58 protein-coding genes (2 of these 58 only partly in view) are annotated in these 55,746 nt (G+C 70.6%); 27 read left to right on the top strand and 31 right to left on the bottom strand.

The genetic code is table 11. The features are described from left to right. Positions 1 to 165, top strand: the final stretch of a protein-coding gene (locus tag O3X23_RS00275) for an ATP-binding protein (RefSeq protein ID WP_269268925.1). Its footprint begins 840 nt before the window's first position; 165 of the gene's 1,005 nt are visible here — the last part of the coding sequence; the start codon falls outside the window, past its left edge; its stop codon occupies positions 163 to 165. Here O3X23_RS00275 and O3X23_RS00280 read toward each other — a convergent pair. After that, entirely contained in the window at positions 158 to 1,453 is a 1,296-nt protein-coding gene (locus tag O3X23_RS00280) for a hypothetical protein (RefSeq protein WP_269269206.1), read from the bottom strand. The two genes, O3X23_RS00275 and O3X23_RS00280, sit on opposite strands and share 8 nt — an antisense overlap. Before the next feature lie 246 nt (positions 1,454 to 1,699). Here O3X23_RS00280 and O3X23_RS00285 point away from each other — a divergent pair, with 246 nt between their 5' ends. From O3X23_RS00285 to O3X23_RS00305, 5 genes are all read left to right on the top strand, one after another. After that, positions 1,700 to 3,910 carry a bifunctional SulP family inorganic anion transporter/carbonic anhydrase gene (locus O3X23_RS00285; RefSeq protein ID WP_269268926.1) on the top strand — a complete coding sequence of 737 codons (2,211 nt, stop codon included), beginning with the start codon at positions 1,700 to 1,702 and terminating at the stop codon, positions 3,908 to 3,910. A 181-nt stretch (positions 3,911 to 4,091) separates the two neighbouring features. Then, positions 4,092 to 6,050, top strand: a complete 1,959-nt coding sequence (acs, locus tag O3X23_RS00290) for an acetate--CoA ligase (RefSeq protein WP_269268927.1) — start codon at positions 4,092 to 4,094, stop codon at positions 6,048 to 6,050. A gap of 220 nt (positions 6,051 to 6,270) precedes the next feature. Continuing rightward, positions 6,271 to 7,677 (top strand): Na+/H+ antiporter NhaA, encoded by a 1,407-nt coding sequence (gene nhaA, locus O3X23_RS00295; RefSeq protein ID WP_269268928.1) that lies wholly within the window; start codon positions 6,271 to 6,273, stop codon positions 7,675 to 7,677. 69 nt (positions 7,678 to 7,746) lie between these two features. Beyond that, positions 7,747 to 8,196 carry a phage holin family protein gene (locus O3X23_RS00300; RefSeq protein ID WP_269268929.1) on the top strand — a complete coding sequence of 150 codons (450 nt, stop codon included), beginning with the start codon at positions 7,747 to 7,749 and terminating at the stop codon, positions 8,194 to 8,196. 13 nt (positions 8,197 to 8,209) lie between these two features. Next, positions 8,210 to 9,133, top strand: coding sequence for an alpha/beta fold hydrolase (locus O3X23_RS00305; protein ID WP_269268930.1), 924 nt, complete (start codon positions 8,210 to 8,212; stop codon positions 9,131 to 9,133). Positions 9,134 to 9,503: 370 nt separating this feature from the next. On the opposite strand, the gene O3X23_RS00315 is transcribed toward O3X23_RS00305, so the two are convergent. From O3X23_RS00315 to nth, 3 genes are all read right to left on the bottom strand, one after another. After that, positions 9,504 to 10,703: a MarP family serine protease gene (locus tag O3X23_RS00315; RefSeq protein WP_269268932.1), complete on the bottom strand. Its 1,200-nt coding sequence runs from the start codon at positions 10,701 to 10,703 to the stop codon at positions 9,504 to 9,506. Positions 10,704 to 10,809: 106 nt separating this feature from the next. After that, entirely contained in the window at positions 10,810 to 11,487 is a 678-nt protein-coding gene (locus tag O3X23_RS00320; RefSeq protein WP_269268933.1) for an NUDIX hydrolase, read from the bottom strand. Next, complete coding sequence (nth, locus tag O3X23_RS00325) at positions 11,484 to 12,317, bottom strand: endonuclease III (protein WP_331283866.1); 834 nt, start codon at positions 12,315 to 12,317, stop codon at positions 11,484 to 11,486. Before nth ends, O3X23_RS00320 begins: the two co-directional genes overlap by 4 nt. Before the next feature lie 253 nt (positions 12,318 to 12,570). Between nth and O3X23_RS00330 the strand changes: the two genes are divergently transcribed. Then, positions 12,571 to 13,245, top strand: coding sequence for a Crp/Fnr family transcriptional regulator (locus O3X23_RS00330; protein ID WP_138357072.1), 675 nt, complete (start codon positions 12,571 to 12,573; stop codon positions 13,243 to 13,245). Positions 13,246 to 13,369: 124 nt separating this feature from the next. Here the strand turns inward: O3X23_RS00330 and O3X23_RS00335 are convergent, their stop codons facing one another. The 15 genes from O3X23_RS00335 to O3X23_RS00405 all read right to left on the bottom strand — a co-directional run bounded on the left by O3X23_RS00335 (position 13,370) and on the right by O3X23_RS00405 (position 29,247). Then, positions 13,370 to 14,029 carry a response regulator gene (locus O3X23_RS00335; RefSeq protein WP_269268935.1) on the bottom strand — a complete coding sequence of 220 codons (660 nt, stop codon included), beginning with the start codon at positions 14,027 to 14,029 and terminating at the stop codon, positions 13,370 to 13,372. Then, on the bottom strand, positions 14,026 to 15,450 hold the full coding sequence (locus tag O3X23_RS00340; protein WP_269268937.1) for a sensor histidine kinase: 1,425 nt from the start codon (positions 15,448 to 15,450) through the stop codon (positions 14,026 to 14,028). The genes O3X23_RS00335 and O3X23_RS00340 overlap by 4 nt, the downstream gene beginning before the upstream one ends. Before the next feature lie 120 nt (positions 15,451 to 15,570). Then, positions 15,571 to 16,545, bottom strand: a complete 975-nt coding sequence (locus O3X23_RS00345; protein ID WP_269268938.1) for an alpha/beta hydrolase — start codon at positions 16,543 to 16,545, stop codon at positions 15,571 to 15,573. A 3-nt stretch (positions 16,546 to 16,548) separates the two neighbouring features. Beyond that, positions 16,549 to 17,841, bottom strand: coding sequence for a kynureninase (gene kynU, locus O3X23_RS00350; protein ID WP_269268939.1), 1,293 nt, complete (start codon positions 17,839 to 17,841; stop codon positions 16,549 to 16,551). Continuing rightward, on the bottom strand, positions 17,834 to 18,691 hold the full coding sequence (locus tag O3X23_RS00355) for a tryptophan 2,3-dioxygenase family protein (protein ID WP_269268940.1): 858 nt from the start codon (positions 18,689 to 18,691) through the stop codon (positions 17,834 to 17,836). The genes kynU and O3X23_RS00355 overlap by 8 nt, the downstream gene beginning before the upstream one ends. 81 nt (positions 18,692 to 18,772) lie before the next feature. Further along, the gene (locus tag O3X23_RS00360) at positions 18,773 to 19,576 is read right to left on the bottom strand and encodes a DUF3152 domain-containing protein (RefSeq protein WP_331283867.1); all 804 of its coding nucleotides are present in this window, start codon (positions 19,574 to 19,576) and stop codon (positions 18,773 to 18,775) included. A 361-nt stretch (positions 19,577 to 19,937) separates the two neighbouring features. After that, complete coding sequence (locus tag O3X23_RS00365) at positions 19,938 to 20,351, bottom strand: DUF3151 domain-containing protein (protein WP_269268941.1); 414 nt, start codon at positions 20,349 to 20,351, stop codon at positions 19,938 to 19,940. A 99-nt stretch (positions 20,352 to 20,450) separates the two neighbouring features. Next, positions 20,451 to 21,473, bottom strand: a complete 1,023-nt coding sequence (gene fbaA / locus O3X23_RS00370) for a class II fructose-bisphosphate aldolase (protein ID WP_164294589.1) — start codon at positions 21,471 to 21,473, stop codon at positions 20,451 to 20,453. Positions 21,474 to 21,670: 197 nt separating this feature from the next. Further along, positions 21,671 to 22,210, bottom strand: coding sequence for an orotate phosphoribosyltransferase (gene pyrE, locus O3X23_RS00375; protein ID WP_138357064.1), 540 nt, complete (start codon positions 22,208 to 22,210; stop codon positions 21,671 to 21,673). Positions 22,211 to 22,285: 75 nt separating this feature from the next. Next, positions 22,286 to 23,083: an aldose epimerase family protein gene (locus tag O3X23_RS00380; protein WP_269268942.1), complete on the bottom strand. Its 798-nt coding sequence runs from the start codon at positions 23,081 to 23,083 to the stop codon at positions 22,286 to 22,288. Positions 23,084 to 23,139: 56 nt separating this feature from the next. Further along, on the bottom strand, positions 23,140 to 23,946 hold the full coding sequence (locus tag O3X23_RS00385) for an SRPBCC domain-containing protein (protein ID WP_269268943.1): 807 nt from the start codon (positions 23,944 to 23,946) through the stop codon (positions 23,140 to 23,142). Between the two features lie 168 nt (positions 23,947 to 24,114). After that, entirely contained in the window at positions 24,115 to 25,704 is a 1,590-nt protein-coding gene (locus O3X23_RS00390; protein ID WP_269268944.1) for a polyamine aminopropyltransferase, read from the bottom strand. Between the two features lie 195 nt (positions 25,705 to 25,899). Continuing rightward, positions 25,900 to 26,430, bottom strand: coding sequence for a DUF2617 family protein (locus O3X23_RS00395; RefSeq protein WP_269268946.1), 531 nt, complete (start codon positions 26,428 to 26,430; stop codon positions 25,900 to 25,902). A 701-nt stretch (positions 26,431 to 27,131) separates the two neighbouring features. Further along, positions 27,132 to 28,298: an aminotransferase class I/II-fold pyridoxal phosphate-dependent enzyme gene (locus O3X23_RS00400; protein WP_269268947.1), complete on the bottom strand. Its 1,167-nt coding sequence runs from the start codon at positions 28,296 to 28,298 to the stop codon at positions 27,132 to 27,134. 160 nt (positions 28,299 to 28,458) lie between these two features. Continuing rightward, positions 28,459 to 29,247 carry an ANTAR domain-containing protein gene (locus O3X23_RS00405; protein WP_269268948.1) on the bottom strand — a complete coding sequence of 263 codons (789 nt, stop codon included), beginning with the start codon at positions 29,245 to 29,247 and terminating at the stop codon, positions 28,459 to 28,461. A gap of 280 nt (positions 29,248 to 29,527) precedes the next feature. Between O3X23_RS00405 and O3X23_RS00410 the strand changes: the two genes are divergently transcribed. Continuing rightward, complete coding sequence (locus tag O3X23_RS00410; RefSeq protein WP_269268950.1) at positions 29,528 to 30,742, top strand: hypothetical protein; 1,215 nt, start codon at positions 29,528 to 29,530, stop codon at positions 30,740 to 30,742. A 75-nt stretch (positions 30,743 to 30,817) separates the two neighbouring features. Here O3X23_RS00410 and O3X23_RS00415 read toward each other — a convergent pair whose 3' ends face one another. Continuing rightward, positions 30,818 to 31,417 carry a YbjN domain-containing protein gene (locus O3X23_RS00415; protein ID WP_269268951.1) on the bottom strand — a complete coding sequence of 200 codons (600 nt, stop codon included), beginning with the start codon at positions 31,415 to 31,417 and terminating at the stop codon, positions 30,818 to 30,820. 51 nt (positions 31,418 to 31,468) lie between these two features. Beyond that, positions 31,469 to 34,072, bottom strand: coding sequence for an ATP-dependent chaperone ClpB (gene clpB, locus O3X23_RS00420; RefSeq protein WP_269269208.1), 2,604 nt, complete (start codon positions 34,070 to 34,072; stop codon positions 31,469 to 31,471). 80 nt (positions 34,073 to 34,152) lie between these two features. Between clpB and O3X23_RS00425 the strand changes: the two genes are divergently transcribed. Further along, positions 34,153 to 34,557 (top strand): pyridoxamine 5'-phosphate oxidase family protein, encoded by a 405-nt coding sequence (locus tag O3X23_RS00425; RefSeq protein ID WP_269268952.1) that lies wholly within the window; start codon positions 34,153 to 34,155, stop codon positions 34,555 to 34,557. Between the two features lie 99 nt (positions 34,558 to 34,656). Here O3X23_RS00425 and O3X23_RS00430 read toward each other — a convergent pair whose 3' ends face one another. Continuing rightward, positions 34,657 to 34,857 carry a DUF397 domain-containing protein gene (locus O3X23_RS00430; RefSeq protein ID WP_269268953.1) on the bottom strand — a complete coding sequence of 67 codons (201 nt, stop codon included), beginning with the start codon at positions 34,855 to 34,857 and terminating at the stop codon, positions 34,657 to 34,659. Positions 34,858 to 34,868: 11 nt separating this feature from the next. Beyond that, entirely contained in the window at positions 34,869 to 35,750 is an 882-nt protein-coding gene (locus tag O3X23_RS00435; RefSeq protein ID WP_269268954.1) for a helix-turn-helix domain-containing protein, read from the bottom strand. Between the two features lie 245 nt (positions 35,751 to 35,995). Between O3X23_RS00435 and O3X23_RS00440 the strand changes: the two genes are divergently transcribed. After that, positions 35,996 to 36,403 carry an ATP-binding protein gene (locus tag O3X23_RS00440; RefSeq protein WP_269268955.1) on the top strand — a complete coding sequence of 136 codons (408 nt, stop codon included), beginning with the start codon at positions 35,996 to 35,998 and terminating at the stop codon, positions 36,401 to 36,403. Here O3X23_RS00440 and O3X23_RS00445 read toward each other — a convergent pair. The 3 genes from O3X23_RS00445 to O3X23_RS00455 all read right to left on the bottom strand — a co-directional run bounded on the left by O3X23_RS00445 (position 36,400) and on the right by O3X23_RS00455 (position 37,861). Further along, complete coding sequence (locus O3X23_RS00445) at positions 36,400 to 36,915, bottom strand: FBP domain-containing protein (protein WP_269268956.1); 516 nt, start codon at positions 36,913 to 36,915, stop codon at positions 36,400 to 36,402. The two genes, O3X23_RS00440 and O3X23_RS00445, sit on opposite strands and share 4 nt — an antisense overlap. A 124-nt stretch (positions 36,916 to 37,039) precedes the next feature. Further along, positions 37,040 to 37,411, bottom strand: a complete 372-nt coding sequence (locus tag O3X23_RS00450; protein ID WP_269268957.1) for a hypothetical protein — start codon at positions 37,409 to 37,411, stop codon at positions 37,040 to 37,042. Between the two features lie 42 nt (positions 37,412 to 37,453). Continuing rightward, positions 37,454 to 37,861 (bottom strand): helix-turn-helix transcriptional regulator, encoded by a 408-nt coding sequence (locus tag O3X23_RS00455; RefSeq protein WP_269269209.1) that lies wholly within the window; start codon positions 37,859 to 37,861, stop codon positions 37,454 to 37,456. A 357-nt stretch (positions 37,862 to 38,218) separates the two neighbouring features. Between O3X23_RS00455 and O3X23_RS00460 the strand changes: the two genes are divergently transcribed. From O3X23_RS00460 to O3X23_RS00490, 7 genes are all read left to right on the top strand, one after another. Then, on the top strand, positions 38,219 to 38,542 hold the full coding sequence (locus O3X23_RS00460; RefSeq protein WP_269268958.1) for a WhiB family transcriptional regulator: 324 nt from the start codon (positions 38,219 to 38,221) through the stop codon (positions 38,540 to 38,542). After that, a complete protein-coding gene (locus tag O3X23_RS00465; RefSeq protein ID WP_331283868.1) occupies positions 38,539 to 39,099 on the top strand; it encodes a hypothetical protein in 561 nt (186 codons plus the stop codon). The genes O3X23_RS00460 and O3X23_RS00465 overlap by 4 nt, the downstream gene beginning before the upstream one ends. Beyond that, the gene (locus O3X23_RS00470; protein ID WP_269268959.1) at positions 39,096 to 39,317 is read left to right on the top strand and encodes a hypothetical protein; all 222 of its coding nucleotides are present in this window, start codon (positions 39,096 to 39,098) and stop codon (positions 39,315 to 39,317) included. The genes O3X23_RS00465 and O3X23_RS00470 overlap by 4 nt, the downstream gene beginning before the upstream one ends. 310 nt (positions 39,318 to 39,627) lie before the next feature. Continuing rightward, positions 39,628 to 40,029, top strand: a complete 402-nt coding sequence (locus tag O3X23_RS00475) for a hypothetical protein (protein ID WP_269268960.1) — start codon at positions 39,628 to 39,630, stop codon at positions 40,027 to 40,029. Positions 40,030 to 40,106: 77 nt separating this feature from the next. Beyond that, the gene (locus O3X23_RS00480; RefSeq protein WP_269268961.1) at positions 40,107 to 40,676 is read left to right on the top strand and encodes a phage tail tube protein; all 570 of its coding nucleotides are present in this window, start codon (positions 40,107 to 40,109) and stop codon (positions 40,674 to 40,676) included. 78 nt (positions 40,677 to 40,754) lie between these two features. Then, positions 40,755 to 41,063, top strand: a complete 309-nt coding sequence (locus O3X23_RS00485) for a hypothetical protein (protein ID WP_269268962.1) — start codon at positions 40,755 to 40,757, stop codon at positions 41,061 to 41,063. A gap of 101 nt (positions 41,064 to 41,164) precedes the next feature. Continuing rightward, entirely contained in the window at positions 41,165 to 41,461 is a 297-nt protein-coding gene (locus O3X23_RS00490) for a hypothetical protein (protein WP_269269211.1), read from the top strand. 57 nt (positions 41,462 to 41,518) lie between these two features. Here O3X23_RS00490 and O3X23_RS00495 read toward each other — a convergent pair whose 3' ends face one another. Then, positions 41,519 to 41,929 carry a DUF3592 domain-containing protein gene (locus tag O3X23_RS00495; RefSeq protein ID WP_269268963.1) on the bottom strand — a complete coding sequence of 137 codons (411 nt, stop codon included), beginning with the start codon at positions 41,927 to 41,929 and terminating at the stop codon, positions 41,519 to 41,521. Between the two features lie 75 nt (positions 41,930 to 42,004). On the opposite strand from O3X23_RS00495, the gene O3X23_RS00500 reads away from it, so the two are divergent. The 9 genes from O3X23_RS00500 to O3X23_RS00540 all read left to right on the top strand — a co-directional run bounded on the left by O3X23_RS00500 (position 42,005) and on the right by O3X23_RS00540 (position 49,323). Continuing rightward, entirely contained in the window at positions 42,005 to 42,628 is a 624-nt protein-coding gene (locus O3X23_RS00500; protein WP_269268964.1) for a hypothetical protein, read from the top strand. 239 nt (positions 42,629 to 42,867) lie between these two features. Further along, positions 42,868 to 43,812, top strand: coding sequence for a hypothetical protein (locus tag O3X23_RS00505; RefSeq protein ID WP_269268965.1), 945 nt, complete (start codon positions 42,868 to 42,870; stop codon positions 43,810 to 43,812). Positions 43,813 to 43,816: 4 nt separating this feature from the next. Continuing rightward, complete coding sequence (locus O3X23_RS00510; protein WP_269268966.1) at positions 43,817 to 44,668, top strand: hypothetical protein; 852 nt, start codon at positions 43,817 to 43,819, stop codon at positions 44,666 to 44,668. Continuing rightward, positions 44,655 to 47,051 carry a hypothetical protein gene (locus tag O3X23_RS00515; protein WP_269268967.1) on the top strand — a complete coding sequence of 799 codons (2,397 nt, stop codon included), beginning with the start codon at positions 44,655 to 44,657 and terminating at the stop codon, positions 47,049 to 47,051. The genes O3X23_RS00510 and O3X23_RS00515 overlap by 14 nt, the downstream gene beginning before the upstream one ends. Continuing rightward, positions 47,051 to 47,668, top strand: coding sequence for a hypothetical protein (locus tag O3X23_RS00520; protein ID WP_269268968.1), 618 nt, complete (start codon positions 47,051 to 47,053; stop codon positions 47,666 to 47,668). The genes O3X23_RS00515 and O3X23_RS00520 overlap by 1 nt, the downstream gene beginning before the upstream one ends. Before the next feature lie 49 nt (positions 47,669 to 47,717). Next, positions 47,718 to 47,939: a hypothetical protein gene (locus O3X23_RS00525; RefSeq protein WP_269268970.1), complete on the top strand. Its 222-nt coding sequence runs from the start codon at positions 47,718 to 47,720 to the stop codon at positions 47,937 to 47,939. A 10-nt stretch (positions 47,940 to 47,949) separates the two neighbouring features. Continuing rightward, a complete protein-coding gene (locus O3X23_RS00530) occupies positions 47,950 to 48,807 on the top strand; it encodes a peptidoglycan-binding protein (RefSeq protein WP_269268971.1) in 858 nt (285 codons plus the stop codon). A gap of 46 nt (positions 48,808 to 48,853) precedes the next feature. Then, the gene (locus O3X23_RS00535) at positions 48,854 to 49,069 is read left to right on the top strand and encodes a hypothetical protein (RefSeq protein WP_269268972.1); all 216 of its coding nucleotides are present in this window, start codon (positions 48,854 to 48,856) and stop codon (positions 49,067 to 49,069) included. Next, positions 49,066 to 49,323 carry a hypothetical protein gene (locus tag O3X23_RS00540; RefSeq protein WP_269268973.1) on the top strand — a complete coding sequence of 86 codons (258 nt, stop codon included), beginning with the start codon at positions 49,066 to 49,068 and terminating at the stop codon, positions 49,321 to 49,323. The genes O3X23_RS00535 and O3X23_RS00540 overlap by 4 nt, the downstream gene beginning before the upstream one ends. Before the next feature lie 61 nt (positions 49,324 to 49,384). On the opposite strand, the gene O3X23_RS00545 is transcribed toward O3X23_RS00540, so the two are convergent. Genes O3X23_RS00545 through dnaK form a run of 4 tightly spaced genes read right to left on the bottom strand, consistent with a single transcriptional unit; the run spans position 49,385 to position 53,587 of the window. Next, complete coding sequence (locus O3X23_RS00545) at positions 49,385 to 49,837, bottom strand: heat shock protein transcriptional repressor HspR (RefSeq protein ID WP_269268974.1); 453 nt, start codon at positions 49,835 to 49,837, stop codon at positions 49,385 to 49,387. A gap of 1 nt (position 49,838) precedes the next feature. Beyond that, on the bottom strand, positions 49,839 to 51,038 hold the full coding sequence (gene dnaJ / locus O3X23_RS00550) for a molecular chaperone DnaJ (RefSeq protein ID WP_269268975.1): 1,200 nt from the start codon (positions 51,036 to 51,038) through the stop codon (positions 49,839 to 49,841). 30 nt (positions 51,039 to 51,068) lie between these two features. Next, a complete protein-coding gene (gene grpE / locus O3X23_RS00555; protein ID WP_269268976.1) occupies positions 51,069 to 51,734 on the bottom strand; it encodes a nucleotide exchange factor GrpE in 666 nt (221 codons plus the stop codon). Next, positions 51,731 to 53,587 carry a molecular chaperone DnaK gene (dnaK, locus tag O3X23_RS00560; protein WP_269268978.1) on the bottom strand — a complete coding sequence of 619 codons (1,857 nt, stop codon included), beginning with the start codon at positions 53,585 to 53,587 and terminating at the stop codon, positions 51,731 to 51,733. Before dnaK ends, grpE begins: the two co-directional genes overlap by 4 nt. Before the next feature lie 401 nt (positions 53,588 to 53,988). Here dnaK and O3X23_RS00565 point away from each other — a divergent pair, with 401 nt between their 5' ends. Next, positions 53,989 to 55,746: the 5' portion of a (Fe-S)-binding protein gene (locus tag O3X23_RS00565; protein WP_269268979.1), read on the top strand. Its footprint extends 519 nt past the window's final position; 1,758 of the gene's 2,277 nt are visible here — the first part of the coding sequence; the start codon lies at positions 53,989 to 53,991; its stop codon lies off the right edge, out of view.

Raw genomic sequence — 55,746 nt, forward strand, 5'->3', positions numbered from 1 at the left:
GACTGGGACCGCTACACCCGCCAGATGGTGCACTTCCATCTGAAGAACGCGGAGAGCTGGGGCAACGCGAAGACGGGTGCCGACCTGGCGGCGCAGGTCGACCCCGTCTTCGTGCTCGGCGAGGCCGGGTCGATGACCGCGGCCGGCGCGCTCTCGACTACCTGACGTTCGACCCGGGCCCGGCCGCGGCAGGTGCCGACCCGCGCCCGGGCCCAGCGGCTCCGGAGGCGGGTGCCGCGAGGAAGGCCGCCCAGCCTTCCTTCGGCGCCTGCCCGACGTCCAGCTTGCGCAGCTTCGCGAGCACCGCAGGATCCTGCGCGTCCATCCAGTCCGCCATCTGCTTGAACGACACGCACCGCACGCCGTCCTTGAGGCACACCGACTTGATGGTGGACTCGACGGCCTTCATGTAGACGCCGCCGTTCCAGGACTCGAAGTGGTTGCCGACGAACATCGGCGCCCGGTTGCCCGAGTAGGCGCGGTCGAAGGCGGCGGCCAGGCCGCTCTCCATCTGGTGGCCCCAGTATTCGTGCTTCGACGGGTCGCCCTTGGTGGTGCCGGACTGGTTGGCCAGGAAGTTGTAGTCCATGGACAGCGTCTCGAAGGCGCGGCCGGGGACCGGTACTTCCTGGAGCGGGAAGTCCCAGACGCCGTCGATCTGCGACGGCCAGACCTGGCGTCCGCCCACCGAGCTGGCGTCGTAGCGGAAACCCATCTCCTTGGCGGCCGGGATCAGGTTCCGCTGACCCTCCAGACAGGGGGCACGGCCGCCGACCAGCTCCTTGCTGTAGTCGAACGGCAGCGGGGCCAGCTGGGTGAGGCCACTGTTCGTCCGCCAGTTCTTGACGAAACCCTCGGCCTGTTCGATCTCGCTCTTCCACTCCGCGGACGACCAGGTGCCGACCCCGCCGTTCGACCCGCAGAAGTGGCCGTTGAAGTGGGTGCCGATCTCGCTGCCGTCCTGCCAGGCCAGCCGGAGCTGCTCCAGCGTCGCGGTCATCTCCTGGCGGTCGGTGAAGCCGATGTCGGAGGCGCCGCGCGGGTGCCGCGGCGGGTCGTAGACCTGCTTGTGGTCACCTGGCAGGAGGTAGACGCCGCTGAGGAAGTACGTCATGGACGCCTTGTTCGCCCTGCCGACCTCGCGGAAGTGCGAGAACAGCTTCTGGCTGTCCTCCCCCGCTCCGTCCCAGGAGAAGACGACGAACTGCGGAGGCTTCTCGCCCGGCGCGAGCCGCCGGAACCTCGGCTGGTTGGGCTGTGCCCCGGTCTCGGCGGTGGAGCCGTCGCCGATCAGTTTCATCACCCGCGCCGGCGGCTTCTGTACGGCGGCGGCGGGGCCGTCATGCTGTCGGCTGCTCTGCCCCGTTCCTTCCGAACCGCCGCCGCAGCCCACCACGCCGAATGCCAACGCAGTCAGGGCAGCCAGGGCCCCGGTCTTCCGCAGGGAATGCATACGAACCTCGATCCAAAGGGCGAGCAGGGATTCGATAGCAAAATCTGACATATGACTGCGCCTTGGCGGATACGACCGGCCAATCCGCTCCGCGATTCACTCGATAGGAGCAATTCTCCGTCCGAGTGGATCTACGGACTTCATCGAACCGTATATCCGCATTACTCTCCTTTTACCGACCCTTGAGAGTAGCCATACAGTTACACAGGGCTACCACGTCCCGCCGCCCTGAAGGAGACGGGAACCATGCAGACGCCTCACAGGTCCGATCTGTCCGCCTCGATCACTGTCTTTCTGATCGCCGTGCCGCTGTCGCTCGGTATCGCCCTGGCCACCGGCGCGCCCCTCCAGTCCGGCCTGGTCGCCGCAGCCGTCGGCGGTATCGTCGCCGGGCTGCTCGGCGGGGCCCCATTGCAGGTCAGCGGGGCTGCCACCAGCCTCGTGGTCGTCATCGCCGAACTCGTACAACGCTACGGATGGCGCACCACCTGCGCCATCACCGTGCTCGCCGGCCTCGCCCAGGTCGCCCTCGGCTCCCTGCGGGTGGCACGGGCGGCGCTCGTGGTGAGCCCCGCCATCGTGCACGGCATGCTCGCCGGGATCGGCGTGTCCATCGCCGTCGGGCAACTGCACGTCATCCTCGGCGGCACCGCCCAGGGATCCGCCCTGGCCAACCTCGGTGCGCTGCCACGTCAGTTGGCGGCCACCAGCCCGGCCACGCTGGGGATCGGCGCACTCACCGCCGTCGTCCTCGTCGGCTGGCCCCGACTGCCCGGCAGGAAGACCAGGAACAGAGCCGTGCGCGCGCTGCGGGCGGTTCCGGCGGCGCTGGCGGCGGTCGCCGCCGCCACGGCCGCGGGTCTGGCGCTGACCGTGCCGCGCGTCGATCTGCCGTCCTGGACCTCACCGGGGCTGCCCCGGCTGCCGGAGGGCCCGTGGCTCGGCCTGCTCGCCGCGGTCGTCACCGTCACCCTCGTCGCGAGCATGGAATCGCTGCTGTCCGCGGTCGCCCTCGACAAGATGCAGTCCGAGTACCCGGACCGACGGGCCAGACCCGCGCGGCTCGACCGCGAACTGCTCGGCCAGGGCGCGTCGAACGTGGTCTCCGGGCTGCTCGGCGGCCTGCCGGTGGCCGGCGGTGCGATGCGCAGCTCGGCGAACGTCCGGGCCGGGGCCGTGACGCGCTGGTCCACCGTGATGCACGGCGTGTGGGTGGTGCTGTGCGCGAGCCTGCTGGCCAGTGTGCTGGACCTGATTCCGCTCGCCGCCCTCGCCGTCCTGGTGCTGCTCGTCGGCGTGAAGATGGTGAGCTTCGCGCACATCAAACACATCCGACGACACCGGGAGTTCCCGGTGTACGCGGCCACCATCGGCGGGGTCGTGCTCCTCGGCGTGCTGGAGGGCGTGGTGGCCGGGATCGCGGTCGCGGCCTTCACCTCGCTGCGGCGCCTCACTCGCACACGTATCACTGTTTCGGAGGAGGCGGGCGGCTACCGGGTACGCGCGCAAGGGCAGTTGACGTTCCTCGCGGTGCCCCGGCTCACCCGGGCCTTCGCCCAGGTGCCGGACGGGGCGAACACCGTCGTCGAACTGGACGGCTCGTTCATGGACCACGCGGCGTACGAGGCACTGCAGTCGTGGTGCGCCCGGCACCGCGCCCGCGGTGGCTGCGCCACTCTCAGCGACCGCACCGGACGGACGGTCAGCGAACCGGGGAGCGCGCACGCCTGCCGGCCCTGGACGCCGTGGCGCAACCATCACTGCACCCGGCCGAGCGCCGCCACCGTCACCACCCCGGCGGGCAACCAGCTGATCGGGGGCGTCAGCAACTTCCAGCGCCACACCGCGCCCCTGGTGCGCGACGAGCTGGCGCGGCTGGCGAGAGAGGGCCAGCGGCCCACTCAGCTCTTCCTGACCTGCGCCGATTCCCGACTGGTAACCAGCATGATCACCTCCAGTGGGCCCGGTGACCTCTTCACTGTCCGCAACATCGGGAACCTGATGCCGCCGCCCGGAACGGACGGCTCCTGCGACTCGGTGGCCGCGGCCGTCGAGTACGCGGTGGACGTGCTGAAGGTCGGCAGCATCACGGTCTGCGGGCACTCCGGCTGCGGCGCCATGCAGGCGCTGCTCGGCAGCGACCACCCGCCCGGCGCCCAGACCCCGCTGGCCCGCTGGCTGCGGCACGGGCGGCCGAGCCTGGAGCGGCTGGCGCGCGGCGGCCCCGGGCTGACGGATCGGGCGCCGGCCGACGACCTGGAGCGGCTGAGCCTGGCCAACGTGGTGCAGCAACTGGAGCACCTGCTGGACCATCCGTGTGTGGCCCGCCGCTACGCGGAGGGAAAGCTGCAGCTCCAGGGCATGTACTTCCATGTCGCCGAGGCTCAGGCGTACGTCCTGGACCACGCCACGGGGGCGTTCTCGGCGGTGCACCCGGAGGTGCTGGACGCGGTCTGACGCGGCCTGACGCGGACCGGTACCGTGCGGCGTGGCGGCGTGAGAACGCCGCGCCGCACGGCCTCCGGAACGGCCGTTCACGCTACAGGTCTAAACCAATTATCCTGCGACTCTTGTCATCGCGCCCGCGGCCTGATGAGCTATGGCCGGGACATCTGGGACAGTCTGACAAGGAGTTGGCGTGAGCAGCAACGAGAGCCTGGCCAATCTGTTGAAGGAGGAGCGGCGTTTCGCTCCGCCGGCCGAGCTGGCCGCATCCGCCAACGTCACCGCGGACGCGTACGCACAGGCCGAGTCCGACCGCCCGGCCTTCTGGGCCGAGCAGGCGCGCCGCCTGAGCTGGGATGTCGAGCCCACCCAGACGCTGGACTGGTCGAACCCGCCGTTCGCGAAGTGGTTCGCCGACGGCAAACTCAACGTGGCCTACAACTGCGTCGACCGCCACGTCGAAGCCGGCAACGGCGACCGTGTCGCGATCCACTTCGAGGGCGAGCCCGGCGACAGCCGCACCCTCACCTACGCCGAGCTCAAGGACGAGGTCAGCCGCGCCGCGAACGCCCTGACCGAACTGGGCGTAGCGGCCGGCGACCGCGTCGCGGTCTACCTGCCCATGATCCCCGAAGCCGTGGTCGCGATGCTGGCCTGCGCCCGGATCGGCGCGGCGCACTCGGTGGTCTTCGGCGGGTTCTCCGCCGACGCGGTCGCCTCGCGGATCCAGGACGCCGACGCCAAGCTCGTCATCACCTCCGACGGCGGCTACCGGCGCGGCAAGCCCTCCGCGCTCAAGCCCGCCATCGACGAGGCCGTCGCCAAGTGCCCGACCGTCGAGCACGTCCTGGTGGTGCGCCGCACCGGCCAGGAGACCGCGTTCAGCGCGGGCCGTGACGTGTGGTGGCACGACATCGTCACCCGCCAGTCCGCCGAGCACACCCCGCAGGCCTTCGACGCTGAACACCCGCTGTTCATCCTCTACACCAGCGGCACCACGGGAAAGCCCAAGGGCATCCTGCACACCTCGGGCGGCTACCTCACCCAGACCGCCTACACCCACCACGCGGTCTTCGACCTCAAGCCCGAAACCGACGTCTACTGGTGCACCGCCGACATCGGGTGGGTCACCGGACACTCCTACATCGTCTACGGGCCGCTCGCCAACGGCGCCACCCAGGTCATCTACGAAGGCACCCCCGACACCCCCCACCAGGGCCGCTTCTGGGAAATCATCCAGAAATACGGGGTGAGCATCCTCTACACCGCCCCCACCGCGATCCGCACGTTCATGAAGTGGGGCGACGACATCCCCGCGAAGTTCGACCTGTCCTCCCTGCGCGTGCTCGGCAGCGTGGGCGAGCCGATCAACCCCGAAGCGTGGATGTGGTACCGCGAACACATCGGCCACGACCGCTGCCCGATCGTGGACACCTGGTGGCAGACCGAGACCGGCGCCATGATGATCAGCCCCCTGCCCGGAGCGACCACCACCAAGCCCGGCTCCGCCCAGCGCGCCCTGCCCGGCATCGCCGCCACCGTCGTCGACGACGAAGCGAACGAAGTCCCCGACGGCTCCGGCGGCTACCTCGTCCTGACCGAGCCGTGGCCCTCGATGCTGCGCACCATCTGGGGCGACGACCAGCGCTACATCGACACCTACTGGTCCCGCTTCCCGGGCCGGTACTTCGCCGGTGACGGCGCCAAGAAGGACGACGACGGCGACATCTGGCTCCTGGGCCGGGTCGACGACGTCATGCTCGTCTCCGGCCACAACATCTCCACCACCGAAGTCGAATCCGCGCTCGTCTCGCACCCCAAGGTCGCCGAGTCCGCCGTCGTCGGTGCCGCCGACGAGACCACCGGCCAGGCCATCGTCGCGTTCGTCATCCTGCGCGGCACCGCCAGCGACTCCGACACCCTCGTCGCCGAACTACGCGACCACGTCGGCAAGACCCTCGGCCCCATCGCCAAACCCAAGCGCATCCTCATCGTCGGCGAACTCCCCAAAACCCGCTCCGGCAAAATCATGCGCCGGCTCCTCCGCGACGTCGCGGAGAACCGCGAGCTCGGTGACGTCACCACGCTCACGGACTCGTCGGTGATGGATCTGATCCAGACCAACCTGCCGGGCGCGAGCAGCGAGGACTGACGGGCGAGGGCTTCCGACGACTCGGCGAGGGGCTTCCGGCATCACGCCGGGAGCCCCTTTTGCCCGTAATGTGAGGATCGCCGGACGGCACAGCGCGTGAGCCGATAGGCTGGTCCCCGCGTCAGGAACGCGTCAGTACACAGGGTGCGCCGGGAAGTCTGGTCGGCAACGGAGTCAGCCACGTCCAGTGGACGACCAACCGACCGGAGGCCTGGAACCCGTGACCGAGCGACCCGCGACCGACCGACCCGCGAACGGCCGATCCTTCCTCGGACGGCTCTCCCTCCCCGAGCGGACCTACGTCGCCGACGCGCTGCGCGCCGAGACCGTGGGCGGCGTCCTGCTGCTCATCGCCGCCGTCGCCGCGCTGATCTGGGCCAACTCCCCGGCGCAGCAGACCTACGAGACGGTCAGGGAGTTCCACTTCGGCCCGTCCTCCCTCGGGCTGGACCTGTCGGTCCAGCACTGGGCGGCCGACGGCCTGCTCGCCGTCTTCTTCTTCGTCGCCGGTATCGAGCTCAAGCGCGAGCTGGTCGCCGGCGAGCTGCGGACGCCGTCCGCGGCGGCGCTCCCCGTCATCGCCGCCCTGTGCGGCATGGCCGTACCCGCCCTCGTCTACGTGGTGGTCAACACCGTCGGCGGCGGCGCGCTGGACGGCTGGGCGGTCCCGACCGCCACCGACATCGCGTTCGCGCTGGCCGTCCTCGCGGTCATCGGCACGTCGCTGCCGTCCGCGCTGCGCGCCTTCCTGCTGACGCTCGCCGTCGTCGACGACCTCTTCGCGATCCTGATCATCGCGGTCTTCTTCACCTCGTCGATCAACTTCGTGGCCCTCGGCTGCGCCGCGCTGGGACTGCTGCTGTTCTGGCTGCTGCTCCGCAGGGAGGTGCGCGGCTGGTACGTCTACGTACCGCTCGCGCTGGTCATCTGGGGACTGATGTACAACAGCGGCGTGCACGCCACGATCGCGGGCGTCGCCATGGGGCTGATGCTGCGGTGCTCGCGCCGGGACGGCGAGGAGCACTCCCCCGGCGAACACGTCGAGCACCTGGTCCGACCCGTCTCCGCCGGCCTGGCGGTGCCGCTGTTCGCGCTGTTCTCGGCGGGTGTCGTCGTCTCCGGCAGCGCGCTCACCGATGTCTTCTCGCAGCCCGAGACGCTCGGCGTGGTCCTCGGCCTGGTGGCCGGCAAGACCATCGGGGTGTTCGGCGGCACGTGGCTCGCGGCCCGGTTCACCCGGGCGGAGCTCAACCCGGACCTCGAATGGCCGGACGTGCTCGCCGTCGCCTCGCTGGCCGGGATCGGCTTCACCGTGTCGCTGCTGATCGGCGAACTCGCCTTCGCCGAGGAGCCCGTGCTGGCCGACGAGGTCAAGGCGGCCGTCCTGATCGGCTCCCTGATCGCGGCCGTCATCGCGGGCATCCTGCTCAAGCTCCGCAACAACAAGTACCGGGCGATGTGCGACGAGGAGGAGCGCGACGAGGACGGGGACGGCATCCCGGACATCTACGAACAGGACAACCCGGATTACCACCTGCGGATGGCCGAGATCCTGGAGCGGAAGGCCGTCGAACACCGGAGGCTCGCCGAACTGGCCCGGGTCAGAGGCGCGGGTGACGGGGACTGAGGCATGATCTGTGGGTAACGGTCCCTACCACCTGGTAGCCGGGCATGACGGATACCGACGGAGGAAGCGATGAGCGCAGTGGAGCAGGCCGAGGGCGCGAGCCGCAGTCTCGGGCAGCTGTTCGCCTCCGCCACGGCGGAGATGTCCGCCCTGGTGCACGACGAGATCGCCCTCGCCAAGGCCGAGCTGCGGGAGGACGTCAAGAAGGTCGGCCTCGGAAGCGGCGCGATCGCGGGCGCGGCGGCACTGGCCTTCTTCGCCCTGCCGATGTTCAGCATGGCGGCGGCCTACGGCATCCACGCCCTCGGGCTGGGCCTGGCGTGGTCGTTCCTGATCGTCGGCGGCGCGTACGTGGTGATCGCCCTGATCCTCGCCGTGTTCGCGCGCGCGAAGTTCAAGAAGGTGAAGAAGCCGGAGCGCAGCATCGCCTCGGCCAAGCAGACGGCAGCCGTACTCCAGAGCGTCAAGCCGCATCCGCGCCCCCTGGAGTCCGGTAGCACGGAGGACCTCAAGGTGTGACACGCTCAGCTTCATGACGGTCGCTGCTCATTCTTCGGTTGCACGGCTCGACGGGCCCTGGACGCACCGGGATGTCGCCGCGAACGGCGCGCGATTCCACATCGCCGAGGCCGGCGACGGCCCGCTGGTGCTGCTGCTGCACGGCTTCCCGCAGTTCTGGTGGAGTTGGCGGCACCAGCTCACGGCGCTCGCCGACGCGGGGTTCCGCGCGGTCGCGATGGACCTGCGCGGGGTCGGCGGCAGCGACCGCACGCCCCGCGGCTACGACCCCGCGAACCTCGCGCTGGACGTGACCGGGGTGATCCGCTCGCTCGGTGAGCCGGACGCGGCGCTGGTCGGCCATGACATCGGCGGCTATCTGGCCTGGACCGCGGCGGTGATGCGGCCGAAGCTGGTGCGCCGGCTGGCGGTCTGCTCGATGCCGCACCCCCGGCGCTGGCGCACGGCGATGCTCACCGACATGAAGCAGAGCGCGGCCGGCTCCTACATCTGGGGCATCCAGCGGCCCTGGCTGCCGGAGCGGCAGCTGGTCGCGGACGACTCCGCGATGGTCGGGCGGCTGATCCGGGACTGGTCGGGGCCGCTGCTGCCGGACGAGGAGACGGTCGACGTCTACCGGCGGGCGATGCAGATCCCCTCCACGGCACACTGCGCGGTGGAGCCGTACCGCTGGATGGTCCGCTCCATGGCCCGTCCCGACGGCATCCAGTTCAACCGGCGCATGAAGCGTCCCGTGCGGGTCCCCACGCTGCATCTGCACGGCTCGCTGGACTCCGCGATGCGCACGCACAGCGCGGCGGGCAGCGGTGAGTACGTGGAGGCGCCGTACCGCTGGCGGCTCTTCGACGGGCTGGGGCACTTCCCGCACGAGGAGGACCCCCTCGCGTTCTCGACCGAGCTGATCAACTGGCTGAAGGATCCCGAGCCGGACCGGTAGTGACGGTGGGGACGGGAGTGCCGGACGGTGTGTCGCCACAGTGGACCGTCCAGTACTACTAACTGACGATCAGCCAAATGCCGGACGCATAGGCCAATTGGCCGAGCGCCACACGATTACCGACCTTGAGGCGCGGGCACTTAGCTCCGTATGGGTTGGACGCACGACTACCGTGATGTAGAACGCAACCGCCGCACTTTCGTCGCAGCTGTCAACCGCGCGACGCCTGCGGCCGTACTCCCCGAGGGGGAGCACCAGATCGGTATCCCACGCATTCTGCAGCGGCGCGCACGATGGGTGGGCGCGCGCCTGCGGCACCCCCGCAGCGACTGACCGGGCCGGCCCCCACCAGGGCCTTCCCCCACCCTTCCTAGAGCGCGCAGCCCTGGCTGTCGACCTGGCGGTTGGCCGTCCGGCCCGCGGTGATGTCGTCGCGGATCTCGTCGGCGGTCAGTGCGTAGCCGGTGTCCGCGTCGTCGAGGGACTTGGCGAAGATGACGCCTGCCACCCTGCCGTCCGGGGTGAGCAGCGGGCCTCCGGAGTTGCCCTGGCGCACCTTCGTGAACAGCGAGTAGACGTCGCGGTGCACGGTGCCCCGGTGGTAGATGTCCGGGCCGTTCGCCTGGATGCGTCCGCGCACCCGGGCCGCGCGGACGTCGAAGCCGCCGTTCTCCGGGAAGCCCGCCACGATCGCGTCGTCGCGGCTGTGCACGTCGGCCGACGTGAAGTTCAGCACGGGCGCGTTCAGCCCGGGCACCTGCAGGACGGCGATGTCGCGCTGCCAGTCGTACAGGACGACGCGCGCGTCGTAGAGCCGGCCCTCGCCGCCGATCTGCACGGTGGGCTCGCTGACCCCGCCGACGACGTGGGCGTTGGTCATCACCCGGTCCCTGGCGAAGACGAAGCCGGTGCCCTCCAGCACCTTGCCGCAGCTGGGCGCCGTCCCGACGACCTTCACGATGCTCCGGCGGGCCTGGTTGACGACCGCGCTGCTCGCCAGCCGGGGGTCGGGCTCGGGCACCGAGGTGATCGGTTCGTTGCCGAAGGGGCTGAAGACCTGCGGGAGGCCGTTCTGCGCGAGCGTGGAGCTGAAGTCGGTGAACCAGTTGTCCGCCTGCTGGGGAATGACCCGGGAGACGCCGAGCAGCACCTTCGAGGAGCGCACCTCGCGCCCTATCGTCGGCAGCGCCGTGGTGGCGAGCGCGGAGCCGATCAGCCAGGCGACGAGCAGCATCGCGGCGACGTTGACGAGCGCGCCGCCGCCCGCGTCCAGCGCGCGGGCCGGGGACCACGTGATGCGGGTGCGCAGCTTGTTGCCCAGATGGGTGGTGCAGGCCTGGCCGACCGAGGCGCAGACGATCACCACGACGACGGCGATCACCACCGCCACGGATCCGGGCGAGGAGTCGTCGGTGACCTTGTCCCAGATCATGGGCAGCACGTAGACGGCCGCCAGACCGCCGCCCAGGAAACCGATCACCGACATGACGCCGACGACGAATCCCTGGCGGTAGCCCACCACGGCGAACCACACGGCGGCGAGCAACAGCAACAAGTCCAGCACGTTCATCTAGGTTGACCTCGCGAGGACGGTCCAGCTCGACCGGGGCAACGGCCGGGGTTCCCGGGGCTGCCCCCCAGGAAGACACAGCACGAGCACACGGTCTCATGCCGTCCTATGCGAGCGGCACCGTCCTGCCCCGGTCCCAGGGCTGCTCCCAGCCCGCGAAGTGCAGAATCCTGTCGATCAAGCCGGCTGTGAAACCCCACACCACGGCGCCCTCGACGAGGAACGCCGGGCCGCGGAAGCCGCTGGGATGCGTCATCGTCGCCCGGTTGGCGGGGTCGGCGAGGTCCGCGACGGGGACCCGGAAGACCCGGGCCGTCTCGGCCTGGTCCACGGCGCCGACCGGGGTGGGTGTGCGCCACCAGCCGAGCACCGGCGTCACGACGAATTCACTGACCGGGATGTACAGCCGCGGCAGGACACCGAAGATCTGCACCCCCGACGGGTCGAGACCGGTCTCCTCCTCGGCCTCGCGCAGCGCCGCGCGCAGCGGGCCGTCGCCCTCGGGATCGCCGTCCTCGGGGTCGAGCGCGCCGCCGGGGAACGACGGCTGGCCGGCGTGCGACCGCAGCGAGGTCGCACGCTCCATCAGCAGCAGGTCGCGGCCGTGCTCGCCCTCGCCGAAGAGGATCAGCACGGCGGACTGCCGGCCCTGGCCGGACGAGGGCGGCAGGAACCGGCTGAGCTGCTCCGGGAGCACGTCCCCCGCGGCGCGGGCCACCGGCTGCAGCCACTGGGGCAGCCCCTGGATCGATACGGCCGCCTCGCCGCCGCGTGTGGTCGTCATTCGCTCCCCTGCGTCATGGCCGTGGTGGTCGCCGGGGCGCCCAGTGGCGGCGCCGGTTCACCCGGATAGTCGGACGGAGGGCGCAGACGCTGGCCGGGGGCCCCGCCCAGCTCGTACTTCAGCAGCTTCTTCGCCTTCTCCGGGTCGGTCTCGCCCTCGCCGTACGACGGGCAGAGCGGGGCGATCGGGCAGGCGCCGCAGGCGGGCTTGCGGGAGTGGCAGGTACGGCGGCCGTGGAAGACCACCCGGTGCGACAGCATCGTCCACTCGCTCTTCGGGAAGAGCTCGCCGACCTCCTGCTCGACCTTCTCCGGGTCCTCGGAGGTGGTCCAGCCGAAGCGGCGCGACAGCCGTCCGAAGTGGGTGTCGACCGTGATGCCGGGCACTCCGAACGCGTTCCCCAGGACGACGTTGGCCGTCTTGCGGCCCACCCCGGGCAGCGTGACCAGGTCCTTCAGCCGGCCGGGCACCTCGCCGTCGTACCGGTCGCGCAGCGCCGCCGACAGGCCGAGCAGCGACTTCGCCTTGGCGCGGAAGAAGCCGGTCGGGCGGATCAGCGCCTCCAGCCGCTCCGGCTCGGCCGCCGCCATGTCCTCCGGCGTCGGATAGGCGGCGAAGAGGGCGGGGGTCGTCTGGTTCACCCGCAGGTCGGTGGTCTGGGCGGACAGGACCGTGGCGACGAGGAGCTGGAAGGGGTTCTCGAAGTCGAGTTCCGGATGGGCGTAGGGGTAGAGCTCGGCGAGCTCGCGGTTGATCCGCCGCGCCCGGCGGACCAGCGCGATCCGTGATTCCGGTTTCTTGGCGGGCTTGAGCGAAGCTTGTTCGCTCACAGCGGAATCAGGGGTTCGGGTCACTCGCTTGGCCGTCACACCCTGCCGTTTATTCTGCGAACTCGGCGTATCAGACACCCGGCCAGCCTAAGCCTCGGCACCGACATCCGGCCGTGGCCACAAGGAACCGACCCCCAATCGGACCCCCGGGGCACGTGCTCGGCGATACATAAGACAGACTTGTGATTGATCGCACTGTTTTGCCAGCGGGCATCACGGGGATCATCCGGCGATGTCGACAAGGAGAGAGCTCGTGGACGACGTTCTGCGGCGCGCGGCGCTTTTTGCGGCGCTCGACGATGAGCAGGCCGCTGAACTGCGCGCCTCGATGACCGAGGTCACGCTCGCGCGTGGCGACGCGCTGTTCCACGAAGGGGACCCCGGGGACCGGCTCTATGTCGTCACCGAGGGCAAGGTGAAGCTGCACCGCACCTCCCCCGACGGCCGCGAGAACATGCTCGCCGTCATCGGCCCCGGCGAGCTGATCGGTGAGCTGTCGCTCTTCGACCCCGGCCCCCGGACCGCGACGGCCACGGCGCTGACGGAGCTCAAGCTCCTCGCCCTGGGCCACGGCGACCTGCAGCCCTGGCTGAACGCCCGGCCCGAGGTCGCGACCGCGCTGCTGCGCGCCGTCGCGCGACGGCTGCGGCGTACCAACGACGTCATGTCGGACCTGGTCTTCTCGGACGTGCCCGGCCGTGTCGCGAAGGCACTCCTCGACCTGTCGCGCCGTTTCGGTGTGCAGTCCGAGGAGGGCATCCACGTGGTGCACGACCTCACGCAGGAGGAGCTGGCCCAGCTCGTCGGCGCTTCCCGCGAGACCGTCAACAAGGCGCTCGCCGACTTCGCCGGCCGCGGCTGGCTCCGTCTGGAGGCTCGCGCGGTGATCCTGCTCGACGTGGAGCGGCTCGCCAAGCGCAGCCGCTGACGGCCCCGCCCCACCGCTTGCTGAAGGCCCCGCCCCACATCGGGCGGGGCCTTCAGCGTGTCCGGAGGCCGCCTGGAGCGCCGCCTGCGGGCCTGCCACCCCCGGAGGCACCCGTTCCGCCCCGTCAGCCTCCCGGGGTCACCAGACGGGCCTCGTAGGCGAAGACGGCCGCCTGGGTGCGGTCCCGGAGGCCGAGCTTCACCAGGACCCGGCTGACGTGGGTCTTGACGGTGGACTCGGCGACGACGAGGTGCGAGGCGATCTCGGCGTTCGACCGGCCCTGGGCGACCAGGACGAGCACCTCCGTCTCGCGGTCGGTCAGGTCGCCGACGCGGTCCTGGGCCGGGGGGCGGGGCGTACCGAGCCGGGAGAACTCGGCGATCAGCCGCTTGGTGACCGCCGGTGCGAGCAGCGCCTCGCCGGCCGCCACGATCCGTACGGCGTCGCCCAGCTGCCGCGCCGAGGCGTCCTTGAGCAGGAAGCCGCTGGCTCCGGCGCGGAGCGCCTGGTAAACGTACTCGTCCAGATCGAAGGTGGTCAGGACCAGGACCTTGGCGTCGGCGTCGGCCGCGACGATCTCGCGGGTCGCCTCCAGGCCGTTCACCTCGGGCATCCGGATGTCCATGAGGACGACGTCGGGGCGGAGCGCGGCCACCTGGGCGATGGCCTCCCGGCCGTCCACGGCCTCCCCCACGACCTCGATGTCGGGCTGCGCGTTGAGCAGGACCGAGAAGCCCTCCCGGACCATCATCTGGTCGTCGGCGATCAGCACCCGGATCGTCATACGGGTTCCCCGGTGGACTTCACCAGAGGCCATGGTTTCCGCTGCGGATCCGGTCCCGGCCCGTGCCGCGGCTCGGGCGTCGGCCCGGCCCCGGTTTCCGGCGGTTCCGGTTTCGGTTCCGCGGCCACCGGGATGAAGGCCGTCACCTCGTACCCGCCTTCGGCGGTGGGTTCGGCCGTCATCTCGCCACCCAGCATCGACACCCGTTCCCGCATGCCCAGCACCCCGTGGCCGGCGCCGTGGGACGGCCGGACCTCCTCAGTGGCCGGGCCGTTGACCACGCGCAGGCCGAGGCCGCCGAGGACGTACCCGATCTCGACGCGGGTGGCGGCGCCCGGAGCGTGGCGCAGCGCGTTGCTGAGCCCCTCCTGGACGATCCGGTACGCGGAGAGCTCCACGCCCTGCGGCAGCGTCCGGACGGCGCCCGTCACCACCTTGTCGACGTCCGCGCCGGTGTCCCTGACGTTGGCCAGGAGCGAGTCGAGGTTGGCGAGGGTGGGCTGCGGGGCCTCGGGGGCGCTGTCCGCGAACGCCGCATCGCGACCGGGCTCGTCGGCCCGAACGACACCCAGGACGCGGCGCAGCTCAGTGAGCGCGGCCACCGCGTTCTCCCGGATGATCGCGAAACTGCGGGTCAGCTCGTCCGGCGGGTTCTCGACGCGGTAGGGCGCGGCCTCGGCCTGGATCGCGATGACGGACATGTGGTGCGCGACGACATCGTGCAGTTCGCGGGCGATCGTCGTGCGCTCCTCCAGGACGGTCCGGCGCGAGCGCTCGACCTCGGTGACCGCGACCTGCTCGACGACCTTCGCCTGCGTCTCGCGCCAGCCCTTGACCAGCACCACGATGAGCAGCAGGAAGAACGACAGGAGCCCCATGGCGAAGGAGTCCGACGCCCGGCTCGGCATCGTGAACGCGAACACGGCGCCCAGGGCCACCGTCAGCAGCCACATCTCCGCCGCCACCCGCGGCCGGGTGCGCTTCGCGACGACGGCCATCACCACCAGGTGGGAGATGAATCCGGTGACCGACCACGGCCACTGCGAGAACTCGCCGGCCGCCGCGCCGCTGAGGAAGGCGGCGCCGAACGACAGCCACCAGCCGCCGATCGGGCGGAAGAGCACGGTCACGAGCGGGATGCCGGTGAGGAGCGCGGCGGCGAATGCCGCTCCGCCGGACTCGAACTCGAAGGCCACCAGCATGAGGAAGCAGGCGAGGGCCGCCAGCCGGGCGTGCGGCAGCCAGCGCGCGGATTCGCGGATCCGCTCGGGGAGCCGGCGCACGACCGGGCCGTCGATGGAGCGGGGCGGCAGCGGGCGGAAGGCGAAGGCATCGGTGACCAGGTCGTCACGCAGCCCCTTCAGCGCGCTCCGGGCTATACGGAGCTCGGTCCGCAGAGTGGTCTGGTCGGTGTCGGTCACGCTCACACACTAGGCAGCCGCCGCGGCCGCGTCGTCCACACCGCAGCCGATCTCCGGGCATCCGTCTCAAGGACTACACGGGTCCGCCGGAGGGCCGCAGGAGCGGCCCCGCACCGCCGGCTACCAGGCGAGTTGCGCGATCTCCTCGGCCACGACGGCACACGCGGCGGCGGCCGGATCGATCAGCGGGAAGTGCCCGATGCCGTCGAGAACGGCCTCGACGACCTCTTCGCCCGCCAGTGCCGCGGCCCCGGCAAAAGCCCTCGCGACCTGCGGCGGAACCACATTGTCAGTGGTGCCCTGCACGATGGTTGTGGCGATACCGGTGGGCAGCAGCGCGGCGGGATCGGCGTGGGGCAGCCGCGCCGTGACGTGCTCGGGTCCGCCGAGGAACTGCACGACGGCGTCGGAGCAGACCCGCAGCCGGATCGCGGACGCGAAGTCCGCGACCGGTGCGAGGGCGACGACTCCGCGCAACGGGGGAGGCGAGGGGCGATGCCAGGGGGAATCGGGCGGAAGGACGTTGCGGGCGGCGGCCCACAGCGCCAGGTGGCCGCCCGCGCTGTGCCCGGTGAGGACGACCCGCCGGGGGTCCACGGTGTCCGCGCCCAGCGTCCGCACCGCGAGCGCTGGCAGGGCGTCGACCACGGCGGCGATGTCGTCGAGCGTGTCCGGCCAGCGGCCGGCCGGCGGGATCTGCTCGCGCGGGTACGCGCTGCCGTCGCCGCCGGCCGACGGCTCCTCGCCGCCGCGGCGGTACTCCACCGACGCTACGGCGAAGCCGCGGCTGGCGAGGTGGGCGGCGAACGGCGAGATGTGCCGGCGGTCGAAGCGGGCGCGCCAGGCGCCGCCGTGCAGCACGACGACGAGCGGCGCGGGAAGCTCGGCGACACCGGCGCCGGGACGCGGCCGGTAGAAGTCGACGACCTGGTCGGGGTGTCCGCCGTAGGCCGCGGTCGCGTCCGGGGTGACGGCCGGGTGGGCGAAGGCCGACGCCTCCTCCGCCTCCGCACGCTGCGCGGCGGCCTCCGCCCGGCGGAGGCCGGCCGGGGGCGGCGCGCGGTGGGCGGCGTGCTCGGGCGTGGAGGCGGGCATCGGTTATCGGTTCCCTTCACCGGTGTCGTGGCCGGACGGTGCGCCCGCTTCGCCGCCTGGCTCCGCGGACGCTGTGCCGGGCTCCGTCCCGGCCTCCTCGTCGACCTCGCGGAGCACGTCGGCGAGGACCCGCGCGGCGAGTTCCGCGTCGGCGAACCGCGTGTAGAGCGGGGTGAAACCGAAGCGCAGGACGTCCGGGCGCCGGTAGTCGCCCACGACACCGCGCGCCGTCAGCCGGCGCATGACCTCTCCCGCGTCGTCGCAGCGCAGCGCGACCTGGCTGCCGCGCTGTCCGTGCGCGGCGGGCGTGATCGACGAGACCCGGCCGGACGGCACGTACCGCTCGACGCATTCGAGGAAGAAGTCCGTCAGGGCCAGGCTCTTGGCCCGCACGTCCGCGATGGCGACGCCGTCCCAGACGTCGAGCGCGGCGTCGAGGGCGAGCAGCGACAGGATGTCGGGGGTGCCGACGCGGCCGCGGGCGGAGCCGTCCGCGGGGCTGTAGTCGGGGCTCATGCCGAAGGGGTCGGCGTGCGAGTTCCACCCCGGCAGCGGCGAGTCGAAGCGGGGCTGCAGATCGCGCCGGACGTACAGGTACGCGGGCGCGCCGGGGCCGCCGTTCAGGTACTTGTACGAGCAGCCGACGGCGAGGTCCACCCCGTGCGCGTCGAGGTCGACCGGCAGCGCGCCCGCACTGTGGCACAGGTCCCAGACGACCAGAGCGCCCGCCGCGTGGGCGGCGGCCGTCGTGGCGGCCAGGTCGTGCAGCCGCCCGGTGCGGTAGTCGACGTGGTTGACGAGCACCACGGCGGTGCGCTCGCCGATGGCGTCCGCCATGTCCCCGGCCCCGACGGGCCGGACGGTGCGGCCGGTCATCCGGGCCGCGGACTCGGCGAGGTAGCCGTCGGTCGGGAAGGTCGCGGCGTCCACGAGGATCTCGGTGCGCTCCTCCCCCGCCATCCGGACGGCGGCCACGACCGCTTTGAAGACGTTGACGCTGGTGGAGTCGCCGGCCACGACCTGGCCGGTGGCCGCGCCTATCAGCGCGCCGATGCGGTCCCCGATCCGCTCGGGTGCGGTCCACCAACCGCTCTCGTCCCACGAGCGGATGCGCAGACTGCCCCATTCGCGCTCGATCACGTCGCGCAGCCGCGGCGCGACCGTGGCGGGGAGGGCGCCCAGGGAGTTGCCGTCCAGGTAGACGGTCTCGTCGAGGGTGAACCGGTCCCGGATCTTCGCGAGCCCGTCGGCCGCGTCGAGTCGCCCGGCCCGCTCCCGCAGCAGGTCGTCAGACATGGCTGCGCGCCGTCCACAGCTCGGGGAAGACGTTCTTGGTGGCACGTTTCTCCAACCACGCGACACCGGCGGAGCCGCCCGTGCCCGTCTTGGAGCCCATCGCGCGGCGGGTCGCCACCAGATGGTCGTTGCGCCAGCGCCAGACCAGCTCGGCGACCTCGGTCAGCGCCTCGCCCAGCCGCAGCAGGTCGGCGTCCGCGGCGGGAGCCTCCGCGGTGGCCTCGGAGGCGGAGTAGATCCGCTGCCAGGCCCGCTCGACGGCCGGGTCGGGCTCGTAGCGCAGCGAGAGATCGCGTTCGAGGAGTTCGGCGGGGATGTCGTGGCCGCGCCGCTGCAGCAGGCCGAGCACCTCGTCGTACAGGCTCGGCTCGTGCAGGGCCTTCTCCAGCTCGGCGTGCACCCGGGGGGAGCCGCGGTGCGGGACGAGCATGGACGCCGACTTGTCGCCGAGCAGGAACTCCATCCGCCGGTACATCGCGGACTGGAATCCGGAGCCCTCGCCCAGAGCGCTGCGGTAGGAGTTGAACTGGCCCGGGGTGAGGTGCGCGAGCGGCTTCCAGGAGGCGTTGAGCGATTCGAGTTCGTAGGTGCTGCGCTTGAGCGCCGCCATGGCCGTCGGGATGTCGTCCTCGCGCAGCGCCTGCCCCGCGGTGTGCCATTCGTGGACCAGGACGGTGAACCACAGCTCCATGACCTGGGTGGTGACCAGGAAGACCATCTCGCCGGGATCGTCGGAGAGGGTGTGCTGGAGATGGGTGAGGACATCCGCCTGGACGTAGTCCTCGTACGGGGTGGTGCCCTGGAAGTCGAGGTTCGGGGTCTCCGGACCCTCGGCCGGTGTTTCGGACATTTCCGTTCCCTTCAGGATCTCGGCCCGGGGGCGCCGGGCCACGCCGAGATCATCTGTCGAGGGCGGTGATTCGGCAAGGCCTCAGGTGACGGACGGGCCGCTGATGTAGCGCCCCTGGCGGTCGTAGGGCCAGGCATTCGGCTTGCAGCCGTTGAGGCCCTTGATCTGCTGCATCATCGCCGGTGCGAGCTTGCCGGGGCCGGGGCAGCCCTCGTGGCCGTGGCCGAGGCTGTGCCCGACCTCATGGTTGATGATCAGGGCGCGGTAGTCGGAGATGGGTCCGGTGAACGTGGGCGAGCCCAGGATCCACCGTCGCAGATTCACCACCACCCCGCCGGGGACCTCGCAGTTCAGCTCGTTCCCGGTGTCCAGGTGGATGGCCGCCAGGCAGAGCGAGTCGGCGGTGTCGGGCGTGGCTATCCGGATGACGAGGTCCGCGGCGCCGGACGACACCTGGCGGAAGCCGTGCTTGCCGTCCCGGGTCCAGCTGCGGGAGTCGGCGAGGATCGCCGCCACCTCGTCCACCGCCTGGTCGGCGGAGACCTGGATGCCGTCCTCCACCTGGACCCGGTACGTGAGGATGACGCCCTTGCCGACCGTGGAGCCGCTGCCCTTGCCCTTGCCCGCCTTGAAGGTGCCGGGCCCCGACTTCGGCACGTCGGCCGGCTTGTCGCTCTTCTTCGTCGTGGGCGACGCGGGTGTCGTGGGGGCCTTGGAGGCCGTGCTCGGGGGGACGTCCTTCGTCACGGCGGGTGCCGGGGAGGATGCGGCGGGCGGCGACGAGGAGGCGGACACGTCCGCGACGTCGTCGGAACCGCCGCTCCACCACGCGGCGGCACCGCCGACCAGCAAGGCCAGCACGGTGACGGTCAGCAGCAGCCGCACGCGGCGCTGGGCACGTCGACGCCGGCGCGCGGCCTGGCTCCGACTTCCCCGCCGGCTGGGACCTCGCTGTCGGTCGCCGCCGGCCACCGGTGCGTGATGGGTCAAAGCTCCCCCTGAAGGCGCCACCGGAGTGGCGGCCTCCCCGGCCGCCGACTGCTCCCACGGTGCTCACAGACAATGACGCTCACAATCACACATGGGTTCGGTCCTACGCCAAACCGCGTGAATTTTTGTCTGTTTCTGCGTTACTTCGGGAGCAATCGGCGGTCGCCGGGAAGAGGGCGGGATCAGCCCAATACGTCGCTGCCGCAGGCGAGTTCCGTCAACTCAGCGCGCCCGTCGAGCATGTCGGCCGAACGCGTCAGGTGAGCGTGTCGGCCGCGGTCGGCGAGCTGTCGCGGAGGAAGGACGAGCAGCGCTCGTACTCCTCCTGCTCACCGATCGCCTGGGCGGCGCGGGCGAGGGCGTGCAGCGCGCGCAGGAAGCCGCGGTTCGGCTCGTGCTCGAACGGGACCGGGCCGTGGCCCTTCCAGCCGGCACGGCGCAGCGCGTCCAGGCCGCGGTGGTAGCCGGTGCGGGCGTAGGCGTACGACTCGACGACCCGGCCTCCTTCGAAGGCATCGTCGGCGAGCTGGGCCCAGACCAGGGAGGAGGAGGGGTACTTCGCGGCCACCTCTGAGGGGGCTGTGCCGGAGGCGAGCAGTTCGCGCGGCTCCGGGTCGTCGGGCAGATGGGTCGGGGGCGGACCCCCGAGGAGGTCTTTGTGAATGGCCATGGTTTCCAGTCTGCCCTGTCCCGGACGCCAAGCGGCCCCCCGGGCCGGAACGGCGGGCCCGGGGGGCCGATGAGGAGCGGTGCTGCGACCTACCGTGAGTTACTTGATCTTGTTGCCCGCGGACCGCAGGTTCTCGGCGGCGACGACGACGCGCGCGGCCATGCCGGCCTCGGCGGACTTGCCCCAGACGCGGGGGTCGTAGACCTTCTTGTTGCCGACCTCGCCGTCGACCTTCAGGACGCCGTCGTAGTTGCGGAACATGTGGTCGGCGACCGGGCGGGTGAAGGCGTACTGCAGGTCGGTGTCGATGTTCATCTTGACGACGCCGTTCTCCAGGGCCTCGTTGATCTCCTCGATCGTCGAGCCGGAACCGCCGTGGAAGACGAAGTCGAAGGCGTTGGCCTTGCCGTGCTTCTCGGCGACCGCGACCTGGAGCTCCTTGAGGATCTCCGGACGCAGGACGACGTTGCCCGGCTTGTAGACGCCGTGCACGTTGCCGAAGGAAGCGGCCAGCAGGTAGCGGCCCTTCTCGCCCAGGCCGAGGGCCTCGACGGTACGGAACGCGTCGTCCGGGGTGGTGTAGAGGGAGTCGTTGATCTCGTGCGAGACACCGTCCTCCTCGCCACCGGTCGGGGTGATCTCCACCTCGAGGATGATGTTGGCCTTGACGGCCTGTGCGAGCAGCTCCTGCGCGATGGCGAGGTTGTCGTTCAGGTTCTCCGCCGAACCGTCCCACATGTGGGACTGGAAGAGCGGCAGGCGGCCCGCGGCGACGCGGTCCTGCGAGATCTTCAGCAGCGGGCGGACGTACGCGTCCAGCTTGTCCTTGGGGCAGTGGTCGGTGTGCAGCGCGACCGTGACCGGGTACTTCTCGGCGACGATGTGCGCGAACTCCGCCAGCGCGACCGCGCCGGTGACCATGTCCTTGCTGTACTGGCCGCCCAGGAACTCCGCGCCACCGGTGGAGATCTGGATGATGCCGTCGCTCTCCGCCTCGGCCAGGCCGCGCAGCGCGGCGTGCAGCGTCTGCGACGAGGTCACGTTGATGGCCGGGTAGGCGAACTTGCCTGCCTTCGCCCGGTCGAGCATCTCGTTGTAGACCTCGGGGGTTGCGATGGGCATTTGTCCGCTCCTCGTGATGTGCGGGTCCTGATACTGCGGTACGACGTCGTTGTCGGCACCATCCTCCCAGAGACCCGCTCGAACACCACCTCGGTGCGCGCCTCGCATGCGAAGACCCCCTGGAGGTTCCACGTGGAACCTCCAGGGGGTCGGCAAAACCGCAGGTCAAGCCGTTCCGTACGAGTGCGGCTCAGCTCTCAGCCGAGGTCGAGATCGGCCAGCGAGTAGGCAGCGAGGTACGGCAGCCCGGCCGCCTCGATCGCCGGGGCGGCGCCGCGCTCCACGATGACGGCGACGGCCACGACCTCGCCGCCGGCCTCGCGGACCGCTTCGACGGCGGTCAGCGGGGACCCGCCGGTGGTCGAGGTGTCCTCGACGACGAGGACACGGCGGCCCTTGACCTCGGTGCCCTCGATGCGGCGCTGCATGCCGTGCGCCTTGGTCGCCTTGCGGACGACGAAGGCGTCGAGCCGGCGCCCGCGGGCGGCCGCCGCGTGCAGCATCGAGCCCGCCACCGGGTCGGCGCCGAGCGTCAGCCCGCCGACGGCGTCGAAGTCGAGGTCCTTGGTCAGGTCGAGCATCACCTGGCCGGTCAGCGGTGCCGCCTCGCCGTCCAGGGTGATCCGGCGGAGGTCGACGTAGAAGTCGGCCTCCAGCCCGGAGGAGAGGGTCACCTTGCCGTGGACCACGGCCTTGTCCTTGATCTGCTGCAGCAGGGCTTCACGCACGTCACTCATGGCGTCGAGATTAGCCGCCGCGATCGGCCCGGGCAGAATCCGAGCCAGGGGGCCGGCCCCGGGGCGGGCCCGGGGTCAGCCCAGCCGCTCCCACGACCAGACCGTCGTGATCTCCAGCGGATCGATCGGGGTGACGAGGCGCGGCAGCGTGTTGAGGCCGTTCGGCGGCCCGGACTGCGGCTCGACACACACGGCCTCGGGCTGCTCGTCGTAGACCACGACCCATTCGGACGGGCTGGTCACCCGCACCCGCACCTCCTCCGGCCAGGTCAGCGAAACATCCACGCCGTCCGGCATGCCGAAGCAGTCGTCCCACGGTCCGGGCTTCGGCTCGGTCCGCTTGCCCGTCGGCAGGTGGTCGTCGCCGCGCTCCTCCTGCCACGCCGGGCTGAACTCCACCTCGACGTCGCGGCCGCCCCGCCCGAGGTTGCGCAGGAACCAGGGGTGCCAGCCGGCCTGGGCCGGGAAGGAGTCGTCGGTCGCCTCCACCGACAGGGTCATCCGCAGCTCGTTCTCGCCCAGTTCGAGCGTGTGCGTGACGCGCCCGCGGTACGGCCACGGGTCGGCCAGGTCGAAGTAGTAGGACGCCGACGCATCCGTACCGCCGCGCCCCTCGCGCCACGCGGTGTGGCGGCCGGTGCCGTGGATCGCGTGCGGAGCGGCGTCCACGGGCAGTTGGTGGACGACCCCGCCGTTGCGGAACCGGCCGTTCTCGGTCCTGCCGCACCACGGCACCATGAGGAACGCGCCGTACCGGTCGCCCTGGCGCAGCAGTTCGGTCCCTCCGACCGTCAGCGAGGCGATCCGGCAGCCGTCCTGCGGCACCACGGTCAGTTCGGCGTCGCCCGCCGTCAGTTTCTTCCCAGTCGTCACCCTGAGAGCGTAGGGCCTGCCCCTCGCTCACGGGTGGCCCGGCCGACCGGGCGGTGCTACCTGCGGCGTCGCAGCACCCGGCCGACGACGACTGCCGAGGCCACCAGAACCGCGGCGGCCGGCGCCGCCCAGCGCAGGGTCGCGGTGGTGGAGGTGGTCGCCGCGGAGGGTGCGGGGGCGTAACGGCCGCGGGGCGGGGCGTGGTCGACCTCCTCGGCGCTGCGGCCGATCATGGTGCGGCGGGCGTGGGCCGCCTCGGCCGGGGGTTCGAGGTCGTCGAGTTCCGCGGCGGTCTCCGGGACCTCCACGCCGACCTCCACGTCGTCGTCGGTCAGCTCCACCTCGACCAGTGCGATCTCCTCGGCCGCGTCCGCGTCCCCGCCCTCGTCGGCGCCGTCGAGGCCGTCGACGACATCGGGTTCCTCGGGCAGTGCGGGGAGCCCGGCCGTCAGTTCCGCGATGAAGCGGTCCAGGAGCCGGCGGGCCGCGGCCTCGCGGGCGCCGTCGTCGAACGTGGCGAGCCGGCCCTCGGCCGTCGCGCTGCCGTTGAAGGAGAACATCGTGCCGGGAACGGCCTGGTCGGCCTCCTCGACGAGCACTGCGAGGGTGAACTTCACGGTGCCGGTACCGCGGGCCTCCGTGCCGTCGCCCTCGACGGAGAACCCGCCCTCGCGCTCGGTGACGCGGAGCGAGCCGCGGTAGGTGATCGTCGAACCGCCGACGCGCACCCGCAGCCGGCCGGTGAGAACGTCGCCGTCGGGGTCGGGCTGCCAGCCGGGCAGGCTCGCCGCGATGCGGGCCGGATCGGCGAGTGCCTGCCGAATGGTTTCCGCCAGGACCGGAACGAACACCTCATGCTCCATGCGGGGAGCCTACCGACCCTCGGCGGCCCAGGTCACCGGGTCGCACCTCCCGACATGGACAGCGCCCGGAACCGCGGCCCGGAACCGTGGCGCGCTACGGAACGCGAAGCGGAACCCTCCGCGCCGCGGGCCAGGGGCTCGCACGGCGGCGCCGCTCGGCCGTGCCGGTCATCCGCCCACCCGCGGCCGCATCAGGGTGGAGGGCGGCAGCCCGCTCTCCCGGGACGCCCAGGCCGCCTCTCCCAGCGACCGCAGGATCGCGGGGGACAGTGAGCGCAGCGGTGGCGCGTCCGGGGAGAGGCGCAGCTCGGGGCGGGCACGCGAGGCCAGTACGAAGCCCCAGTCGGTGGGGCCGGCATCCGACCGGCCGGACCAGCGGTCGGGTCCCGACGGGGGTCCGCAGTCCCGGCCGCCGGTCAGATACGGGACGGTGAGCAGCCCCGTCGCCCGCACCGTCGCGTCGGTCGTCCAGTAGCTGTGCCGGCCCGCACTCGGCGAGCCCGCGTGGACGGCGAGCCGTCCGTTCCGGGCGAGCGCACGGCCGGCCAGGCCGTAGAACTCCTCGGAGTAGAGCTTCGCGCTGCGCGAGATCCCCGGATCGGGCAGGTCGGCGAGGATCACGTCGTACGGCCCCGGGCGGTCGGCCCGCAGCCAGTCGAACGCGTCGGCGGTGACCGTGCGGACCCGCGGGTCGCCGTAGGCGTGCCGGTTGAGCGCGACGAGGTCGGCGTCGGTGCGGGCGAGCCGGACGAGCTCGCCGTCCAGGTCGACGACCGTCACCGACGTGACGTCCGGGTACCGGAGCACCTCGCGCAGCGCGAGGCCGTCGCCCCCGCCGAGGATGAGGACGTGGGAGTGCGGGCCGGCCATCGCCGGGTGCACCAGCGCCTCGTGGTAGCGGTACTCGTCGGCTCCACAGACCCGTAACCGCCCGTCGAAGAAGAGCTGGACGGGGGAGCCGGAGCCGCCGGTGAGGACGACTTCCTGCACGTCGGTCTGCTCGGCGACCCGCACGTCGCCGCCGTACACCGCCCGCCGGGCGGCCTGTTCGAAGGGGTCCGCCGCCAGCGCGGCACCCCCGAGCACCGCCAGCACGCCGAGGTTGGCGACGAGCAGCCAGTTGCGGGCGCGCCGGGTCAGGTCGCCGCGGAACAGCCAGAGCACCATCGCGGCGCCTCCGACCGCGTTCACCGCCCCGGTGACGAGCGCGCCGGTGAGCTGGCCGAACGTGGGCAGCAGCAGGAACGGGAAGGCGAGTCCGCCGGCCAGCGCGCCGACGTAGTCCGCGGCGAACAGGTCGGCGACGGCGCCGCTCGCGTCCTGCAGGCGGATCCGCTGGATGAGCGTCATGAGCAGCGGGATCTCGGCACCGATCAGCACACCGATGGCGAACGCGCAGGCGATCATCGCCGGACGCGCCATCCCGAACCAGGCGAAGCACGCGTACAGCGCCATCACCGAGAGCCCGCCGACCAGCGCGAGCGCCGCCTCAACCCCCGCGAAGCCGACGGCCGCGACGCACCGTATGTGCTTGACCAGCAGGGATCCGACACCCATGGCGAAGACCATCACCGACAGGATGACCGAGGCCTGGGTGACGGAGTCACCGACCAGGTACGAGGCGAGGGCGACGAGCTCGAGCTCGTAGATCAGCCCGCACGCGGCGCAGACGAAGACGGCGGCGAGGACCAGAGCACGGGCCGGGCCGACCGGTACGGGGAGCCGCACGGCGGACCGGCGGCTTGTCTGGTCGATCATGAATGAACGCTATGCCAGGGTTGCGGTCGCATTTGTCACCCACAGGGGTGCATTTCACGGCACTTGATGTCACTTGAGGGCGCCTCGCGTACCACCAGGGCTCGCAAAAGCGCGCTCCGAGCGCGACCGCCGAAGCGCACTCCGTTCCGTGCCCCGAGGGCTGCCGCGCCCCGGGGCCCGCCGCGCCCCCCGCGGCTAGGGAAGGGCACTGATGCGCGACCTCGTCGCGACCAACCGCCCTTCCTGCGGGTAAGCGTGCCAGGTGCGCCACCGGACGCTGCCCTCACTGTGCTGGACGAGCATGGCGGTGAACGCGTGCGGATCCCCGGGAAACGTCCCCGCGAGGCCGTGCGGATGGTCCGCGACGAGGGCGAGCAGTTCCTGCGCGCGGCCCGCGAAGGAACCGCGCGACAACGTCTCGACACGTGCGGCGAATTCGTAGTCCCATCCGCCGATCCGTTTGGCGACACCAAAAGGAAGCGGGGTCTGACTTCCCGGGATGCAGGCGACGGTTTCCGAACAACCGCCGTCGTCGGAGTCGATGGAGTCGATGAGTACCTGGTGGGAGGCTCCGAGTAGACGCATCTGCACCCGGAGTGGGGGCTGGTCCGCGCCGCCGAGCCGGAGGTCGAGCACGGCGAGCGCGGGTAGCGCTTCCTTGCCCAGGCACCAGGCCAGGTCTCCGGCACGGGTATCGGTGTAAGCGGTCTGGAGAGTGGTGAGCATGGATCGGCTCCGCAAGCACGCAGTGGATGATGGGCCGACCCGCACAGTTGGGGGGATCTGGCGGGAACGTACGTCGGCTCGTGCCCACGTGGGGTCCGGTAGATACGGAATCATGAAACGCGGGGTGCCCCCAGCCTTTTACCCAACTGCGGGCGCTTTACATCCCCAAGAGCGCGTATCGGTTCAGGTGTTCACTAAAACAGCGCCCGGCGGGTGACGGTTCCGCCGGGCGCATATGCGAATGGCCATGGGCCACGCGCAATTCCATCGATCAGCTGCTGCCGCAGCCCCCGCCACCCCCGCAGGACGAACCCCCGCCGCAGGAATGCCCGCCGCCGCACGAGTGGTGGCCGCCCCCGTGGCCGCCCCCGCCGTGATGGCCGCCGCCGGAGCCCCCTCCGTCCGAGTCACCGAAGGCCCACCAACTGCTGCCGCCGCCTGCCGTGGCGCTCGCACGCGCACGGCCCCGGCCGCGCCTCCGTGCCCCGCGCGCGTCCGCCGCGCGGCGCCTGCCGCGCAACTGCACCGCCACGGCGATGATGACGACCAGTGCGATCAGACCAACGAGGAATGCACTCATCTTCCCCGCCCCCCGTCTTCGTGAGCTGTGACTTTCTTCGTGCGACGGTGATGCCCCCGCCGAATCCGCCCGAAAGCAGAGTTGAGGAAGTCCAGAGGTTCGAATTTCCTTCGACGCGAACTCAGCGCGCCCGGACCAGCTGGTCGACCGCGGCGCGTACCGATTCCTCGCGCTTGCAGAACGAAAATCGGACCAGCCAGGAGGGAGCGTCCCGCTCCTGGTAGAACGCCGACGTCGGAATGGCGACGACGCCCGCCCGTTCCGGCAGTTCCCGGCAGAACGTGACGCCGTCCTGATAGCCCCAGGGCCGCACGTCCGCCTGCAGGAAGTACCCGGCCTCCGCGCGGTACGGGCGCAGCCCGGCCTGCCGCAGACCGTCGCTGAGCAGGTCGCGGTTGGTGCGCAGGGTGCCGCGCAGCTCCGCCGCCCACTCCTCGACGGAGCCGAGCATCCGGGCCAGCGCCTCCTGGTACGGGGTGCCGGAGGCGTAGGTGAGGAACTGCTTGACGGAGCCGACCGCGGCGACGAGCGGGGCCGGACCGCAGATCCAGCCGATCTTCCAGCCGGTGACGTTGAAGGTCTTGCCCGCCGAGGAGATGACCAGCGTCCGTTCCCGCATGCCGGGCAGCGCGGCGATCGTCCGGTGCGGGGTCCCGTCGTAGACCAGGTGCTCGTACACCTCGTCGGTCACCACGATGAGCGAGTGCTCCTGGCAGACCTCGGCGATCGCTTCCAGTTCCGCGGCCGTGAACACCTTGCCCACCGGGTTGTGCGGGGTGTTGAGCACCAGGACGCGGGTCCTGGGCGTCACGGCGGCGCGCAGCGCGTCGGCGTTCATGGCGAAGCCGTCGCCGTCGGCCTCCAGCGGGACGCCGACCAGGGTGGCCCCGCTGAGCCGGGCGGCGGCGGGATAGGCGTCGTAGCAGGGGTCGAAGGCCAGGATCTCGTCCCCTGGGTCGCAGAGCGCGAGCAGCGCCGCCGCGATGGCCTCGGTGGCACCGGTGGTGACCAGCACCTCGCCGTCCGGCCGGTAGTCGAGCCCGTAGCGGCGCAGCTGGTGTTCGGCGACAGCGGTGCGCAGCGCCGGGAAGCCGGTGGCGGGCGGGTACTGGTTAGTGCCCGCGAGCACCGCGTCCGCCACGTCCTTGAGCAGCGTCGCGGGGCTGTCCAGCTCCGGTACCCCCTGCCCCAGGTTGACCGCCCCGGTCCTTCTGGCCAGCTCCGTCATCTCGGTGAAGATCGACGTTCCGACGCCCCGCACCCGCGCGGCCGGACTCCACTCACCCATGCGTTCCCCACGTCCCTGCGCCCACGCGAGCCCGTCCGAACCCACGGCAGAAGGCTCACGATAGGCGGCGGGGGCCGGTCCGCAGGGGGACTACCGCACCCGTTCGGGCTGGAATCCGCCGTTGACGATGCCGTGCGCGAGTCCGTCCCCGGACCGTCCGTCACGGCGTCCCCGGGTCGCGCGTCAGATACAGGCGGTTGCCGATGATGTCGCGGGCGACATCGAGGATGGGCCGCTCCGCGGCGTACGCGTAGGCGCGCAGCCGCACCAGGGCCTCCGGCAGCGGCACGTCCAGTCGGAGGCTGCTGATGCCGGCCGCCTGGTGCACCTCCGCGCGGTGCAGGTCCCCGAACCCGGTCGGGAAGCCGGTCCCGAAGCCGCCGGCCCCGTTGTCACCGGTGTCTTCGCCTCCCCTGCCCGTGGGGTGACCGGCCCCCGCTCCGCCCGCGAGAGCGGCGGGGCCCGTCTCGCGCGGCCCCAGGGCCAGCAGGTAGACGGCCATCGCGTCGGCGATGGTCAGCGCGTCCGCGACGGCCTGTTCGCCCAGCGGCCCCGACCGGTGCCGGTGGCCGGTCATCGCGCCGAAGCAGACCGCCCCGAGGCGCAGCGGGAAGGCGAAGACCGCGCACACCCCGGAGTCGACCGCGGCGGGGACGAAGGCGGGCCAGCGCTCCCCGAACGCGCGCTCCAGATTCGACTCCAGGTTCAACGATCCGTCCCGGGACGCCTCCACGCTGGGGCCTTCGCCGAGCGTGAACTGCAGGTCGTCGAGGCGGGCGCTCTCCTCGTCGCTGAACCACAGCAGTTCCGTGCCGTTCGAGGCCACCGAGATCGCTATACCGTCCACGTCGAGCACCTGCGCGCAGAGCCGGGCCCAGTCCCGCGGGGGTCCCTGACCGCCACTCAGCACCAGGACCCGGATCAGGTCGGTGACCTTGGAATCCACCATGACGCGCTTCCCCTTGAGCTGACGCTGTGGTGTCCGCGCCCAACGATGTTCCGCCAAAGCCCTCTTGCGACACCGTTCGATTCCAGAATGCCCCCGGCCCCCGGACCGGGCAAGGGTCTCCGCCGAGTGGGTGAATGCTACTCGGCGTGCGCACGGCAGCACGTTGCGCGCAGGACTATCAGCGCATGAGCGCGCATAGTCGTACCGTCATACCCGCCGCTCCGAGCTGGAGCCGGTCGGACCCGACGGCGCCCCGACCGGGCCCGAAAGGAGCGGTGCGGTGCACACGGCCGAGCCGGTCTCGTCCAGCCCCCGAGCCACCGGGTCGCAGCCCGAGCGCGACGCGCCGCCCGACCGCGCACCCGTCCGGCACGGCTCCCTGCGCCGGGCCGCCCCCGCGCTGATCCTCTTCGCCGTCACCCGGCTGGTCGGGGCCGTACTGGTGACGGCGTGGGCGCTGCGGGTCGGACTGCATCCGCGCAGTCTGTTCGGGCAGAGCTGGGACGCGCGCTGGTCCGAGCGGATCGCCGAATGGGGCTATGGGACGTTCTTCCCGTCCGCCGGCACCCAGGGCATGAGCTTCAGCGACCTGGCGTTCTTCCCGCTCTACCCGGCGCTGATCAAGGCCGGTTCCGCCGTCCTGCCCATCGGCCGGATCAACACGGCCCTGCTGATCGCCTGGACCGCGGCCGCCCTGGCCGCCTGGGGGATCTACGCGATCGGCGAGCGGCTGCACGGCCGGCGGGCCGGGATCACCCTGGTGCTGCTGTGGGGGCTGCTGCCGCACTCCGTCGTGCTGACGATGGCGTACACCGAGCCGCTGCTGACCGCCTGCGCCGCCTGGGCACTCCACGCGCTGCTCATCCGGCGGTGGCTCGCCGCGGGCGCGCTGGCGCTGCTCGCCGGGCTGGCCCGCCCGAGCGGCATCGCGGTGGCGGCCGCCGTGGCCGCCACCGTCGTCGCCGACGCCTGGAGCCGCCGCCGTGCGGGGCAGCCGCAGGAACGCGCGGCGTGGGCGGCCGTGCTCGTCGCGCCGCTGGGCTGGTGCGGGTACGTCGGCTGGGTCGGGCTGCAGACGGGCCGGCCGCTGGGGTACTTCGACGTGCAGGGCCGCTGGGGCTCGCGGTTCGACTTCGGCCGCGACTCCCTGGAGTACGTCAGACACCTGATCCTCGGCGGCGACCGGCTCATGAGCTACATGGTCGTGGCGATCATCGCCGCCGCGCTCGTGCTGCTCGCACTGGCGCTGCTGGAGCGGATCCCGCTGCCGCTGGCGGTCTACGCCGGGGTGCTCGTGATCATCGCACTGGGCGGTTCGCACTACTTCGGATCCAAGCCGCGCTTCCTGCTGCCGGCCTTCCCGCTGCTGATCCCGGCCGCCCTGGCACTGGCGAAAGCCCGGCCACGCACCGCCGCCGTAGCGGTGGCCGCGCTGGCCGGGCTCTCGTTCTTCTACGGGACGTACCTGCTGACGGTCGTCTCCGCGCCGATCTGAGCAGCTGAGCCGATCGAACCGATCGAGCCGATCTGATCCGCGCTCTGGTCTGATCCGCGCTCTGGGACGGACGCGTCAGGCGTTGTCGCCGTTGGTGCCTTCGTCGTCCTGGGGGCCGCCGTCGGCGTCGGTGTCGACGGCCTTCTCCAGTCCGAGGGTCTCGACGACCCACTTGTCGAACTCGATCGAGGCGCGTACCCAGCTGACCGTGCTGGAGACGAAGTGCTCCAGGTTGACGCCCAGGCCGATCAGCATCTGCGCCTCGCCGATGAGGCGGACGGAGCCGTCGTCGTGCGTGTGCGTGTAGACCTTCGGCCACAGGGTGCGGCGGTTCCAGTCGTCGATGACCTCGTGCAGCTGCGGCTTGTCATCAACGGTGTATGGCCGGTCGTAGAAGGTCCGGACCGCGAAGATCTGCTGGTCCTCCTCGCCGCGGAACATGAAGTAGGCGCGGAATTCCTCCCACGGCGCCGCGAGGTCGCCCTCGTCGTCGACGACGAACTTCAGCTCCATCTGTTCGAGCAGCTGCTTGACCAGGTCCTGGTCGGGGATGACCGCGCTGGCAGCGGGGCCGTTCTGCTCGGGGTCCGGCTGGCCCCCGAAATTCGGAATCGAGGACGGATCGATGCTCACCGTGGAGTTCCCTTCGTACGGATTCCTGCCATCCTCCCCCATGCGCCGAGGGGTCTGGCAACCCCCGGCGGATCCACGCCGGAGGTTGTGGGCTCAGACCGCCTTGGACAGGGACGGCGCCGGGCCCACGATCAGGCCCTCGCCCGCACGGTCGACCCGGACGGTGTCGCCGTCGACGACCTCCCCCGACAGGATCGCCCGTGCCAGCGGGTCGCCGATCGCGGTCTGCACGAGGCGGCGCAGCGGCCGCGCGCCGTAGGCGGGGTCGTTGCCCTCCTCGGCGAGCCAGTCCAGGGCGGCGTCGGTGACCTCAAGGACCAGCCGGCGTTCGCGCAGGCGCTCGGCGAGCAGGTCGGTCTGCAGCCGGGCGATGTGCCGCAGCTCGCCCTTGGACAGCGCGCTGAAGACCACGATGTCGTCGAGCCGGTTCAGGAACTCCGGCTTGAAGGACATCCGCACGGTCTCCAGGACGCTCTCCTTCTTCTCGGCGTCCCCGAGCACCGGGTCGACCAGGTACTGACTGCCGAGGTTCGACGTCAGGATGAGGATCGCGTTGCGGAAGTCGACCGTACGGCCCTGGCCGTCGGTGAGCCGCCCGTCGTCGAGCACCTGGAGCAGCACGTCGAAGACGTCGTGGTGCGCCTTCTCGACCTCGTCCAGCAGCACGACGCTGTACGGGCGCCGCCGGACGGCCTCGGTGAGCTGGCCGCCCTCCTCGTAGCCGATGTAGCCGGGCGGGGCGCCGACGAGGCGGGCGACGGAGTGCTTCTCGCCGTACTCGCTCATGTCGATGCGGACCATGGCGCGCTCGTCGTCGAAGAGGAAGTCGGCCAGCGCCTTCGCCAACTCGGTCTTGCCGACGCCGGTGGGGCCGAGGAAGAGGAACGAGCCGGTGGGCCGGTCGGGGTCGGCGATGCCGGAGCGCGAGCGGCGCACCGCGTCGGAGACGGAGCGGACGGCCTCGGTCTGGCCGATGAGCCGGCGGCCCAGCTCGTCCTCCATGCGCAGCAGCTTCTGGGTCTCGCCCTCCAGCAGCCGGCCGGCCGGGATGCCGGTCCAGGCGCCGACGACGTCGGCGATGTCGTCGGGACCGACCTCGTCCTTGACCATGGTGTCCTTGGAGGCGGCCGCCTCGGCCTCGGTGGCCTCCGCCAGCTCGGCCTCCAGCCGCGGCTTCTCGCCGTAGAGCAGCTTGGACGCCGCCTCGAAGTCGCCGTCCCGCTGGGCGCGCTCGATGTCGGTGTTCACCTCGTCCAGGCTCTCCTTGATGGCGCCGACGCGGTTGAGGCCCTCCTTCTCCTTCTCCCAGCGGGCGGTCAGGCCGCGCAGCTCCTCCTCCTTGTCGGCGAGGTCCTTGCGCAGCTTCTCCAGCCGCTGGACGGAGGCGGGGTCGGTCTCGTTCTTGAGCGCCATCTCCTCCATGCGCAGCCGGTCGACGGCGCGCTGCAGCTCGTCGATCGCGACGGGCGAGGAGTCGATCTCCATCCGGAGCCGGGACGCGGCCTCGTCGACCAGGTCGATGGCCTTGTCCGGCAGGAACCGGGAGGTGATGTACCGGTTCGACAGGGTGGCGGCGGCCACCAGCGCCGAGTCCGCGATCTGCACCTTGTGGTGCGCCTCGTACCGGCCCTTGAGCCCGCGCAGGATCGCGATGGTGTCCTCGACGGACGGCTCGGCCACCAGCACCTGCTGGAAGCGGCGCTCCAGCGCCGGGTCCTTCTCGATGCGCTCGCGGTACTCGTCGAGCGTGGTGGCGCCGACCATCCGCAGCTCGCCGCGGGCCAGCATGGGCTTGAGCATGTTGCCCGCGTCCATCGCGGAGTCGCCGCCGGCGCCCGCGCCGACGACCGTGTGGAGCTCGTCGATGAAGGTGATGACGCGGCCGTCGCTCTCCTTGATCTCGGAGAGCACCGCCTTCAGCCGCTCCTCGAACTCGCCGCGGTACTTGGCGCCCGCGACCATCGCCCCGAGGTCCAGCGAGACCAGCCGCTTGTTGCGCAGCGACTCGGGCACGTCGCCCTTGACGATGCGCTGCGCGAGGCCCTCGACGACGGCGGTCTTGCCGACGCCGGGCTCGCCGATCAGCACCGGGTTGTTCTTGGTGCGGCGGGAGAGCACCTGGACGACCCGGCGGATCTCCTGGTCACGGCCGATGACCGGGTCGAGCTTGCCCTCGCGGGCGGCGGCGGTGAAGTCGGTGCCGTACTTCTCGAGCGCCTTGTAGGTGCCCTCGGGATCCTGGCTGGTCACGCGTTGCCCTCCCCGGGCGGACTCGAAGGCGTCCAGCAGCTTCTTGGCCGTGGCGCCCCGCTTGGTGAGCAGATCACCGGACTGGCCGCCCTTGACGGCGATGCCGATGAGCAGGTGCTCGGTCGAGATGTAGTCGTCCCCGAGGTCCTTGGCGCGCTGCGACGCGTCCGCGACGACGGCCAGCAGGTCACGGTTGGCCTGCGGGGGCGCGACCGTGGCGCCCTGGACCACGGGCAGCGCGGCGACCAGCCGCTCGGCACCCGCGCGCAGCTCCCCCGCGTCGGCGCCGACCGCCGCCAGCAGGTCCACGATGTTCTCGTTGTCGGCTCCGCCCAGCAGGGCGAGCAGCAGATGTGCGGGGGTGAGGTCCGGGTTCCCCGCGGACACCGCGTGCGCGTTCGCGGCGTTCAGCGCTTCCCGGCTCTTGTTGGTCAGCTCCGCTTCCACGGCCACCTGAACCTCCTGTTCGATCGCTCAGTCAAGTTGAGTCTATGTCACTCAACCCTGGAACGGTACCGTGCATTCCCATGGCCCGAGACCTACGCAACCCCGAATCCGCGTACCTGTCCTTCTGGCGCGAATACCACCTGTGCACCCTCACGACACCACGGCCCGACGGCAGCCCGCACGTGGTCGCGGTCGGCGTGACCTACGACCCCGAGGCCGGCCTCGCCCGCGTCATCACCAACAAGGCGAGCCGCAAGGTCGCGAACATCCTGGCGGCGGGGCCGGGCGGAGCCCGGGTGGCGGCCTGCCAGGTCGACAGGGGGCGCTGGGCCACCCTGGAGGGCATCGCGACCGTCGTTACGGATCCCGAACGCGTCGCCGACGCCGTCCGCCGCTACGCCGAGCGCTACACGCGGACGCCCGCCTTCAACCCCGACCGCGTCGTCATCGAGATCGCGCTGACCCGCGCGATGGGCAGAGCCTGACCTGACCCGCCCGGCCCCTCAAGCTCGTCCTGCTACGTCATGGCCCCCCGGCTGGTCCGCGCCCAGCAGGTGCCTGGTTCACCGCCACGGAGTAGCGGCTCAGCGCGCGAGGTGGTCGAAGGCTCCGGCCTTCGCGGCGCTGAGGAGTACGCGGAGGGCGGCGGGGGTGGTCGTGACGACGGCCTGCGGGTCGTCACTCTCCCGGAGATGGACGGATCCGGCGGCGCCGGTGGCCACCTCGAGGCAGTCGCCGTTGCCGCCACCGCTGAACGAGGACTTCTGCCACGCGAGTTCGGACATCTGACCCCTTCTCACATGCTGTACATGACGTGCTGGATGAGACTCAACGAGTCCCGGGACTCGTGCGACTCCGGCTCGGACTCCGGATCCACCGGGTCGAGCGCCAGCACCGACAGCCTTTCGAACATCTTCGCGTATTCGTCGAGGTGCTGGCCATCCCGCAAGAACACGGAGTTCAGTGGGTGCTCCAGATGGACGGTGTCCAGTCCCGAGGTGGCCCCGCCAAAGATCCCGAAGGAGCGGCTGAAGGCCGAATATACGCCCGCCTCATACGGGAAGACCTGCACGAATACGTTGGGCTGTCTCGCGGCCTCGATCAGCCGCAGTAGCTGTCGGCGCATGGTCTTCGCGCCGCCGACGCGGGTGTGCAGCGCCGCCTCGTGGATGATCGCCCGGTAGGTGACCGCGGAGGGCGCTGCCAGGATGCCCTGTCGGGCCAAGCGGAAGTCCACGTACCGCTCTACCCGTTCCGCGTCATGTTCGGACTCCGAGATCACCGCCCGTGCGTAGTCGGCGGTCTGCAGTAGGCCGGGCACGATGAGGGACTCGTGGATGCGAATTCCAGCCGACCGTGACTCCAGCTCCGCAAGGTCGGCGGCCACCGGGGCAACCACATCGCGGAACTCGTCCCACCAACCCCTACCCCGTTCCTGTGCCATCTCCATCAAACCGTCGAAGAGGGGACCCTCCGCACAGCCGTAGGCGCGCAACAGCTTGTACAGACCGTTGCGCGGAACGTCGACCCGGCCCGCCTCGATGTGGCTGATGCGCGTCCGCTCCACACCCAGCACCGCGCTTGCCGCGTCGCCGGCCATCCCGACGTGGCTCCGCAACTTCCTCAGCTCGACTCCCAGTCTTCGCTGGCGCTCGCTCGGGGTACTCCTCGGCGGCATGTGAACCCTCCTCGTGACCGAGGGCAGTCTGCACGTCCGGGAACCCTCGATCCACCGATCAACACACACGTCACTCTTGCGGGTTGTATTCCACGGACACACTTGTAACTCTACGGAAGCTGTCCCTATTTTCGTAGGCGACCCGCCCTCCGCGACGGACCGGACGTGCATCTCTCCCAGGGCTAGTTGGGGGAGGCAGAGCCACCATCCCCGCGTGGGCCCCCGCCCCACGGAAGCGCGAACCCATGACGCATGGAACCGACTTCTCGCTCGTCTTCCCGCCCGACCCCGTATGGGTCCGCTCCGCCCGCGAGGGCGTCCGTACGCTGCTCGCCGCCGCGGGCAGCCCGGCGCTGGCCGACGTCGCGTTACTGCTGACGTCCGAGGTGGTCACGAACGCCGTGCTCGCCTGCCGCAGGGCGGGAACGCAGGCGCGGCTGACCCTCTTCGCCGAGTGCGCGACGCCCGGCGCGCTGCGGGTGCTCGTCACCGATGACGCGCCGGAGCTGCCGGAGCCGCACCCCCGGCCCGGGTGCGAGGCGGAGCACGGGCGCGGGCTGCCGCTGCTCAGCGCGTGCGCGACGGCGTGGGGGGTGTGCCGGCACGGGCCGGGGCCCGGCAAGGGCGTCTGGTTCGAACTGGACGGACGTTAGGCCGCCGCTTCGCCGTCCGCCAGGACCTTGGCCAGGAACACATCCAGGTTCCGGACGGTCCGGGCGATCTGCTCGTCCAGGGTGAGGGTCTCCTCGAACCGCTGGACCGTCGCGATCTTCTTCTTCCCCCGCACGTACAGCGAACACGCCAGGTCGGCGCAGACGTACGTGCCGATCGTGTTGCCGTTGCGGCCCTCGGGGCCGGCCTTCGGGGCGACGAGCAGGTCGACGCCGCCGCTCGCGTGGCTGGTGACGCAGATCGAGCAGAGGCTCGTACGCAGCATGTTGCGACGGGCTCCGCCGGCGCTGCGCAGGGTGATCCCCGTGAGCTCCCCCGCGTGGGCTGCCACCAGGTAACCGCGGTCCGGGGCTCCGGGGTCGCGCCAGCCCAGGAAGTCGAGGTCCGACCACGGCAGGTCGGCGAAGTCCCGGGGCAGGTTGAGGCGGCGTGCTTCTCCCTTGGAACAGTTCACGAAGGAGGCACGGATCTGCTGTTCGACGAGCGGTTCCATGTGAACCGACGCTAACAGCCGGGTCCGGACGTGTCGTCCGGATATTCCGTCCGCCCCCGCCCCCACCGGTCGGTCCGTGGAGCGACCGGGTCCTTCAAGGCCCTGAACGCTCCGCACCGGCGCTCTACTCGTCCCGCCGCCGGGGACGAGGGCGGGGGCGGTGCGGCATCAACTGGCGGGCGGGAGCCCCCTCCGCTCCGACGATCGGGAGCGGGTGGGGGCTCGACTCGAGGAAGCGGACCAGTTTCAGCTTCGGGTCCGGCGGTTCCGCCGCCTCCGGCCGTTCGCCGGGGTCACCGTCGACACTGCGGGCGTGTTCGTCCCAGCCGGCGCGGAACCAGGTGAGGTCGCGCGCCTCGATCTCCGCCGAGGCGAGGATCCGGACCCCGTCCACACCGGAGCGCTGGATCTTCTCCCCCAGTTCGACGAGCAGCCGGCCCAGCGCCAGGGACACCTCGTCCTGCGGATGCTCGGGTTCGTCTCCGGGCCGGCCCATTCCCCCACCTCTCACCCCGTTCTCCCCCGAGAACTGTCGACGTCAGGTCTCCCCCGGTTCGGCCACGGGAAGGAACTGCCGGGCTACCTTGACGAACATCTCCTGCAACGCCGCAGGCACCCCCATTCTGCGCGCAGCTTCCTCCGGGGTGAGCGTGGGCTCCTGATCGGTGCCCGACCCGTCTCCCGGCCTGGCACCCGTCCCGCCTCCGGCCTCGCCCGGGGCGGGATGGATCGGCAGATCGGTCTCGGAGAGCTTCCCCGAGCGGATGAGGACGTCCCGCAGCGGCACCTCCAGGACCGCGGAGAGCCGCCGCATCGTGTCGAGGTCGGGCATGCTCTGCCGCTGGAGCAGCCGGCTGACCGCTGCCCGGTGCACGCCCGCGTCATCGGCGAGTTTGGACTTGCCGCCGCCCCGCGGGCTGTCGATGTCGTAGCCGCGCGAGCGCATGATCCGTTCGAGCCAGGTGGCGAATTCTTCCAGGCCGGTAGCCCGGGATTCGGTGCGGGCAGGCGTGTCTGCCGGGCGCACGCTGCCGGTCCGCGCAGTGGACCCCATGTCGTTGTTCTCCCCTCGGTCGCACCGGCAGGTTATCGCGCGCACGCGCACGTTAGGAGTGCGAGGTCGCACAGTCTTGGGGCGGCCCGCCGAACTTCCGCGAACCCAAGTGGCCGGATCTCACGGTTCATTGGCCGGTTGAGGGGGCAACCATGGTCATTCACTTGCGCGCGGGCTCGCAACAAGCAATCCTGCATCCACGTCCGCATTTTTCGAACTCGCGTTCGAGATCGTCGGGAAGGGTTACTTGTGAACAGGACCGCGTACGCCGATAAACCCACTTCAACCCCGGTTTTTCCCATAAGTGAGCATGCTGCCGACTGGCGGCTGTCCGCCGCCTGCCTGGATCTGCCACCACAGTCCGTATTTGCCCTACGACGCTCCGAAGCGACCGATGTGTTGCGCGCCTGCAATCAGTGCTCGATCCGGCGGGAGTGCGAAGCCGTCGTCGACCCCGCGCACAGCTGGTTCGACGGGGTGAGCGGTGGCCGGTTGTGGCGCAACGGGCGCGAGGTGCGGCAGTCCCGCACCACCGATGCGTACACGGTGGCCGCTATCGAGGAGTCGTGGTGAGCGCCGGCATGTGGGTCGAGTCCCTGGTCCGCCAATACCCCGCACTGATCGAAGAGTTGGTGCCGAGCGCGCAGCGGCGCACCGGGCCGCGCGGCTCCGCGCCGTCGGGAGGCGGGACCGCTCCGATGAGGATCCACATCTCCGACACCATCCGCGACATCGCGGACGGCGTCACCGAGTTGGAGGAGGCCGTCCGCGAACGGCTCGGGCTGCGGGCCGCACGACCCGTCTCCGTACCGGACCGGCTCCGGCGCATCGCCGGACTCCTCGACCGTATCGACCAGGACCCGGACCTCTCCGCCCATGTCCTGGACGAGGCGCGGCGGATGGCGCGGCGCTGCGCCCGGGCGCTCGGGGATCCGGAGCAGATCGTGCGAATCCCCGGCCGCTGCCCGTTCTGCGACTCGGTGTCGCTGCGCGCGTTTCCCGAGCGGGGCACGGTGCTGTGCGCGAACCCGGCGTGCCGCTGCCCGGACGACGCCTGCCCGTGCGGCGACACCCCGGCGTTCCGGCACGGCTGGAACGCCACCGACCTCCCGGTGGAGGCCGCCCGATGACGTCCCTGATCACCGCCGACCTCGCGTCGGCCGAAGTCTCCGTCAGCCAGGCGACCATCCGTAAGTGGGTCCAGCTCCGGTACCTCGTACCGGCCGGCAAGCAGGGACGGGCACAGCTCTTCCGGCTGGAGGACGTCTTCGCCGCCGAGCGCAGGACGCGCAGGACCGGTCGGACGCGCAGGACCGGTCGGACGCGCCCGGACAACGAGCCCGGCTGACTCCTCCGCGCTCCCGGAACGACTGCCCCGCCGCATCCCGTCCGCGGCGGGGCAGTCCTATGTCCGACCCGAATCAGCCTGCTGGGAAAGCGAGTTGCGGGATCCGCGAGGCTGGATCACACTTGGCGCAGCGGCAGAGTTGCGCCCGGGGAACCGGGTGGCGGACCTGCCGCTTTGTGTTGCCCGGACTCCGCCCCCCGGACTCCGGGCGACCGGCCGGCGGCGCGGTCCAGTTCTCCCCCTGGGTCGCAGCCGCGCCGCCGGCTCCTCCGGTCCCACTCTTCGGATCTCTTCGGAACGGAGTATCCATGTGAGCACCATCGTGTTCCCCGACGTCGAACGGCTCGTCGTCGATCACCTCAAGAACCGTGCCGAGTTGGCCGGGGTCGTCGTCGACAACCGCCCGCCGGCCGGCTTCGACGGCACCCAGAAGGTCGTTCTCATCTCCCGCGCCGGCGGCGCGTGGGCCGATGACCTGCACCTGGACCGCCCGCTGGTCGACCTGGAGGTCTACGGCCCGGACAAGACGACGGCACACTCCGTCGCTCTGAGCGCCCGGGCCGCGCTCCTCGAAGTGGTCGGCACCTCGTACGGCGGCGCTTTCGTGGCCGACCTCGCGGAGGCGGACGGCCCGCGCTGGCTGCCCGACTACAACCGGCCGAACGGCAACCGCTACCTGTCCACGGTGCGGCTGTCCGTACGTCCCGCGTAGTCCCTCCCCACCGCACCACCCCCTTGATCGGGCTCTGCCGACCGGCAGGGCCCTTTGTCATACCCGAAGGAGTTCTGATGGCAGGCAACAACGGCGCCGAGATCCGCGTCGCGGGCACCGGCAGGATCCTCGTCGCCCCGCTCGGCACCGCCGGTCCGGTCGACACCGTCGCCGCCTGGGACGCCACGAAGTGGCGCGACCTCGGCTACACCACCACGGACGGCATCAAGTTCAACAAGAAGGACAAGCTCGACCCGGTGGAGACCTGGCAGTCGGTGAGCCCGGCGCGCTTCATCTACGCCGACCGCGACCTGACCGTGAAGTTCCAGCTGCTCCAGCTGAACAAGGACACGTTCCCGTTCTTCATGGGCGGTGACGCGGTGGTCGCCGGGACGCCCGCCGGACAGTTCAAGTACGACCTGGCCACCACCCCGAAGCAGGACGAGCGGGCGCTGGGCATCGAGTTCACCGACGGGACGGCGGCCACGTACCGCTTCTACATCCCGCGCGGCCAGGTCACCGAGACCGAGGAGCTCTCCATGACCCGCACCGGCGCGGTCAAGCTCGGCGTCACCTTCACGGCGCTGGCGCTGGACGACGTCAAGCCGCTGGCCACGATCCTGATGAAGGACCCGGCCTACGTCTGATCCATCTCCTGGGCCGCCCGCGCCCCACCCCTCCGCACCTTCCGCGTCCTCCCGACGTCCTCCCGAATGGAGAGCAGCATGGCCGGTTTCAACGTCAACGCCGCCCGCGCCCAGCGCCTCGAAGCACTCGGCCGCGCGTGGACCTTCGAGCTCGACGGCGACACCTTCGAGCTCCCCACCGAACTGAACCGCGCCACCGCCCGCAAGCTGCGTGACCTCGACGACAACGACATCGACGGCCTGCTCCAGCTCCTGCTCGGCAGCGGTCAGTTCGACCGCTTCAACCAGCACGAGGTCACGATGCAGGACATCGGCGCCATCCTGGAGGCCTACGGCCAGGAGACCGGGCTCGGCCTGGGGGAAGGCTCAGCCTCGGCGAGTTCGTAGACGAACACGCCGAGGCCCTCGAGGCGGACCTCCTCCGCCATTACGGCCTCGACCTCCTCGACTGGCACCGCGGCCGGCTCTCCAGCCGCCGCCTCTCCGTCCTGGTCGCGCACCTCCCCCGCGACAGCGCCACGCTGCGCGAACTCCACGGCGAAGCCGCCGACTGGTCGGTGACGGACTACCTGCTGGCCGCCGCGGTCGACCATCTCGCGGAATCCAACTGGATGTTCGCCACGGTCAATCGCGACGAGGACACGGATCCGCTGGAGTTCCCGAAGCCGGTCCCGCGCCCCGGCGACACGCCGGACGCCACCAGGGGCAGCAACCCCCCGGAGCCCGCAGGGCAGGACTCGCCGCCGCGTCCGTCGGACACGGAACTCATGCGCTTCTTCTCGTGAGGTCCGGGCGGCGGAGTCTCGTCAGGTCGCGGACCGGCTCCGTCGCCCAGATACAACTCATCCAGCTATGACGATCATCAGCGTACCGACCAGGAAGATCATCTCTATTCCCATCATCCACCACAACGAGAACCACGCCTCGGAGCGCTTTTCAAGTTCTCTGATGCTACGGGCTCTGCGGTCGGGATTTTTCGGATCGAAAACAATATCGATTTCCTCTCCCGCGTACCCGAACGGGCCGGCAGAGAGGGGAGAGATATAAATGGTTTTATACCCGTCGGCATCCGCGAACTCAAAGCTGGTGGAGTATCTCCCCTCGGATACCGAAGACCCTCGGCATAATCCAGGTACTCGAATTCCAACTCGCCTGAGCCTGCGATCCACCAGCAGGGGGTATATCCCGAGCCAGACCAGAAACGGTAGCGGAATCAGCGACGCCACGATACCCACCCACACCATTTGATTCACGCGATGGAGGCTACACGCGGTTGCCGGTCCACCGCAAGGAACGAACAGCGTGCACACGACTCCGATAGGGGAGACATGGGACTGAAGAATGATCTCATCCACTACCTCTGGACGAAGGACGAAGTCAGTGCGGTCAAGCACAAACTGAACGGCATCAGCACAACTGTTGATGTCTTGAAATTCGCTTTGGCCGGCATATCCCTCGGTCTCACTCCGGTAAAAATCGACTTCACGGGCCTCAAGATCGACGAGAAGGGAGTTGTCCTCGCGGGAGTCCAGAAGTTCGTCTGGCCGTACGCCCGAGACGCCAAGGCCAAACTGGAAGCCGCCAGCAAAAAGTTCGATCTCAGTACCAAAAAAGCCGAGACGGCTTATAAGGAAGCGAAAAAGGCGAAGGACAAGGCTGATCGCTTGGTGGCTGCACGAGGATCCGCAGGCAGTCCCGAATCGCCGGACTCCGAGGCCAGAAGGAAATCCGCCCTCGCGGAAGCGAGAAAACAGAGGAACAAGGCGCGCGAGGACCTCAGAGAGGCGGGTAATGCGTACACGAAGATGAAAGAGATCGACGCGTCCATCAAAGCCGCGGCAGGAGATATCACAAAAGCAGAGGAGGAGGCCAAGAAATCCTACGAGGAGCTTCAAGGGAAGGTCCGGAATCTGGGTGCCGCCGCCCACCGGCTTGCCTCCAGTCTCGCATGACGACATAACTCTTACGGGTGGCCATGAATCTCAAGCAGGCAGTAGCCAGCGTTTCGACGAGTTTGACCGGTATGCGCAATGCGCTCACTCAGGCGTCCGCAGGCATGGGCAATCTGCAGAGGGGAACCCAAGCCGGCACTACAGCACTGAGCAAGATCAAGAGTTCCGGCGCCCAAGCCCAAGCGGGGATCAACCAGACAAAGACCGCCGCAAGCCAGGGGCTTCCTGTTCTCCAGCGAATGAAATCCGGTACCGACGGAGTGAGCACCTCCTTCGGGAAGCTGCGGACCTCCGCCACCCAGGGCGGCACCGGGCTCAATCAGCTCAAGACCACACTCACCACCACCGACAGCTCCCTCGGGAAGGCCAAGGGCGGGGCGGACAAGCTCAAGGCCTCGCTCGATCGGCTGAAGACCGCCGCGGGCGGGTCGCACGCGGCGCTCAAGGACGTGCGGTCGCAGGCCGACGCCGTCGAGAAGTCCGTCGGGAAGGCCGGCAAGGGCGCCGACGGGACCGGGAAGGCGATGGGCGGGCTCGGAAAGGGGCTCAAGGGGGCGAGCCTCGCGCAGAAGGGGCTCAACCTGACCATGATGGCGAGTCCGTTCGGGCTGGTCATGGCGCTGCTGGCGCCGCTGATCACGCAGTTCGTGAACATGGACAAGGTCACCGCCCTGCTCAAGAAGGGCATGGCCCTCGCCTGGAAGGGGATCAAGTCCGGCGCGTCGAGCGCCAAGGACTTCCTGGTGCCGCTGATCAAGGGCCTGGCCAACGCGTACACGTTCCTGCCGCGCTCGCTGATCAGCATGCTGAACGGCATGATCGGCGCCCTCAACGGGATCAGCTTCACCGTTCCCGACTGGGTGCCGCACTACGGCGGCAAGCACTTCGGGGTGCACATCCCCCGGATTCCCCAGATCCCGCAGCTCGCCGAGGGCGGTGTCGTCCAGCCGCGCGCCGGCGGCCGGCTGGCGCTGCTCGGCGAGGCCGGAGAGGCCGAGGCCGTCATCCCGCTCAGCAGGCTGGAGCGGGTGCTGGGGCACGGGTCGCCGGCCGGGGCGGCCGCGATGCACCGCCTCGCGCAGGCCGTGGAGCGGCTGGCCGAACGGCCCGTCGAAGTACGGGTCGACTCACAGACCATCGCCCGCGCCGTCCTCGTCGGACAGCGCCAGCTCGCACGGAGGTGAGCGTATGAGCAGCAATCTATGGATCGGATCCCCCCTGAGCGGCCTGCGTGAGATCACGCAGGCCGCTCGTTCGTGGGACCGCAGCGCGGATCTCGGGGTGACGGAGTTCCGTGCGCTGGACGGCGCGGTGACGCTGTCGCGCACCCGCTTCACCCCGCGCCGCACGAAGCTGTCGTGGGACTGGCTGCTGCCGGAGGACGCCCGGCACCTGGACCAGCTGGCACGCCGGGTGACCAGTTTCGGCGCCTTCAACAACAACAACGTGGAGCCGGGCCCGGTCGCGTTGATCGATCCGGCGGCCGCGAACCTGCTGGGCGCGCTGCAGGCGGCGGGCCGCTGCGGTTCCTCGCCGACCGAGATGGCCTGGTTCGCGGCCAAGGGGGCCGTGACGTTCAGCCAGTTCGTCGGCAACGGGTGGATCGCGGCCACCAAGGCGGTGGACGACCAGATCGGATGGACGCACGGCACCTGGCCCGGCTGGCCGGTGGCCACGGGCATGCGGGTCTCCTGGCAACTGCCCAACGGATGGAACGAGACCGGGTGCACCGCACAACTGGACTGGAAGGGCCCGTCGGGTGACTACCTGTCCAGTACGAAGGCGACCGGCCGCGGCGTCAGCGCGGATGTCCCGGCGGGAGCGTGCTTCGTCACCCCCCTTGGGGTTCCGGGCCAGATCAGCGCCCTGATCGGCATCGACGGCGCCTGCCTGACCGTCGACGGCCCGGCCGTCGCCGGCACGCCGGGCGACGGCTGCCCCGCGATGTGTGTCACCGGCTACACCGACACCCCCGCGCCGCGGCTTCCCCACCGCAACATCTCGATCGACCTGGTGGAGGTGAACAGTGCGGTCCGCTGACCCGAAACTCATCGCGGCCCTCGCCTCGGGGGAGCGGACGCCCAGCCACACCACCCGGCTCGGCGGCGCGGTCCTCGGCGGTGAACTGGCCGGCGGCCGGCTCCAGTCCTGGTCCGTGGAACGGTCCTACAACACCGACCTGCCCGCCGCCATGCGCGCGTTCTCCGGCAGCTCCGCCGCCCAGCTGGAACTGGACATCTCCGGCACGGAGGAGGACTCCGCGCCGCGGCTCTACTCCCCCTGGGCGCCCAGGCGCCAGGGCGACGTCGTCCGGCCGGGCCAGACGGTGGTGCACGCGGCGGGGCTCGACGGCCGTGACCTGCCCGTGTTCCGTGGCACGGTCCGCTCCCGCAGCGCGGCCTCCGGCGGCGACACGGTGCACATCACCGCGCTCGACGGCGCGGAGCGGCTGCGCGGGCCGGCGCAGTTCAACAACCCGTACTCGGGATTCGGCTGGAAGCGGCCGATCGCCTCCGAGGTCTGGTGCGTGGACGAACTCCTGCGCCAGGGCGGGCTGGCCAGCTGCCAGCCGCCGCGCGCACCGGAGGCCGACGCCCTCGACGCCAACGGGCAGGGCGACGCCAGCATGTTCACCGTGCTGTACGCCTCCCTGCACGGCGGGGTGAACTCCACCTTCGGCCAGCCCGAGACCGTGCCGGACCCCAACCAGTACACCTACGTCCGGGAGGGCGCGCCCTACACCATGGCGCTGCGGCCCAAGGCCCGGCAGCTGTCGATGGCGTGGGTCCCGCGCAGCCGGCTGCTCACGCCGAGCGCCGACCGCTGGCTGGTCGAGGGCCATGTGAACAGCGGGAGCGGTCCGGGTGACGTGGTCGAGCTGCGGCTGCGGCTCGACCGGCGGGGCGCCGGCTGGGGCTACCTCTCCTTCAAGGTCGACTTCTCGACCGGCCAGGTCTTCATCGAGTCGGGCACCGAAGGCAGCACCGGGTGGTACTTCCTGTGGCGCTGGGACGTGCTCGCCCGCCTCAAGGGCGCCTGGCACCTCGGCCTGCTCGTCACCCCGGCCACCACGGCGGGTGGCACGATGCCGACCATCCAGCCGATGTTCGTCGGCCCGGACGGCGTGCGGCTGCTCGGCAGCTCGAACACCTACGTCGACCCGTCGGCCGCGCAGCCGGACGCCGAGCTCAGCAGCGTGCAGCTGATCACCGACATGGCCACCGAGGCCGTCCAGATCACCACCCGCATCCCGGCGTCCTTCACCTTCTCGGACTTCGCGACGCACGGCGTGATCACCAGGTCCGTCGAGCTGGACGACCCCGTACTGCCGCTCCTCACCCTCCCCCGGGTGTCCGGCTCGCAGTGGGAGGCGATCAGCGAGATCGCCCGGGTCAGCATGTCCACGGCCGAGTTCGACGAGTACGGGGTCTTCCGCTGGCGCAACTACCTGCGGCTGTCGAAGCCGCCGGCGGCCCCCGACCTGACCGTGACCTCGCTGCGGGAGATCGCGGCCCTGACCGTCTCCGAGGAGATGGACGCGTGCCGCAACTACTGCGAGCAGCCCTACCAGAACTGGATGGGGCTCGGGTACGACTACGGCGAGGATTTCAGTCCTGACGGTGTGCTGCAGATCCCGCCGGGCCGCTCGGTGGACGTCCCCTACCCCGTCCCCGACGAGGGGTTCGAGGTCGGCCCCCCGGTCCCGTACGACGACGCGGCCCCGCTCACGGGCGGCAGCCGGGTCCGTTTCGGTGACGCCTACGTGAAGGACGTGTCCGGCGGTGTGGCCGTCAAGGGCGCCGTGCTCGTCTCGGTCCGCCGGGTCGCCACGAACATGGTGCTGCGCTTCACCAACCGCGGCGCCAAGACGCTCTGGACGACCACCAAGGACGGCAAGCCGTCCATCATCGTCAGTCCGCTCAAGGCCAACGGCACGCCCGCCCAGTACAGCCGCGCCAGTTGGAACACCGACAGCCAGAAGTACTACGGCCTGCAGCAGTACGCCGCGACGGGTGCCGAATGGGTCCAGGACGGGGCTACCGCGCAGAAGCTGGCGAACACCCTCCGGGATGTGGGCAGCTTCCCGGTGCCGACCCTCTCCGAGGTCGAGGTGCTGTACGACCCGCGCGTACAGCTCGGGGACGTCGTCCGCGTCCTGGACAGCACGGGCGCGGAACTCGACACCCTCGCCTACGTGATCGGCATCCGCACCTCCGCCGTGGCCGGCACACCCGTGCAGCAGACGCTCACCCTGCGCGGCACCTCGTACAACGGAACGCCCTACGACCTGTGGCTGGCCGCCGATCCGCCCACCGACCCGGACGCGAGCCGGCTGCGTACCTACGCCGAGATCAAGAGCGCGCACGCGGCCCTGTCGGAGCTGACCGGCACCTCCTACCGCGCCCTCAAGGAGTACCTCTGATGTACCTCACCCCGCTCTGCCAGCTCCCCTATCCCGCGCCGTCCGACGCCGCCGACATCCCGGCGCACCTGCAGTCCCTGGCCACGGCACTGGACAGCCGTACGGTCCTGCGGTTCACGGACGCCGCCGACCGCACGGCGAAGGTGACCGCCCCGCAGGCCGGCATGGTCGCCTGGCTCACCACACCCGGGCTGCTCACCGTCTACAACGGCTCCGGCTGGGTGAGCGTGCACGAGCCCGCCGACAGCGGCTGGCAGACGCTCACCCCCGGCACCGGCTTCGTGGCCGGGGTCAACGGCCTGGCCGGGTATCCGGCGCTGCAGTACCGGAAGATCGACAACCGCGTGCACCTGCGCGGCTGGATCTCGCCCGCGACGGCCGGCACCGTCATCGCCCGCGCGTCGACCCTGCTGACCCTGCCGGCCGGCGCCCGTCCGGCCACCATCGCCGGCCTGGCCGCCATCTGCTCGGACACCGTCACCGCCAACTACAACCAGGAGGGCACCACCCGGCTGGAGATCACCCCGGCCGGGCTGGTCCGCAACCTCGGCCAGAACACCGTCGCCGGATACACCTTCATCGGCTTCCCCGACAACACGTTCTTCTTCGTCGACTGAGTCCGAGGACCCGTCCGCTCACTTCCCCGCTCCCGTGAGGAGTTCCGTCATGCCTGAATCCACCCCTCAGACCCCTGCCACCCCCGTCACCCTCACCGACGACCAGCTCCGTCAGCTCGCCGACTCCGTCGCCGCACAGCTCTCCCGCTACCTGCTGCTCCGCGACCCGGTCCAGATCGGTGCCGGCGCGCCCGCGGGCACCGGCGACGACGGCGCCGCGATTCCCGTCATCACCGCCGATCCCGTCGGTTCCGGTTCGCCGGCCGTGTGAGGAGGCCCCGATGACCACCACTCCCCTGTCCGCCGACGGCTTCCTGCGCGCGCTGCGCGCCGAGGGCGTCCAGGTCACCGAGCACGCCAACTGGTCCACCCACAACCGCAACCACATCGGCGCCTGGGGTCCCGTCAACGGAGTGATGCTGCATCACACCGCGGGCACCGACAGCATCGACTTCTGCCGCACGGGTTACCCCGAACTGCCCGGCCCCCTGTGCGTCGGAGTGATCGCCAAGGACGGCCGGGTCCACCTCGTCGGCTACGGCCGCACCAACCACGCGGGGCGCGGCTCGCAGGCCGCGTACGACGCCGTGGTCGGCGAATCCGCGCAGCCCGCCCGGCCCGGTCCGGACGCCGTCGACGGCAACGTCCATTTCTACGGCTTCGAGATCGAGAACCGCGGCGACGGCCGCGACCCGTACCCGCCGGCCCAACTCGACGCCGCCGAAAGGGTGTCGGCCGCGATCTGCCGCGCGCACGGCTGGCACGGGGCGAGCGTGATCGGCCACAAGGAGTGGACCCGGCGCAAGGACGACCCATCGTTCTCCATGCCGGCCATGCGCGACCGCGTCACCGCACGGCTCGGCGGCCGGCCGGGCCCGGCCCCGCAGCCCACCTACGAGCCGTTCCCCGGCGCCGCATTCTTCACGCCGGGGCGGCGCGGCGCGCTGGTCACCGCCGTCGGACGACGGCTGGTCGCCGAGGGCTGCGGCCGGTACGCGCAAGGCCCGGGCCCGGTGTGGACGGGGGCCGACCAGGAGTCGTACGCCGCCTGGCAGCGCAAGCTCGGCTACCGGGGCGGCGACGCCGACGGCATTCCGGGCCGCTCCAGCTGGGACCGGCTGCACGTCCCGCACACCTGAAGCACGCCTGAAGCACGTCAGATGACGGAAGAAGAGGTGACGGCACATGAAGGACTCCCTGCGCAGACCGCTGCGCACCGCCGTACAGGCCGCATTCGCGCTGCTCGCCGCGCTGCCGCTGCTCGCGGACGACCCGGGCGTCGCCGACGTGCCGGCTCTCGCGGCGGCCGTCGCCGGAGCGGCCGTGCTCAGCCGGCTGATGTCGGTGCCGGCCGTGGAGCGCCTGCTGCCGTCCTGGCTGCGGAGGGAGGGACGACCGTGACACGGGAGTTGGAGAGCCTGGGGGTCGCGGTCGAACTGGAGCGGCTGCGCCGGTCGGTCGACGTCGGGTTCGCCACCACCCGGGGCGACCTGGCGCTGCTGCTGCAGCGCGCCGACCAGGCCGACAAGGCGCTCGCCGAGCACGAGCAGCGGCTGGACCGGCTGGAGCGGTCCCGCTGGCCGCTGCCGTCGGTGGCGGCGCTGACCTCCTGCGCCGCGCTCGGTGTGGCGCTGTGGCAGGCGCGCGGCCTCTGACGGTCCGGCACGCGCGGAAGCCCGGCACCCCCCAGGGTGCCGGGCTTCGTCGTGCGTGCGGTCAGTCGCTCCGCTTGGGACGCCAGACGACCAGGGCGGTCGTCTGCTTCTCCTGGTACGGAACGAGGTCGCGGCGGTAGGAGGCGTGGACGGCGGCCTCACGTTGCTGGATGGCGGCCGACATGCCCTCGGCGGCTGCCGCAAGCTCGGCGACGCGCGCCTGGAGCGCGGCCACCTGGTTCTCCAGCTCGATGATGCGCTTGATGCCGGCGAGGTTGATGCCCTCGTCCTGCGACAGCCGCTGCACCTCACGGAGCAGCTCGATGTCGCGGGCCGAGTAACGCCGGCCGCGGCCGGCGGTGCGGTCGGGGGATACCAGGCCGAGACGGTCGTACTGGCGCAGCGTCTGCGGGTGCAGCCCGGAGAGCTGGGCCGCCACCGAGATGACGTAGACCGGTGACTCCTCGGTCAGCTGGTACGGATGACGCATCCGACCGCCCCGCATGCCGTCCATGTCATGCTCCCTTCGCGGCCTTGAAGAGTTCCGCCCGCGGGTCGAACTCCGCCGTGGCCTCCCGGTAGGACTCCAGCGCGTCGAGCGCGTCGCCCTCGGTCTTCTCCGGTACGGCGACCTCCACGGTGACCAGCAGGTCACCACGGCTGCCGTCCTTGCGCAGCGCGCCCTTGCCGCGGGCCCGCAGAGTACGCCCGTTGGGCGTGCCCGGGGGCAGTTTCAGGGTGACCGGCGGACCGCCGAGCGTCGGCACCTTGATCTCGCCACCGAGCGTCGCCTCCGGATAGGAGACCGGCACGGTGACGGTGAGGTTGTCTTCCTTGCGTCCGAACACGGGGTGCCTGGCCACATGGACGACGACGTACAGATCGCCGGCCGGGCCGCCGCGCTCGCCCGGCGCACCCTTGCCGCGCAGCCGGATCCGCTGGTTGTCGGTGACACCGGCGGGAATCCTGACCTGCATGGTGCGGGAGCTGCGGGCGCGCCCGCTGCCCTTGCAGACGTCGCAGGGATCCTGGGCGATGAGCCCGCGGCCCTTGCAGTCCACACACGGGTCGGTGAGCGAGAAGCCGCCACCGCCGCCGCGCGACACCTGGCCGGTGCCGACGCAGGTCGGGCAGACCCTGGGCGTGCCGTTCTTGTCGCCGGTGCCGGAGCAGACCTTGCACGGCGCCTGGCTGGACATCCGGAGCGGGACCGTCGCCCCGTCCACCGCCTCGGTGAAGCTGAGCGTCACCTCGGACTCGATGTCCTGGCCGCGGCGCGGCTGGACGCGGGTGCCGGTGCCGCCGGCGCCGCGGTTGAACAGGCCGCCGAAGACGTCACCGAGACCGCCGCCGAACCCGCCGGCCTGGCCGGTCTGCTGGCCGCCGCCCTGGGCGCCTCCGAAGAGGTCGCCCAGGTCGAAGCCGAAACCGCCCTGGCCGCCGGCGCCGCCGGGACCGCTGCGCAGCCCGCCGTTGCCGAACAGCGCGCGGCCGTCGTCGTACTCCTTGCGGCGCTTGGCGTCGGACAGGACGTCGTTGGCCTCGGAGATCTCCTTGAAGCGCTCCTCGGCCTTGGCGTCGCCCTTGTTGGCGTCCGGGTGGAACTCGCGGGCGAGCTTCCGGTACGCCTTCTTGATCTCCGCCTCGGTCGCGTCCTTCGGGACGCCGAGGACCTTGTAGAGGTCCTTCTCGTACAAGTCCCTGCTGATGCTCATCCTCGCCGTCCCTCCTTCCCCTGTGTCGCGTCAGCCCTCGTCCGGGCCACCGCTCTCCTCGTCAGACGACTCGTCCTCGCCCTTGCCCGCCGCGCCCGGCTGGGGCTCGGCGACGGCGACACGGGCCGGGCGGATGGTCCGTTCACCGATCCGGTAGCCGGGCTGCAGGATCTGCACGCAGGTGGTCTGCGTGACATCCGGCGAGTAGCTGTGCATGAGGGCCTCGTGCACCAGCGGGTCGAAGGGCTCACCCTCCTTGCCGAACTGCTGCAGGCCCAGCTTGGCCACCACGGTCTCCAACGACTCGCCGACGGACTTGAAGCCGCCGACCAGTTCGCCATGATCCCGCGCGCGGCCGATGTCGTCGAGTACCGGGAGCAGCTCGGTCAGCAGGTTCGCGACAGCGACCTCCTTGACCGCGATGCGGTCCCGGTCCACCCGGCGCCGGTAGTTCTGGTATTCCGCCTGGAGCCGCTGGAGGTCCGCGGTGCGCTCGGTGAGCGCGGTGCGGGACTGGTCCAGCTGGGCCTTCAGGGCGGTGATCTGATTCGCGTCCCCGGCCGGGGCCGCCGGCTCCGCCTCAGGGGCGGAACCGGCGTCCTTCGCCGCTTCGTCGTCGGGCGTCGCGCTCTCGGACTCCGCGGCATCGGAGGGGACGTCGGGCTCCTTGTCGAAGCCCTTCGACTCCTCCGTCACGCGGCACCGCCCTTCGGCTTGTCCTCGTCCACGATCTCGGCGTCGACGACGTCGTCGTCGGCCTGGGCGTGGCCGGCACCCGCGGCGTCCTCGGGACCGGCCGCGCCGGCGCCTTCGGCCTGGGCGTTGGCGTAGAGCGCCGTGCCGAGCTTCTGGCTGGTGGCGGCGACCTTCTCGGTGGCCTCGCGGATCGCGGCGACGTCCTCGCCCTTGAGCGCTTCCTTGAGGTCCGCGACGGTCGTCTCGACCTCTTCCTTCACGTCCGCCGGGAGCTTGTCCGTGTTGTCGGCGATGAACTTCTCCGTCTGGTAGACGAGCTGTTCTGCCTGGTTACGGGTCTCGGCGGCCTCGCGGCGCTTGTGGTCCTCCTCCGCGTACTGCTCGGACTCGCGCATCATTCGGTCGATGTCGTCCTTCGGCAGCGCGGAGCCACCGGTGACGGTCATGCGCTGCTCCTTGCCGGTGCCGAGGTCCTTGGCGCCGACGTGCATGATCCCGTTCGCGTCGATGTCGAAGGTGACCTCGATCTGCGGCATCCCGCGCGGGGCCGGCGGCAGACCGGTCAGCTCGAACATCCCGAGCTTCTTGTTGTACGCCGCGATCTCGCGCTCGCCCTGGTAGACCTGGATCTGCACGGACGGCTGGTTGTCCTCGGCCGTCGTGAAGATCTCGGAGCGCTTCGTCGGGATCGTGGTGTTGCGCTCGATGAGCTTCGTCATGATGCCGCCCTTGGTTTCGATACCCAGGGACAGCGGGGTGACGTCGAGCAGCAGGACGTCCTTGACCTCACCCTTCAGGACACCGGCCTGCAGTGCGGCGCCGATGGCGACGACCTCGTCCGGGTTCACGCCCTTGTTGGCGTCCTGGCCGCCGGTCAGCTCCTTGACGAGCTCCGCGACGGCGGGCATACGGGTCGAGCCACCGACCAGAACGACGTGGTCGATCTCGGACAGCTGGATGCCGGCGTCCTTGATGACGTTGTTGAACGGGTTCTTGCAGCGGTCCAGCAGGTCCGAGGTGAGCTGCTGGAACTGGGCGCGGGTGAGCTTCTCGTCCAGGTGCAGCGGGCCCTCGGCGGACGCCGTGATGTAGGGCAGGTTGATCGAGGTCTCGGTGGACGAGGACAGCTCGATCTTCGCCTTCTCAGCGGCCTCGCGGAGGCGCTGGAGGGCCATCTTGTCCTTGGACAGGTCCACGCCGTGACCGTTGGCGAACTGCTTCACCAGGTAGTCGACGACCCGCTGGTCCCAGTCGTCACCACCGAGGTGGTTGTCACCGTTGGTGGCCTTCACCTCGACGACGCCGTCGCCGATCTCGAGCAGCGAGACGTCGAAGGTGCCGCCACCGAGGTCGAAGACGAGGATGGTCTGGTCGTCCTTGTCGAGACCGTAGGCCAGGGCGGCGGCCGTCGGCTCGTTGACGATGCGCAGGACGTTGAGGCCCGCGATCTCACCGGCCTCCTTCGTCGCCTGGCGCTCGGAGTCGTTGAAGTACGCCGGGACGGTGATGACCGCGTCCTGGACCTTCTCGCCCAGGTAGGCCTCGGCGTCACGCTTCAGCTTCTGCAGGATGAAGGCGCTCATCTGCTGCGGGTTGAAGTCCTTGCCGTCAACGTTGATCTTCCAGTCGGTGCCCATGTGGCGCTTGACCGACCGGACGGTCCTGTCGACGTTCGTGACTGCCTGGCGCTTGGCGACCTCGCCGACGAGCACCTCGCCGTTCTTGGCGAAGGCGACGACGGACGGCGTGGTCCTGGCGCCTTCGGCGTTGGTGATGACGGTGGGCTCGCCGCCTTCGAGAACGCTGACGACGGAATTAGTCGTGCCCAGGTCGATGCCGACCGCACGTGCCATGGTAAATCCTCCAGCTGACCGACTTGAGTGGAACTGGCTCAAGGGTGCATCAGAGAGCGAAACCTGTCAACAGAGCTGAGTGGAGGCGACTCAACTCTTCGGTTGTTCGATCGCTCACAGACGCGACTGCGGTGCTTTGACCTGTGGTTTCCCATCGAGTCCGGCGCCGGGAACGATCTGCACAGAGGGGCCGGAAGGGTGCGTCGGCGACCGAGCCGGGGGCCGGTGACCGGCGCGCCGGCCGCACGGACAGCCGGCCTCGTCCCGCCATCGGCGACACAGCGACACAGATCACCGGCTGGGCGGCTGTATGAGGCCGCGCTTCCCGGGTAATCTCAGCGGGAGACCGGATAAGTTACCGCTTAGTAATCCCCGCTCTCGCAGGCCCGAGGAGCCCCGAAATGCAACTCGCCGCGATCCTTGTGTCGCTGGTACTCGCCGTGGTCGGCGCGGCATTGTTCGGCCGAGCCATCGCGCAGATCTACCACTTCGTGAAACTCGGCCAGGACGTACCCGCGGGCACCCGCACCGATGAGCCCGTGCAGCGCACCGTCACCGTGGCCAAGGAGTTCCTCGGGCACACCCGGATGAACCGCTGGGGCATCGTCGGCGTCGCCCACTGGTTCGTCGCCGTCGGCTTCTTCTCGCTCGTGGCGACACTGGTCAACGCCTTCGGCCAGCTCTTCCAGGCCGACTGGGTGCTGCCGGTCATCGGCCACTGGCTGCCGTACGAGGTCTTCGTCGAGTTCATCGGGCTGATGACGACGCTCGGCATCCTCACGCTGATCGTCATCCGGCAGCTCTCGCTGCCGTCCCGGGCCGGCCGCAAGTCCCGGTTCACGGGCTCCAACTTCGGCCAGGCGTACTTCGTCGAGGCCGTCATCCTCATCATCGGCCTCGCGATCATGGCGCTGCGCGGCCTGGAGGGCGCCCTCGCCGGCGTCCACGGCTACGAGGCCGCGTACTTCGCCTCGTACCCCCTGGTCGCGGCCTTCGAGGGCACGGACGTCAGCACCCTGCAGAATCTGATCTACCTCACCGCGATGATCAAGATCGGAACGTCCTTCATCTGGATGATCACGGTCGCGCTGAAGACGGACATGGGTGTCGCCTGGCACCGCTTCCTCGCCTTCCCCAACATCTGGTTCAAGCGCGAGGCGGACGGCAACGTAGCGCTCGGCGCGCTGCAGCCGATGGCTTCCGGCGGCGTGCCGATCGACTTCGAAGACCCGGGCGAGGACGACCAGTTCGGCGTCTCGCAGATCGAGCACTTCTCCTGGAAGGGCCTGCTCGACTTCTCCACCTGCACCGAGTGCGGCCGCTGCCAGTCGCAGTGCCCCGCCTGGAACACCGGCAAGCCGCTCTCCCCCAAGCTCCTGATCATGTCGCTGCGCGACCACGCGCACGCCAAGGCGCCGTACCTGCTCGCGGGTGGCGGCAAGGACGCCGAGGGCAACGAGAAGGCGACGCCCGAGCAGCTGGCGAACGTACCGGCCGCCGCCCTGGCCGAGGCCGAGCGCCCGCTCATCGGCACCGCCGAGGAGAACGGCGTCATCGACCCGGACGTCCTGTGGTCCTGCACCACCTGCGGCGCCTGCGTCGAGCAGTGCCCGGTCGACATCGAGCACATCGACCACATCGTCGACATGCGGCGCTACCAGGTGATGATCGAGTCCGCGTTCCCGAGCGAGGCCGGGACGATGCTCAAGAACCTGGAGAAGAAGGGCAACCCCTGGGGCCTGGCGAAGAAGCAGCGCCTGGCCTGGGTCAAGGAGGTCGACTTCGAGGTCCCGGTCGTGGGCCAGGACATCGAGGACCTCTCCGAGACCGAGTACCTGTACTGGGTCGGCTGCGCCGGCTCCCTGGAGGACCGCGCGAAGAAGACCACCAAGGCCTTCGCCGAACTCCTGCACATCGCCGGTGTCTCCTTCGCCATCATGGGCGGCGAGGAGAACTGCACGGGCGACTCCGCCCGCCGCCTGGGCAACGAGTTCCTCTTCCAGCAGCTCGGCCAGCAGAACGTCGAGATGCTGAACATGGCGTTCGGTGAGGATGCCGAAGAAGGCATCGTCGTCGAGAAGGCCAAGAAGAAGATCGTCGCGACCTGCCCGCACTGCTTCAACACCATCGCGAACGAGTACCCGCAGCTCGGTGGCGAG

The organism is Streptomyces sp. H39-S7, from assembly GCF_027158205.1.
Classification (GTDB): domain Bacteria; phylum Actinomycetota; class Actinomycetes; order Streptomycetales; family Streptomycetaceae; genus Actinacidiphila.

Coding starts and splice junctions, on each gene's coding strand:
- O3X23_RS00280 (WP_269269206.1), bottom strand. CDS start 1,453: ATGCATTCCCTGCGGAAGACCGGGGCCCTGGCTGCCCTGACTGCGTTG.
- O3X23_RS00285 (WP_269268926.1), top strand. CDS start 1,700: ATGCAGACGCCTCACAGGTCCGATCTGTCCGCCTCGATCACTGTCTTT.
- O3X23_RS00300 (WP_269268929.1), top strand. CDS start 7,747: ATGAGCGCAGTGGAGCAGGCCGAGGGCGCGAGCCGCAGTCTCGGGCAG.
- O3X23_RS00305 (WP_269268930.1), top strand. CDS start 8,210: ATGACGGTCGCTGCTCATTCTTCGGTTGCACGGCTCGACGGGCCCTGG.
- O3X23_RS00315 (WP_269268932.1), bottom strand. CDS start 10,703: ATGAACGTGCTGGACTTGTTGCTGTTGCTCGCCGCCGTGTGGTTCGCC.
- O3X23_RS00320 (WP_269268933.1), bottom strand. CDS start 11,487: ATGACGACCACACGCGGCGGCGAGGCGGCCGTATCGATCCAGGGGCTG.
- O3X23_RS00335 (WP_269268935.1), bottom strand. CDS start 14,029: ATGACGATCCGGGTGCTGATCGCCGACGACCAGATGATGGTCCGGGAG.
- O3X23_RS00345 (WP_269268938.1), bottom strand. CDS start 16,545: ATGCCCGCCTCCACGCCCGAGCACGCCGCCCACCGCGCGCCGCCCCCG.
- kynU (WP_269268939.1), bottom strand. CDS start 17,841: ATGTCTGACGACCTGCTGCGGGAGCGGGCCGGGCGACTCGACGCGGCC.
- O3X23_RS00355 (WP_269268940.1), bottom strand. CDS start 18,691: ATGTCCGAAACACCGGCCGAGGGTCCGGAGACCCCGAACCTCGACTTC.
- O3X23_RS00365 (WP_269268941.1), bottom strand. CDS start 20,351: ATGGCCATTCACAAAGACCTCCTCGGGGGTCCGCCCCCGACCCATCTG.
- fbaA (WP_164294589.1), bottom strand. CDS start 21,473: ATGCCCATCGCAACCCCCGAGGTCTACAACGAGATGCTCGACCGGGCG.
- pyrE (WP_138357064.1), bottom strand. CDS start 22,210: ATGAGTGACGTGCGTGAAGCCCTGCTGCAGCAGATCAAGGACAAGGCC.
- O3X23_RS00385 (WP_269268943.1), bottom strand. CDS start 23,946: ATGGAGCATGAGGTGTTCGTTCCGGTCCTGGCGGAAACCATTCGGCAG.
- O3X23_RS00390 (WP_269268944.1), bottom strand. CDS start 25,704: ATGATCGACCAGACAAGCCGCCGGTCCGCCGTGCGGCTCCCCGTACCG.
- O3X23_RS00395 (WP_269268946.1), bottom strand. CDS start 26,430: ATGCTCACCACTCTCCAGACCGCTTACACCGATACCCGTGCCGGAGAC.
- O3X23_RS00400 (WP_269268947.1), bottom strand. CDS start 28,298: ATGGGTGAGTGGAGTCCGGCCGCGCGGGTGCGGGGCGTCGGAACGTCG.
- O3X23_RS00405 (WP_269268948.1), bottom strand. CDS start 29,247: ATGGTGGATTCCAAGGTCACCGACCTGATCCGGGTCCTGGTGCTGAGT.
- O3X23_RS00415 (WP_269268951.1), bottom strand. CDS start 31,417: ATGGGGGAGGATGGCAGGAATCCGTACGAAGGGAACTCCACGGTGAGC.
- O3X23_RS00425 (WP_269268952.1), top strand. CDS start 34,153: ATGGCCCGAGACCTACGCAACCCCGAATCCGCGTACCTGTCCTTCTGG.
- O3X23_RS00430 (WP_269268953.1), bottom strand. CDS start 34,857: ATGTCCGAACTCGCGTGGCAGAAGTCCTCGTTCAGCGGTGGCGGCAAC.
- O3X23_RS00435 (WP_269268954.1), bottom strand. CDS start 35,750: ATGCCGCCGAGGAGTACCCCGAGCGAGCGCCAGCGAAGACTGGGAGTC.
- O3X23_RS00440 (WP_269268955.1), top strand. CDS start 35,996: ATGACGCATGGAACCGACTTCTCGCTCGTCTTCCCGCCCGACCCCGTA.
- O3X23_RS00445 (WP_269268956.1), bottom strand. CDS start 36,915: ATGGAACCGCTCGTCGAACAGCAGATCCGTGCCTCCTTCGTGAACTGT.
- O3X23_RS00450 (WP_269268957.1), bottom strand. CDS start 37,411: ATGGGCCGGCCCGGAGACGAACCCGAGCATCCGCAGGACGAGGTGTCC.
- O3X23_RS00455 (WP_269269209.1), bottom strand. CDS start 37,861: ATGCGCTCGCGCGGCTACGACATCGACAGCCCGCGGGGCGGCGGCAAG.
- O3X23_RS00470 (WP_269268959.1), top strand. CDS start 39,096: ATGACGTCCCTGATCACCGCCGACCTCGCGTCGGCCGAAGTCTCCGTC.
- O3X23_RS00480 (WP_269268961.1), top strand. CDS start 40,107: ATGGCAGGCAACAACGGCGCCGAGATCCGCGTCGCGGGCACCGGCAGG.
- O3X23_RS00485 (WP_269268962.1), top strand. CDS start 40,755: ATGGCCGGTTTCAACGTCAACGCCGCCCGCGCCCAGCGCCTCGAAGCA.
- O3X23_RS00500 (WP_269268964.1), top strand. CDS start 42,005: ATGGGACTGAAGAATGATCTCATCCACTACCTCTGGACGAAGGACGAA.
- O3X23_RS00505 (WP_269268965.1), top strand. CDS start 42,868: ATGAAATCCGGTACCGACGGAGTGAGCACCTCCTTCGGGAAGCTGCGG.
- O3X23_RS00510 (WP_269268966.1), top strand. CDS start 43,817: ATGAGCAGCAATCTATGGATCGGATCCCCCCTGAGCGGCCTGCGTGAG.
- O3X23_RS00520 (WP_269268968.1), top strand. CDS start 47,051: ATGTACCTCACCCCGCTCTGCCAGCTCCCCTATCCCGCGCCGTCCGAC.
- O3X23_RS00525 (WP_269268970.1), top strand. CDS start 47,718: ATGCCTGAATCCACCCCTCAGACCCCTGCCACCCCCGTCACCCTCACC.
- O3X23_RS00530 (WP_269268971.1), top strand. CDS start 47,950: ATGACCACCACTCCCCTGTCCGCCGACGGCTTCCTGCGCGCGCTGCGC.
- O3X23_RS00535 (WP_269268972.1), top strand. CDS start 48,854: ATGAAGGACTCCCTGCGCAGACCGCTGCGCACCGCCGTACAGGCCGCA.
- O3X23_RS00545 (WP_269268974.1), bottom strand. CDS start 49,837: ATGGACGGCATGCGGGGCGGTCGGATGCGTCATCCGTACCAGCTGACC.
- dnaJ (WP_269268975.1), bottom strand. CDS start 51,038: ATGAGCATCAGCAGGGACTTGTACGAGAAGGACCTCTACAAGGTCCTC.
- dnaK (WP_269268978.1), bottom strand. CDS start 53,587: ATGGCACGTGCGGTCGGCATCGACCTGGGCACGACTAATTCCGTCGTC.